Raw genomic sequence first — 56203 nt, forward strand, 5'->3', positions numbered from 1 at the left:
CCTAGGCTGAGGCGCATGACCGCCCCGGACTCCCTCGACGGCACCGACCCGCTGCTGCGGGGCGTGGGCCTGGACGCGCAGACCCGCTGCGCCCATTACGCCACGGCGCGGGACGTCGTCGCCCTGCGCTTCGCCTGCTGCCCCGCGTACTGGTCCTGCCACCGCTGCCACGCGGAGCTCGCCGACCACCCGGCCGTGCCGGTGCCGGCCGGCGACTTCGACCGGCCGCACGTGCTGTGCGGGGTGTGCCGCACCGAGCTGAGCGTGACCGCCTACCTCGCCCTCGAGGCCGCCGCCGATCCCGCGTGCCCGGCCTGCGGGGCGCCGTTCAACCCGGGCTGCGCCGCCCATGCCCCGCTCTACTTCGACGTCCCCGCGTCCGGGTCCCCCGCCGGTGAGGCCGATCCCGCGGCACAGCCATGACCGCCGCCCCCTCCCGGTCGTCGCCTCCGGCGCGCGTGCGGGCGCGCGGGCTGTGGAACCTGCTGAACCTGGCGACGCCACTGGGGCTGGTGGGCGCCGTCGTCGCCGGCTGCGCGCTGCGGCCCGGGCCGCACGGACTGATCGAGGCCCGCGGCTGGACGCACCGGTTCCCGGGCGGGGCCGCGTTCACGGTCGGCGACGTCGTGTTCACCCGCCCCGGCCTGCGCATGACGCCCGCGCTGTGGCGGCACGAGGCCGGCCATGCGGACCAGTACGCCCTCCTGCTGGGTCTGCCGTTCCTGCCGGCGTACGCGCTCGCGGCGGCGTGGTCGACGTGGCGGACCGGGGACCCGGCGTCGCGCAACGTCTTCGAACGACGCGCGGGCCTGGCCCTGGGCGGCTACGTCGAGCGGCCCGTGGTCCGCGGCCTGCGGCCGCGCCGCTGACGGGCACGGGCGGTCGCGCCGACGCGGACCCGGGGCCCGGGGAGGTCAGTGCAGGGTGCCGCCGGGGACGTCGAGGTCGGGGCCGCCGGCCAGCGCCGTCAGGGCGGCCTCGGCCACCGCGCGCGCCAGGTCGGCCGCGGGCAGCGCCGGGGTGTCCGGCGTCGGGCGGTGCTCGGCGTCCCACGGCACGTGGAGGAAGCCGGCGGCCCGGGCGGTGCCGGGGGCGTCGAGGAGGGCGTACATGACGTGGTTGCACACGAACGCGCCCGCGGACAGGGACGGCTCCGCGGCGACGCCGGCCGCCCGGATCGCGGCGACGGCACGCTTGGCGGGCAGGGTGGCGAACAGGGCCGCGGGCCCGTCGGCGCGCACGGGCCGGTCCACGGGCTGGTCCCCCGCGTTGTCCGGGATCCGGGCGTCCTGCAGGTTCACGGCCACCCGCTCGACCCGGACGGCCGCCGTGCCGCCGGCCAGCCCGACGGCGATCGCCACCTCCGGCCGGACCCGGTCGAGGGCCGCGGTCAGGGCAGACCCGGCCGCGCCGAACGCGCACGGCAGCTCGACCGCCTCGGCCGTCACACCCCGGTCCGCCAGGATGCCCACGGCGTCCCGTGCGGCGGCGGTCGACGGGTTGTGGACATCCCCGCCGAAGGGCTCGAAGCCCGTGAGCAGGACGCGGGTTACCGGGGCGGGTGCAGGGGAGGTCATGGCGACCACGGTAGGCGCGTCTGGGCGCCCGCGCCACGCCCGGACTCGAACACGCTTGCGGGTCGATTCGAACATGTGTTCTACTTCTGGCCATGCGATGGGAAGCGCAGACCCTGCGGTCCGAGGGCGGAGCCCAGCGGGCGACGGCCGGCACACCGGCCGGCTCCGCCGCCCTGCTGCCGCTCTCGGACCTGCAGCGGAGTGTCACCACCCCGGAGTTCGCGGGCGTCACCTTCCATGAGGTGGTCGCCAAGACCGCACTGAACTCGGTGCCGTCCGCCTCGGCCATGCCGTTCCGCTGGACCGTGAACCCGTACCGCGGCTGCACCCACGCCTGCCGGTACTGCTACGCCCGCAGCACCCACACCTTCCTCGAGCTCGATGCCGGAGCCGACTTCGACCGGCAGATCGTCGTGAAGGTCAACGTCGCCGAGGTGCTGCGCGCCGAGCTCGCCCGGCCCACGTGGGGCCGCGAGGCGGTGGCGTTGGGGACCAACACGGACCCGTACCAGCGGGCCGAGGGCCGCTACGCGCTGATGCCCGGGATCATCCGCGCCCTGGCGGATTCCGGCACCCCGTTCTCCGTGCTGACCAAGGGGACCCTGCTCGCGCGGGATGTGCCCCTGCTGCAGGCGGCCTCGCGTCAGGTGCCCGTGCAGGTCTCGCTGTCCCTGGCGATGCTCGATCCCGCCATCGCCGCCGCGGTCGAGCCGGGCACGCCGTCGCCGACCGCACGCCTGCGCCTGATCGAGCGGCTCGCCGCCGCGGGTGCGGACGTCACCGTCATGGCCATGCCTCTGCTGCCGTGGCTCACGGACGGGGACCGCGAGATCGACGCCCTCATGCGCGCGCTGGCGGACGCCGGAGCCGCGCGCGTCATGCCGGGCGCCCTGCACCTGCGGCCGGGCGCGAAGGAGTGGTACCTGGACTGGATCCGCCGTGAGCACCCGGATCTGCTGGCCGGCTACGAGCAGATGTACGCCCGGTCCGCCTACGCGCCCGAGTCGTACCGTCGCATGCTCACCCGGGTGGCCGGGGAGGCCGCCGCACGGCACGGCCTGGCCCGCGGCGGCGCCCACGGCATCCGGCGCGAGGACGGTCCCACGGCCCGGCGCACCCCGGCACCCCGGCCCTCCGCTCCGGCGGCGCAGCCCGCGCTGTTCTGACCGGTCCGCGGGGCGCGGCCGGCCGCGTGTCGACTCAGCGCCCCGCGGAGAACGCCGTGGCGGCGCCACGGAGCACCTCGGCCACGATCGGCCGGTCCGCCGGGATCCAGTCCAGGTGCCGCACGCCCGGCCCGGCGAGCGGCAGCCACGCCAGCAGATCGTGGTCCTGCAGGGCTCGGGGCCTCGCCCCCTCCTCCGCCAGGACGCCCCAGAACACCCGCATCCGGGCGCCGTTGGCCAGCTCCCACCCGGCCGGCTCCGGCGCCGCCACCTCGGGGCCGAGCCGCACGGCGACCCCGAGCTCCTCCCGACACTCCCGCAGCAGCGCCTCCTGGGCACCCTCCCCCGGCTCGACCTTGCCCCCGGGGAACTCCCAGAGTCCCCGCAGCGCGGCGGGCGCGCTGCGGCGGGCCGCCAGCAGGCGGGTCGGCGCGGCCGCATCGTCGAGCAGCGCGAGCCCCACGACCAGCCGCGGTCGCGCACCGTCCCGGGGCGACGTCGTCGGGCTGGCAGGGAGCACGGGGCGAGCAGGTGTGGCGGAGGTCATGAGCCCAGGCTAGCGAGGCCCCCGCCCCCGCAGACCGGAGTCCGTAGGCTGGGTCGGTGCCCACCCCCACTCCCGCCGCCGACGGCGCCCACGACCGTTCCCCCCGCGCCCCGCGTCCGACGCGCCCGGACCCGTCCATCCCACCGACCGCGCCGACGGGCCCCGGCGCGCTGCTGGGCGGCCGCCGCGTGCGTCTGCTGCCGGCCATCCTCGCGCTGGCCCTGGGCAGCTTCGCGATCGGCACCACGGAGTTCGCGATCATGGGGCTGCTCCCCCAGGCCGTGGCGGACCTGGGCATCGGGCTGGAGGCCGGCGGCGTGCTCATCTCGATGTACGCCCTCGGCGTGGTCGTCGGCGCCCCGCTGCTGGCGGCCGCCTTCGCCCGGGTGGACCGACGACTCACCAGCATCGTGCTGATGCTGCTCTTCCTCGCGGGCCACGTGGCCGCCTTCCTCGCCCCGGACGCGGCCACCATGATGGCCGCCCGCTTCATCTGCGGCCTGCCCCACGGGGCCTACTTCTCGGCGGCCGCCCTGGCCGCCGCGGACCTGGCCGGGCCCGCCCGCCGTGGCCAGGCCGTCGCATGGGTGATGGCGGGCCTGTCGGTGGCCAACGTGCTCGGCGTCCCGGCCGCCACCGCCCTGGGCCAGAGCGCGGGCTGGCGCTGGATGTTCGTCATCGTGGCGACGTGCGCGGCCCTGTGCGTGGCCGCCACCGCATGGCTCGTGCCGCCGGTCCCGGCGCCCGAGGGGGCGTCCGTGCGCCGCGAGCTGCGCGGCCTGGCGTCCGGGCGCCTGTGGGCCACGGTGGCCGTCGGCGTCCTCGGCTTCGCCGGCATGTTCGCCCTCTACACCTACATCGCCCCCCTGCTGACCACGGTGTCCGGCCTCGATGAGCGGTGGGTGCCCGCCGTCCTGGCCCTCTACGGGGTGGGCATGGTCGTCGGCACGCTCGTCGGCGGCGCCCTCACGGACCGCGACCCGGTGCGCACGCTGCGTCTGAGCTTCGCACTCAGCGCCGTCTTCCTTCTGGGCGTCGGCCTGACCGCGCAGTGGGCGCCCGTGATGGTGGTCTTCCTCTTCCTGGTGGCCGTCAGCGGCTCCGGGATCGCCCCGTCCCTGCAGGTGCTGCTGGTGGACTCCGCCCCCACCGCGCCGCAGTTGGCGGGCTCCCTGAACCACTCCGCACTGAACATGGCCAACGCCATGGGGGCCTGGGTCGGCGCGGCCGCGATCGGCGCCGGAGCCTCCCTGAGGACCCCGCCGCTCATCGGTGCCGCCATTGCCCTCGGCGGCCTCGTCCTCGCGCTCCTGCTGGTCCGACGCACCCCCGCCGTCGGCGCCGTCCCGCACGACGGCCCCTCCGCCGCCACCGTGTGAATCGCGTGCGGCGCGCTCGGTCCACGGGCGGCTGACCTCGCGATCGAGGGGTAGCGGGCCGTCAGAGGTGGCACAGGTGGAATCGGCTTGGCTAAGCTCCTTTCCGTACGTCATCATCCGCAACTCGAAAGGAACATCAGCATGTTCACCATCATCGCTTGGATCATTATCGGCCTCATCGCCGGTGCCATCGCTCGCCTGATTCTTCCGGGGCGACAGGGCTCCGGCTGGCTGGGTGCCCTCATCACGGGCCTCCTGGGTGCCGTTCTCGGTGGCTGGATCTCCACCCTGCTCGGCGGGGAAGGGCTCGGCGACGCGTTCAGCTGGCAGACGCTCATCTGGTCTGTGATCGGCGGCGTCATCGTGGCCTTCATCTGGCAGGCCATCACCAGCCGCCGCGGCACCCGCGTCTGAGCTGACATCGGCTGACCCGGCACCCGCCGGGTCGACCCCAGAAGGGGCGGGGATCCTCACGGATCCCCGCCCCTTCTGGCGTGTGCGTTCAGTCCCGCGTGGTCGGCGAGGCCATCGCCGAGGCGTAGAGGCACACCGTGGCCGCCGTGCCCACGTTCAGGGACTCCGCGGCGCCGTAGAGGGGCACGGCCACCCGGCGCTCCGCCAGGGCCAGCTCCGCCTCGTCCAGGCCCTGGGCCTCATTGCCGAACAGCCAGGCGGTGCGCGCCCCCAGCGACGCCGGGGACAGGGCGTCCAGTCGATCGGACCCGTGGCCGTCGGCGGCCCACACCTGTAGACCCGCCGCCCGGGCAGCCACCGCCACGTCCTCCGCCTGCACCCCCGCGAGCACGGGCAGGTGGAACAGGGACCCGGCGGTGGAGCGAACCACCTTCGGATTGAACGGGTCCACCGATCCGGCGGTGAGCACCACCGCGTCCGCGCCCGCGGCGTCCGCCGCGCGCAGCACCGTCCCCGCGTTGCCCGGGTCCTGCACGCGGCACAGCACGGCCGCCAGCGCCGCACCGTCGAACGCGTCCTCCAGGGCGGGCTGATCCGGGACGCGGGCCACGGCCACGACGCCCTGGCCCGTCACCGCGTCCGCCATGGCCGTCAGGACCTCGTCCGAGGCCTCCCGCACGAACACCCGCTCGCCGCCGTCGGGCCCGTCGGCGGCCACCCGCTCCACGAGGGCCGCCAGCTCCGAGTCCCGGTCGGCGAGCCCGGCGGAGACGTAGACCTGAGTGAGGACGCGACCGGCCGGCCACTGCCGCGCCGCGCCCGCCGGCCCCTCCCCCAGGTGCGCGCGCAGCGCCTCGCGGCACGCCTGCGGGCCCTCCACCAGGAACGTGCCGGTCCGGCGTCGCGCGGGCCGGCCGGCCAGGGCGGCGACGGCGCGGACGCGCTCGGCGCGGGGGTGGGTCAGCGGCTCGGCGGGCGGGGTCATGGGCTCTCCTGGTCGGGTTCGGCGGGGCGCGGGTGCGCAGACGCCGACGGGGCGGGCCTCGGTGGAGGACCCGCCCCGTCGGCGGTGGTGCTCACGCCTGGGGCGTGGTGGTGGGGCTCTCAGGGCCCCGGAGCCGGCTCAGCGGGAGACGGCGGGGGCGTTCACATCCGCGGGCAGCGCCTCGCGGGCGGTCTTCACCAGCACGGCGAAGGTCGCGGCGTCGGAGACGGCGATCTCGGCCAGCATGCGGCGGTCCACCTCGACGCCGGCCAGCTTGAGGCCCTGCATGAAGCGGTTGTAGGTCATGCCGTTGGCGCGGGCGGCCGCGTTGATGCGGGTGATCCACAGGCGACGGAAGTCACCCTTGCGCTTGTGGCGGTGCTGGTAGTTGTAGGTGAACGAGTGGAGCATCTGCTCCTTCGCCTTGCGGTACAGGCGAGACCGCTGGCCGCGGTAGCCGGAGGCGCGCTCCAGCATGGTCCGACGCTTCTTGTGGGCGTTCACTGCCCGCTTCACACGTGCCACGTGCGTACTCCAATCTGTGTGGTCCCCGGGGCGCGCACTGGCGCGTCACGGCCGAGGAGGAAGGGGTTCCGGCGAGGCCGGAGGGGGTGTCAGATGCCGAGCATCCGCTTGATCTGCTTGATGCTGCCCTTGGAGACGAGCTGGTCGCCCTTGAGACGGCGGGTCAGGCGCGAGGACTTGTGCTCCAGGTAGTGGCGGCGGTTCGCCTGCTGGCGCATGATCTTGCCGGAGCCGGTCACGCGGAAGCGCTTCTTGGCACCGCTGTGGGTCTTCATCTTCGGCATGGCTGCCGTTCTCCTTCACTCATCGCTGCCGTGCGCGGCGCGCGCGGCAGTGCTGGTCACCCCGGTCCGTGCGGACCGGGCTGGTCTGTGGCGACCCCGGGGGGTCAGGCCCGAGGACCGGGCTTGGGGGCACCGCCGCGGGGGGCGGCGGGCTTGGGCGGGGCCGGCATCGGCTTGGCCGCCGGCTTCGGAGCCGACGACGGCGCGGCCGGCTTGGCGGCGGACCGCGGCTTCGGCGTGGCAGCCGGCGCAGCCGAGGACTGCGGCTTCGGCGTCGCGGCCGGCTTCGGGGACGATGCGGGCGTGGCGCTGGAGGCCGGCTTCGTGGCCGGGCGGGGAGCCGCCGGGGCCGGGGTCTTCGGCGCCTGCGTCGTCTCGGCCGGGGCCGCGGAGGCGTTCTCCTGCGTCCGGGCGGCCATGGCCTTCAGCTGCTCGGGGAACGCATCCCCGACCGAATTCCGCACCGGGGCGGAGTCGGACGCCGCCTTCTGCGCGGCGCGCTCCTTGGCCTCGCGGGCGGCCTGGTCGCGACGCGAACCGCCGCCCTGACGCTCGCGGTGGCTCTCGGCCGAGTTCTTGCGCTGGTCCGCCCGCGCATCGGCCTTGGTGCGCAGCGGGGCGACCACCATCACCATGTTGCGGCCGTCCTGGCGCGGCTGCGACTCGACGGTGCCCAGCTCGGCGACGTCCTCGGCGAACTGCTGCAGCAGCTTGATGCCGAGTTCGGGACGCTGCTGCTCACGGCCGCGGAACTGGATGATGGCCTTGACCTTGTCGCCCTGGCTCAGGAACTTCTTGGCGTGGCCGGTCTTGGTCTCATAGTCGTGCTTGTCGATCTTCAGGCGGAAGCGGACCTCCTTGAGGACCGTGTTCACCTGGTTCTTGCGCGACTCACGGGCCTTCACCGCGGCCTCGTACTTGTACTTGCCGAAATCCATCAGCTTGCACACCGGAGGCTTGGCCGTGGGGGCCACCTCCACGAGATCCAGGTCCGCCTCGGCGGCAAGCCGGAGGGCGTCCTCGACGCGGACGATGCCGACCTGTTCGCCGTTCGGGCCGACCAGGCGGACTTCCGGAACGCGGATACGCTCGTTGATGCGGGGATCGCTGATGGTGCTGCTCCTCTGTGTGAGACGACGGGTGATCCCGCGCCCACCGGAGGGGCCCTCGGAAACGAGGAAGGCCTCCCCTGCGCGGACGCAGACGGAGGCCTCGACACGGTCCCGCAGACGGGACCCTCGGTGCGGGCTGCGCGCCACGACGCGGCGGTCCCGACCGGCGACCCGGCAACTCGGTCCGGGGCGAACCGGACATCCTGCTGACGCGGGTGGGAGAAAGGCCTCCGCTTTGCTGCTCGTGGCCCGTGCACGCCCGCCCCGGGGTCACCGGATGACGAGGACGTGCGTGGACCACGAGTGGTCTGTGGGAAGCTTACCACCATGACAGATGAACGTCAGGCCCAGGACGCCACCCCCATGGACGCCCCCGCCGAGATCCGCGACATCCACGAGGTCCCCGCCGTCGAGGTCATCACGACCACCGCCGTGCATGTGATGACCGCCGCCGCCGTCAAGTGCGGCCTGGCCGACTCCCCCGACGCCCGCGAGCTCATGGATCTCGACGAGGCCCGCAAGCTCATCACCGCCCTCGCCGGGCTGGTCACGGCCGCGGCGCCCGAGATCGGCAGCCAGCACGCCGGCCCGCTGCGCGACGGCCTGCGCTCGCTGCAGCTGGCGTTCCGTGAGGCCTCCCCGTTCCCGGACGCCCCGGGCAAGGGCCCCGGCGAGAAGTTCACCGGCCCGGTGAACTGAACCACGCCCCCGACGACGACGGCGCGCCCCCGACCGGGGACGCGCCGTCGTCGTCGGAGCCGGGCTCAGGCGTCCGTCGAGGCCTCCGGGGCGGGGGCGAGATGCCGGGTGACCGGCGTCGTGAAGAGGGTGAGCAGCGCGACGCCGGAGACCGCGAGCAGCGGCCCACCCAGAGCAGCGGCGTCCACGCTGAAGAGCCACGAGGACAGGAGCACACTGAAGAGCTGGATCGCGACGGCGGCGCCGCGGCTCCACGCCCGACCGCGCAGCAGGGCGACGGCGGTCGCGAGGATCCACAGGGCGAGCAGCGCGTAGATGACGATCAGCATCACGCGGGCGCCGGCCGGGAGCACCCCGTCCGCCGCATGCACCACCGCGTCCACGGCGAACCAGAGGAGCGCACCCCCCTCGAGCACGAGCGCCGCGGCAACCACGAGGACGGCCACCGGCAGGCCCCGTCCGGGGCGGGGCGGGACCGTCGTCGCGTCGGCGCCCGACGACTCGGACGGGGCGACGGGGTCGGGGCGGCGGGACTGTGCCATGGGGCCTCTCCTGCGGACGGCTGCGGGGACGGACGTGTCCCCCACGGTACGCCGGGCGGCGCGCGGACCACGTCCGCGGCGGCGCCTCGGTCAGGGCATGGTGTGACGAAGGACTCGCAGTGCAGCGCGGTGATGCACCTCATTCACCTCTTGTTCACTCGTGAGGGCCGTGCGAGGATGGCACGCGAGAGATTTCCGGGGGCCGCGTTCGTACGAAGGCGGTCCCCGTTGCAATGACCAGGGTCGCCCTCCGTATCGGTCGTGCCGCGCGTCGTCCGCGCCGGCCCCCGCGCCCGCCGCCGGCGGAGGCCGTGACCACCGGCGCCCGCGGGCTCCGGTTCTTCCGACAGAAAGTGAGCGGACCGATGGATTGGCGCAGTAAAGCAGCGTGCCTGGACAAGGACCCGGAGCTGTTCTTCCCGGTGGGCAACACCGGCCCCGCCCTCCTGCAGATCGAGGAGGCGAAGGCGGTGTGCCGCTCGTGTGAGGTCGTGGACACGTGCCTGAAGTGGGCCATGGAGTCCGGCCAGGACTCGGGCGTCTGGGGCGGCATGAGCGAGGACGAGCGGCGCGCCATGAAGCGCCGCGCCGCGCGTGCCCGCCGCGCCTCCTGACCCACCCGGACCACCGGCCCCGTCGACCTCGTCGACGGGGCCGTCGTCATGCCCGGCCGGGCTCACGTCAGGGGCAGTCGCAGCACGACGCGCGTGCCGCCGTCGTCGGACCGCTCCCAGCGCAGGGTGCCGCGCAGGTCCCCCTCCACGAGCGAGTGCACGATGCGCAGGCCGAGCCCCGATCCCTCGCCCGCGCGGGGAGACTCCCCCGGCACCCATCCGTCGGGGGCGGCGGGGCCGCCGTCCGTCACGGACACGACCAGCACCGTTCCCGCGGGGGTCGACTCGCGGTCGGCGTGCAGGCCCACGCAGCCACCGCCCGGCGCCGTGCCGTGCTCGACGGCGTTGGCCGCCAGCTCATTGAGCACCAGCGCCAGCGGCGTGGTCACGTGGGAGGGCAGTTCACCGAACTCGCCCGTGACCGCGACCTGCAGCGGCCGCCCGTCCCCGGCCACCTCGACGGCCAGGCGGAACTGCCGCTGCAGCAGACCGTCCACGGGGACCTGGTCCTCGATCTCCTCGCTCAGCGTCTGGTGGACGAGGGCGATCGTGTCCACCCGCTGCATCGCCTGACGCAGCGCACGCTCCGCCTCGGGCGAGGACGTGCGCCGCGCCTGCATGCGCAGCAGCGATCCCACGGTCTGCAGGTTGTTCTTGACGCGGTGGTGGATCTCGCGGATGGTCGCGTCCTTGGTGAGCAGACGCTGCTCCTGGCGGCGCAGCTCGGTCACGTCGCGCAGCAGCAGCAGCGCCCCCTGCCAGCCGTCCGGACCGAGCAGGGGGACGGAGCGCACCGTGAGGGACGCCCCGCCGGACTGCACCTCCCGCCGTCCGGCACGCAGGCCGGTGAGCACCGCCCACGTCCCCTCGTCGGTGGGAACGCGGGCGGCCTCGGTGCTGGCCAGCACGTCGGTGAGCCGGTGCCCCTCGAGGGTCGAGGCGATGCCCAGCCGGCGCAGGGCGGAGACCGCGTTGGGACTGGTGAACTCGGCGACCGAGTCCGGCCCGAGCACGACGAGGCCGTCCCCCACCCGCGGCGTGCCGCCCGCCCAGAGGCCGGAGGGCTCCTCGGGCGCCGGCCAGCGGCCGTGCTGCATCATGTCCAGCAGGGTGCTGGCCGTCCGGCTGTAGTTCTCCTCGATCACCGAGCGCGCCGGCCGGCCGTTCGGGTCCGCGTGCGCGGAGACGACCGCGATGACCCTCCCGGCGCGGACCACCGGCCACAGACGCACCTGCAGCGTGCCTCCCGGGGCCTCGACGGGGCCGGCCCCCTCGGCCCGCTCCCCGCCATGCCACGTCTGCCCGACGACGGCCCGCAGGTCCGCGCGGGCGCGCGAGCCCACGATGTCGCGGTGGAAGAGGGTGGGAGCGGTGAAGGGCCGGACCTGGGCGAGCGCGACGAACCCTCCGGCCTCGTCGCGGCGGGGCACGGGGCACCAGAGCACGAGGTCCGCGAGCGCCAGGTCTGCCACGAGCTGCCAGTCCCCCACGAGCCGCTGCAGCCAGGCGCGGTCCTCGTCTCCGATGTCCGGGTGCGACGTCAGGGGGTCCTGCGCGAGCGAACTGACCATGGGATCAGGGTACGGCGACGTGCCGGGCGGCCCGGGTCCGTGGCGTCGCGGGCGGCGTCGGACGACACGGCGGCGATGGTCTGCGAGGGCCGTGCGCGGTGCCGTCCGCGGCGGGCGGGGCGGGCAGGGACACCGGCCAGCGTGGCGAGGGCGCGACGCAGCGGGCTGTTCGGAGCGGCCTCGGCGAGCACCTGGCCGGCGAGCAGCGCGGGGTCCGCGGCGGCCGGGTCCCACGGCAGGAACGCCTCCAGGGGCGTGGCCGGCGAGGCGTAGCGGTTCCAGACGGCCTCGACCTGCCCGCGCGGGGCGACGCCGGCGGCGGCGGGCCGGAGCCGGTTGACCACGACGCGCAGCCGTGCCGCCGGGGCCGCCTCCGCCAGCTCCTCGACCCCGCGGACCAGGCGGGGCAGCGCGACGGCGTCCGGCCCGCCGACCGCGATGACCTCGTCGGCCGCGGCGAGCGCCGCCAGGGTCGCACCGTTGCGCTGTGGGGCGGGCACGTCGAAGGACAACTCCTCGTCCTGCTCGAGACCGAACCCGACGTCGACGACCACGCGGTCCCAGTGTTCCCTGGCGGCCGCGATCAGCGCGGAGACGGCGGCGGGGCGCAGCTCGGGCCACCGGTCCACGCGGGTGAGCCCCGTCAGAACCGTCAGGTCCGCGCCGGCGACGCGGACGCGGACGCCCGCGGCCGCCAGGTCGGCGGCGCCCAGTCGGCCGTGGTCGGCCCGCCGCACGGCCCGCGCCACGCCGGCCGACTCCTCCGTCAGCCCCAGGTGCACACCGACGGCGGGGCCGTACGTGTCCAGGTCGACCAGCAGCGTGTTCCGGCCGGCCATGGCGTGCTCGGCGGCGAGGTTCACGGCGACGGTGGTGCGTCCCGGGGCGCCGGTGGGACCCCACACCACGGTCACCAGGGACTCCCGCGCGGGTGCGGTCGGTTCGCCCTCCTCCGGAGAGGGTGCGGGGTCGGCTCCCTCGCCCGCGGTGGCGGGGCCGTCGTCGGGGGTGGCCGCGGCGGGGGCGGCGCCCGGCCCGGCGTCGTCGGGCTCGTCGGCGTCGCGCCAGGGGTCCGTGAGGCCGGGCACCTCGTCCGCGCCGAGCGTCTCCAGGGTGATCGGCAGGTCGTCGAGGTCCTCGGCGTGATCCCGGGCGTGGTCGGCGTCCTCCCCGTGCGAGGTCTCCGGCCGGCGGCCCTCCGCGGCGGCGCTCGCGGACTCCACGACGACGGCCGCGATCTGCTCGGGGTCGGCGTCGGCGCGCACGCAGGGCACCCCCATGCTGCGGAGGCGACGGCGCTCGGTGCGAACCTCGCTGAGCGCCGCCACGCCCACGGGTCGGGGCAGCCGGGCCGTCTCCTCCAGGAAGGCGGCGGTGAGGGACTCGGTGTCCCCGGCTACGAGGACCGCGTCCACGAGACCGGAGCGGGCGATCGCGAGCAGCTCGGCGAGGTCCTCGGCCCGGCGGAGGACCGTGATGTCCGTCTGGTGCCGCTCGAGCGGGCCGATGTGGTCCAGGCCCGGCTGGACGGTGGTGGCCAGGGCGATGCGCACGGTCAGCGCACCCCGTGGGCCGGCACGAGGGTGACCCGCGCGTCCTTGACCTTCGCGTCCACGATGCGCGGCAGGGTCTCCTCCGGTGCCAGCAGCTGTACCCGGGTGGTGCCCGAGCCGCCGAAGCCGTTCTGCTCCGCCGTGACCTCGGAGATCTCGAGCGCCTCGGCCAGCCGGGCCGGGTCCGCATGGCCGCGGCCTCCCTCCGCGGGCATGGCCACCCAGACGTCCACGCGGTCTCCCACGCCCACGCCGGACGGCAGCGGCTCGTCCAGGGCCACCCCGACGGGACGACGGCCGTCCGGGTCCGCGTCCACCAGTGCCGCCGCCGGCAGCAGCTCGCCGGCCCGGACCGTCCCGGAGACCATCCGCCCCTCGGGCGCCGGAGCATCGGCGCTGAGGTACCGCTCGCCGGCCTCGCTGAGGTTCACCTCCACGGGCCGCAGGTCCCCGGCCGCGATGGGTGTGCCCGGGGGCAGGTCCTCCGCAGCCGTCCAGTACGCGGCGGTCCGCTGGGAGGAGGCGACCAGCGCCACGACGCCGGCGATCGAGGCGAGGACGAGAATGAGACCGACGAGGAGCCGGGGATCCCGCCAGCGGGGCCGGCGCAGACGGCCGCCCTCGGCGGACGCGGACATGGTCGTGGACACCGGATGTTCCCCCCTTCGGACCGGCCTCTCGGGCCGCCGCGGCCCCGGCACCCCGTCGGTGTCGGCCCCTCCGCGCTGCGCCCAGAGTAACCACAGGGGCCGTGGATCGCCGGATCCGCCGCGTACGCTGTGGAAAAGTGTCGCCTCCGGGTGTTCCCGGGGTTGAATGGGTCGACGTCGTGGGCCGCCCGCGACCGTCCTGGACGCCTCGACCGAAGGAGCACCGTGCAGCGCTTTCTCACCCTGACCGACGTGGCGGAGACCCTGAACATCTCCGGTCAGGCCGCCCGTGCCCTGGTCCGCTCGGGTGAGCTGCAGGCCATCCAGGTCGGGGGCCGCGGTCAGTGGCGCATCGAGGTGTCCTGGCTCGAGGACTACGTGGAGCGTCAGAAGGAAGTGACGCGCGCCCGCGTCCGGGAGTGGACCGAGACGGACGCGCAGGCCCGCTGAGCCCACACGGTCTGCTCAGGCGGGGCGCAGCGCGGTCCGGACCGTCCCCAGCGCCCCGAACGGGATGACGAGCCGCCCGCGGACGGCCGCGGCCCGCCGGGCCTCGTCCCGCGGGTGGCGGGCGATGTCGAGGTGGTCGCCGCCGACCCGGTCCACGGTGCCCTCCGCCAGTGCCGCGCCGAGGCGCCCCGTCACTGCCACCGGCTGGCGCGTCCGCGCGATGCCGCGCAGCACCGTCCCCCAGCCGGCCGCGGCGAGCTCGGGCGTGAGAGCGGCGCGGGTCAGGTCGGCCTCCACGGCCGCCACGCAGTCCAACGCGACGATCGCCGATCCCGAGCCGTCGACGTGCACGCCGACCCAACCCTGGCCCACCGTGTGCACCACGCCGTCCACGGCCTCGCCCCAGGCCAGGTGGAGCCGGACCTGCCGCCCGCGGGCTCCGCGCAGGCGGTCCGCCAGGGACAGCGCCATCCACTCCGCTCGGGTCAGCTCCGCGGCCTCGGCCACCGTCTCCTGCCATCCGAGGTCGACCCAGTGCGCCTCCAGGTCGTCGAAGAGTCCGTTCCACCGCATGCGCTCAGCATAGGAGGCTCAGCAGCCCGTGCTGGACATCTTCAAACGTCATCAAACATCACTCTTGACACCCATCGGGCCGTGCAGTTCACTGTGATCATCATCACCGGCCTGATCGCGGGATCCCGGCCGGATGGACGCACAGGAGGGGAATCCATGGAGCGCTCGACATCACCGGCCGGCCCGGCCCCGACCCGGCCGGTCGACGCGGCGGACGCCGTCGGCATCACCGTCCTGCTTCTGGCCGGACCCGGCCTGCTCGCCTGTGCCGCGGCGCTGCTGCAGACGGGCCCCAGCGCGCCGGCGGCGGAACTGACCCGCGTGCTGGGCCTCGGTGCCGGTCTCGCGGGGCTCGGACTGCTCGCGTGGTGGGCGGTGGGCCTGACCGGGCTGGCGCTTCTCGCGCTGGGGCGCCGTGCGGGTCGGCCGGCCTGGGCCCGCCTGGGCCGGAGCCTCACTCCCGCCCTGCTCGGACGCGTGGCCGGCGCCGTCGTCGGTGCCCAGCTGCTCGCGGCGCCGGCCGCGTGGGCGGACGCGGCTCATCCCGTGCCGGACGCCTCCTGGACCGTGGCCGCGTCCCCCACGCACGCCACCGGCGTCGAGGCCCCGGCGCCGGACGCCGCGTGGACGCCCCGGCCCCCGGCGCCGGCCCCGCCGGGCGCCGGCACCGGCCGTGCGGATCCGGACCACCCCACCGTCACCGTCCGGCGCGGCGACTGCCTGTGGCACCTCGCCGCCGCCGAGCTCGGCCCGGACGCGACCCCCCGAGAGATCGACGCCCGGTGGCGCCGCTGGTACGAGGCCAACCGGCGGGTGATCGGCGACGATCCACACCTGCTGCTGCCCGGCACCGTGCTGACCTCCCCTGTGTTCGCCCCGCACGCCGGCGTGGACGGACCACGGCCATGACATCCACGACCCTGCACTCCCCCACTTCGCCTCGTCCTCAGGAGACCGCCATGACCGCCCTTGCCACCCGCCCCCGCACCGCGTCCGCCCGGCGCACCGCCGACACCCTCCTCCACGGACCCGCCCACAGCCCCGCGGTCCTGCCCCGCGGTGAGGAGATCGCCCGGCGGGCCCGCACCGAGCAGGGGCGCGAGGAGCTGCGCCGCGTCCGCTCGCTCGCCGCCGTGATCGCCGTCGCCTGCGTCGAGGTCGAGACGGGCCGCCGTGCCCTGCGGGACCTCTCCGCCTGGCTCTCGCCCGAGGTGCTGGACAAGTTGACCCGTCGCATGGAGCTGCTGGGCGCCGTCGCGCCGACCGGGCCCGGTCGACGACCCGCCCCGGCCGTCCCGCCCCGGGCGCCCGCGTCCGCACCCCGCCCGGTGGGTGCCCGCGTGTGCGAGGTCGCGCCCGGCCGGGTGGAGGCCAGCGCGACGGTGCTGTGGGAGGGCCGGGCCCGGGCCTTCGCACTCCGACTCGAGCGGCGGCTCAGCCGCTGGAAGGTGACGTCGGTCGAGATCGGCTGAGCCGGATCGCCCCGTCGGACCGACGATCGAGGGCCCGGAGACCTGGAGGTCTGCGGGCCCTCGTCCTGCGTCGTGGCGGGGTGCCGCTCAGCCGCGGCGGCCGCGGCGCTCCGCCTGACGGCGGGAGCGGCGGTTCGTGCCCGCGGCGACCGTGGCGCCGGAGTCCGTGCCGCTGCGGGTGACCGCGCTCTGCCCGTCCTCGGACGGACCGGTGAAACGCAGCTGCGCCGGGCGCTGCGGGGCGTCGACGCCCTCCACCGAGATCTGCGGGGCCATCGTCACGGCGCGGGCATCCTTGACGCCGGGCAGCGACGTCGGCGCGGGGGCCGCACTGATCTGCGCCTGGAACAGCGTGCGCACGGCGTCCTCGCGGATGCCGGCGAGCATGTTCTGGAACATCGTGTAGCCCTCGCGCTGGTACTCCACGAGGGGCTCGCGCTGGGCCATCGCGCGCAGCCCGATGCCCTCCTTGAGGTAGTCCATCTCGTAGAGATGCTCCTGCCAGTGGCGCCCGATGGTGGCGAGCACCACGCGACGCTCCGCCTCCCTCAGCGCCTCGGATCCCACCTGCGCCTCCCGGTCCTCGTACGCCAGGAGCGCATCGGAGACGAGTTCGCGCTTCAGGACCTCGGCCTTGAGCCGGCCCCGGCCGCCGACCTCGTCGAGGACGTCCTCCTGCGAGACTCCCACGGGGTAGATCTCTGCCAGGTCCCGCCACAGCTGGTCGAGGTCCCAGTCGGTGGCCTGGCCCTCCTCGGTGGCCGCGTCCACGATGTTCCCGACGGCGTCCTCCACGAAGCGGCGCACCCGGTCCTGCAGGTCCTCCCCCTCGAGGATCGAACGGCGGTCCGTGTAGATGGCCTCGCGCTGGCGGTTCAACACGTCGTCGTACTTGAGCACGTTCTTGCGCTGCTCAGCGTTGCGCCCCTCGACCTGCGCCTGCGCATTCTGGATCGCCTTCGAGACGAAGCCGAACTCGAGCGCCATGTCGTCCGGGATCGACGGGCTGTTCATGATCCGCTGGGCCACGCCCGGGTTGAAGTTGCGCATGAGCTCGTCCGTGAGGGAGAGGTAGAACCGGGACTCGCCCGGGTCGCCCTGACGGCCGGAACGACCGCGCAGCTGGTTGTCGATGCGGCGCGAGTCGTGGCGCTCGGTGCCCACCACGTACAGGCCGCCGGCCTCGATGACCGCGCGGTGCGCGTCCTCCACGGCGGCCTCGGCCTCCGCCAGCACCTCGGGCCAGCGGGCCTCGTACGCCTCCGGGTCCTCGGCGGCGTCGAGGCCCAGTTCCTGCATGCGGGCCACCGCCGTGAACTCGGCGTTGCCGCCGAGCATGATGTCGGTGCCGCGGCCGGCCATGTTGGTGGCCACGGTGACGGCGCCCGGGCGGCCCGCCTGCGCCACGATGGCGGCCTCGCGGGCGTGGTTCTTCGCGTTCAGGACCTCGTGGCGGATGCCGCGCTTGGCCAGCAGCGTGGAGAGGTACTCGGACTTCTCCACGGAGGTGGTGCCCACCAGGACCGGCTGGCCCTTCGCGTGCCGCTCGGCGATGTCGTCGACGACGGCGTCGAACTTGACCTTCTCGTTCTTGTACACCACGTCGTTGCGGTCCACACGCTGTGGCTCCCGGTTCGGCGGGATCACGACGACGCCGAGGCCGTAGGTCGACGTGAACTCGGCGGCCTCCGTCTCGGCGGTGCCCGTCATGCCGGCGAGCTTCTCGTAGCCGCGGAAGTAGTTCTGCAGGGTCACCGTGGCCAGCGTCTGGTTCTCGGGCTTGACCTCCACGCCCTCCTTGGCCTCGATGGCCTGATGGAGCCCCTCGTTGTAGCGGCGTCCCTTGAGCACGCGGCCCGTGTGCTCGTCGACGATCTGCACCTCGCCGTCGAGGACCACGTAGTCCTTGTCCCGCTTGAACAGCTCCTTGGCCTTGACCGCGTTGTTCAGGAACTGGATGAGCGTGGTGTTCTGCGTCTCGTACAGGTTCGTGATGCCGAGGTGGTCCTCGACCTTCTCGATGCCGGGGCCGAGGATGCCGACGGTGCGCTTCTTGTGGTCCACCTCGTAGTCCGTGTTCGCCTCGAGGCGGCGCACCAGCCGGGCGAACTCGCCGTACCACCGGTTGGCCTCGCCCTGGGCGGGGCCGGAGATGATCAGCGGGGTGCGGGCCTCGTCGATGAGGATCGAGTCCACCTCGTCGACGATCGCGTAGTGGTGCTCACGCTGCACGAGCTCGTCGAGGGACCAGGCCATGTTGTCGCGGAGGAAGTCGAAGCCGAACTCGTTGTTCGTGCCGTAGGTGATGTCCGCGGCGTACTGCTCGCGCCGTACGGCCGGGGTCTGGCCCGCCACGATGACGCCCGTCTGCATGCCGAGGAAGCGGAACACGCGGCCCATGAGGTCGGCCTGGTAGGAGGCGAGGAAGTCGTTGACCGTCACCACGTGCACGCCCCTGCCGGACAGCGCGTTGAGGTAGGCCGGAGCGGTGGCCACGAGGGTCTTGCCCTCGCCGGTCTTCATCTCCGCGATGTTGCCCTGGTGCAGCGCGATGCCGCCGAGCAGCTGGACGTCGTAGTGCCGCTGGCCGAGCGTGCGTCCCGCGGCCTCCCGGACCGCGGCGAACGCCTCCGGCAGGAGCAGGTCCAACGACTCGCCGTCCGCATGCCGGGCCCGGAGCGTGTCCGTCTCGGCACGCAGCTCCGCGTCGCTGAGCGCCCGGAAGTCGTCCTCGAGGAGGTTCACGGCGTCCACCGTGGCCTGCATGCGCTTGAGGACGCGGTTGTCCGAGATCTTCAGGACGCGGTCGATGATCGAAGGCACTGGTTCTCTGCTCCCTTGCGGTGTGGCCGGGGCGGGACGGGGTGCCCCTCGCGCGCGGCCGTGGCGCGGTCTCCGGGACAGTGTACGGGCCGAGTCCGGACGGGCCGCGGCGCCCGTCCCGGAGGGGAGGGGCGTCGCGGCGTCAGCAGGTCGTGGTCGACGTCGGCGGGGCGGTCAGTCCTCCCGCGTCTGGTATGCCTGCTCCCCCTCGGAGGCGGAGACGCGATCCTGAGGGAGGGACTCGTCCAGGCGGATCACGCCGTAGCTCCAGCCTCGGCGGCGGTAGACCACGGAGGGCACGCCGGTCTCGGCGTTCTGGAAGAGGTAGAAGTCGTGGCCGACCAGCTCCATCGCGTCCACGGCGTCGTCCACGCTCATGGGGGTCGCGGGGAACGCCTTCTGCCGGATGCGCACCGGGGTGCCCGCCTCGGGGGCGTCCTGCGCGGAGGCGTCCTCCGCGGCCGGCGCGGCACCCGACGGGGGCAGCGGCGGCACGAATCCGACCTCGCCCGCGCCGCGGGAGGCGCCGATCTTGCGGTGGCGACGGTCCTTGCGCCGGTCGCGCAGGCGCCGCAGGCGTTCGGCCAGCCGGTCGGCGGCCTTGTCGAAGGCTGCCAGCTCGTCGTCCGCGGCGGCCTCAGCCCGCACGACGTCCCGCGGGCCGCGGACCGTCAGTTCCACGCGGACCGCCTCGTCCGAGTGCTTGTGGTGGGATTCCCTCGTCACGCGGACCTCGAGCCTGTCGGCGCCCTCGGCGAGCCGCTGGAGGCGCTCGGTGCGCTCGACGACGTGGTCGCGGAAGCTCTCCGGGAGCCTGATGTTGCGGGCGATGTAGCTGACATCCATGGTCATGGCGTCCTCCTGGTCCGACTCTTACGGGTCCGGCCTCGGGAGGGGAGGTGCGCCTCGGTGTCGCGTCCGCAGGGCGGCGGCGGTTCCGAGGGGGCGACCTCCTTCCAGCCGTCGGCAGGACGGGAACCGCAGGGGCGATTCCGTGCCGTTCACCCTACCCGGGGGCCTGGCCACGGGCCAGGCCCGGCGGGGTCCCGCGGCGAGGCCACGGCCGCGAGCACGACGACCCCGACGGGGTGCCCGCCGGCGCGGCGCACCGCGTCCGCGAGCGCGGCGAGGGTGGCACCGGTGGTGAGGACGTCGTCCACGAGCAGGACGGGCGCGCCGGCCGGCAGCCGTCCGGCGACGACGCGCCAGTCCCGGGCCCGCCGGCGGCGCTGGCCCGCGCCGGCGCCCGCATGGGACGGGCCGCCGCCCCGGAGCGTGCTCGCGCGGGGCAGCAGCCGAGGGCGGACGGCGTCGGAGACCAGCCACGGCGCCGGCAGCGCCCGGGTGAGCTCGGCGAGCGGGTCGTAGCCGCGCCGTCGGAATCCGACCGCGCCGCCCGGGACCGGGACGAGCAGGGCGTGCGGTGCCCCGGGCAGGTCCGGCTCGAGGCGCGCCGCTGCGACGGCCCGGCAGAGGGCCTCGCCCAGCACGCCGCGCAGGTGCAGCGCGTGATGGTCCTTGAACGCGAGCACGGCGGCCGCCAGCGGGTCTGCGTAGCGACCGGCCGCCACCACCGGCAGGGGAGCGCCGCCGAGGCCCACGGGCAGGGCCGGGGCGTCCTGCTCCGCCCGGAAGGGCCGGGACAGGGCGGCGGTCAGTCCCTCCGCGCAGGCCGGGCAGAGCCGGTGGCCCGGCGCGGCGCACACCGCGCACTCGGCGGGCAGGACCAGGTCGGCAAGGGCCCGACCGAGGGCGCCGACCGCCGGGGACGGGGAGGACGGCGGGGAATGCATGGCGATGAGTCCACCGCACGCCACCGCCGTCCGGGCGCCGGGGCGGGCCCCTGTGCGGGACGGGGCGGCTGTGCAGGAGTGGACGACGGGGCGGTGAGCGCGGGCCCGGATCAGTCCGGGAACGAGAGGTCGCGCACCCCGCGGTCGAGCTCCTGCGCCCGCCACGAGGAGCCCACCAGCAGGAACACGAACTCCTCCGTCTCCGCGTAATAGGCGCCGTCGTCGCCGGCGGAGATCCCCCGCAGGCCGCCCAGCGGGTTGAGCTCCCGGACCGTGCCGTCGATCGACACGATCCGCGGCACCACGCGCTCGTCGGGCTTCTCGGCGTACGACGAGACGAGCAGGTTCGTGCCTCCGGCCCACTCCACCGAGTCCTCCGAGCCGGAGGAGGGCAGCAGGATGGGCTCGGTCAGGGCGTTCGGCACCCCGTCCGAACCGCGCACGACGCCGGACACGCGCAGGGTGGTCCGCTGGCCGTCGTCGACGAGGATCGCGGCCCGGGCCCCGCTCCGGGACAACCGCAGGTCGACGATCCGCTCACCGGGCCGCAGCCAGGTGGCCGTCACGATGCGCTCCTGCCCGCCGGGCTGGGCCGGGACGGCACGGATCCGCGAGGTCGTCCCCCTGTCGGCCGCCCATACCCAGCCCAGGAGGTCCAGCGACGGGACGGTGAGTCCGGTGCCGCGCAGCGCCTCCCGCAGGGAGCCGTCCGTGCCGGCGACGAGGACCGCCGTCCGATCACGGGTGACGAACGCGAATCGGCTGCGGTCGCCGGACATCGTCGGGCGGACCGGATCGAGCGCGGTGACGTCCGGGGCGCCGCCCACCGGCGTGACGCTGGTCCCCTGCACGTACACGAGTCCGCCCGTCGCCGTGTCGATGCCCACCTGGACCGAGCCGACGGCGGGGTCGGTCTGGACCGGGGCGGGGCCGTCGCCTCCCGACGTGGACAACTGGGCGCCGGCGACGGTCACCTCGACCTCCTTGACCGACTGGAGGCCCGTCAGGGTCAGCTCCAGCTGCTCCCGCATGCGGTGCCGCCGGTCGGCATCGGCCCCCTCGGCGGCCGCCTGGGTGAGGTCGACGTGGGCCACGCCGTCGTCGTCGACGGGCACCGTGGGCGCGGCCAGGTCGGTGCCGGTGCGCAGCGGGAAGGCCGTCTCCACCGCCCCGGCCAGATACGGTGCCGGCCCGCGCAGCAGCGCTCGCGTCACCGCGGTCACGGTGGTGCCCCGATTGACGAACCACCGCACGTCCGGCACGACGTAGCGCTTCGCGGTGTCGTAGAAGGCGAGCTCGTGCGGGGCGAACAGCTGTCCGAACTGCGCCTGGGAGAGCAGCGTGCCGTTCTCCGTGGACGTGATCCGCATGCCCTGCGGCCGTTCCCGCACCGTGACGGCCCAGGCCCGCGTGGTCCCCGGCGGCGCGATGGTCCGCAGGTCGTACTCGTCGATCTCCGAGTCGACCTCGACCTGGATCTGGTAGTCCCCGGCGCCGTCGCCCCGGGTGATGCGCGGCTCCGCCGAGTACACGAGGGTGCGCTGCCCGGGCGTCCACTGGGTGGCCGCGGGCCCGTCGAGGAACTCGCGCGCCACCGCGTAGTCGTCCTGCGGGCTCGTGCCCGCGAGCAGGAAGCCCCGGATGGCCTCCTCCGCCGTGTCCGACTCGGCCGGTCCCGGCGGATGGAACTGCGGCGCATCGGCGTCTGCGGTGGCCCCGTCGACCGGGTCCGCGCTGCGCACCTCGGAGCTCTGGGGGATCTGGGTGCAGCCGCTGAGGGCGAGCATCAGGGCGACGATCACGCCGACGACGGCGACCCGCGGCGGGCGGGGCGGCTGCGGATCCACGGTGGTCATCGGGCCTCCTCTGCCGGGTCGTCGCCGGTCGGGTCCCCGGGGGCCGACCCGTGGGCGGGATCCTCCGCAGGGACCACGCGCACCGGCCGGGTGGGTGCGGTCAGGGCCTGCTCGGCCTGGCGCGCGGACGGCGGGGCGGCCGCGGCCGCCGCGGTGACATCCGCGACCGTGCCGACGGCGTCGGCGTCCGCCTCCTGCGGGACGGGCCGGGACAGGTCATCGGCGTACCGGCGGTCCGCCGTGCTGTAACGGGGCGGGATGGGCAGCACGGAGCGGCCGATCGGTTCCGGGGCCTCCGCGCCCTGCACGGCCGGGCGCGGCTCCCGCGGCAGGGTCACCATGAAGGTGGACCCCTCCCCCAGCTCGCCCCACGCCTCGAGCCGGCCGCCGTGCAGCCGGGTGTCCTCGGCGGCGATCGCCAGACCCAGTCCGGACCCGCCGGTGGTGCGCTTGCGTGAGGGGTCGGCCCGCCAGAACCGGTCGAACACGCGCTGCACCTGCTCGGGGCTCATGCCGATGCCGTGGTCCACGACGGCGAACGTGACGGCCTCCTCGTCGGCCGCCACGAGCACGTCCACCGGCCGGCCCTCGGCGTGCTCGATCGCGTTGTTCACCAGGTTGCGCAGGATCCGTTCGATCCGCCGCGGGTCGACCCAGGCGACGTGGCCGTCGGCGCGGTCCCGGTCCATGGGCACCATGTACACGGGCACGCCGATCTGATCGGCCAGCGGCTGAGAGGTGAGCACGACGTCGCGGGCCAGCTCGAGCATGTCCGTGGCCTCGAGGGCGGGGGTGGCGGCGCCGGCGTCGAACCGGGTGATCTCCAGCAGGTCCGCGAGCATGGCCTGGAAGCGGTCCACCTGGTGGTAGAGCAGCTCGGTCGAGCGTCGGCTGACCGGGTCGAAGTCCTCACGCGAGCCGTACAGCACGTCGGCCGCCATCCGCACGGTCGTCAGCGGCGTGCGCAGTTCATGGGAGACGTCCGAGACGAACCGCTGCTGCATCTGGGACAGCTGGGCGAGCTGGCCGATCTGGTCCTGGATGCTGTCCGCCATCCGGTTGAAGGACATGCCCAGGCGGGCCATCTCGTCCTCACCGTCGACCGGCATCCGCACGGCCAGGTTGCCGCTCGAGAGGGACTCGGCCGCCCGGGCCGCCTGCTGCACGGGCCGGGTCACACGCCGCAAGACCCACCACGAGACCAGCACGTTGATCACCAGGAAGCCGACGCCGAACACCAGCAGCACCCCGAGCACCGAGTCGAGCGAGCTCTGGACGTCCGCGAGGTCGTAGACGAGGTAGAGCCCGTAGGTGGCACCCGGGGGCAGCACCACCTGGGTGCCGAACACGAGGCCGGGCCGGGTGCCGCCGCCGGGGTCCGGCAGCGCCACGCTCGCGTCGTACACGCCCGGCCCGGAGGCGACCGCGTCCTGCAGCTCCTGGGGGATCACCGCGGGATCGAGACCGGCGGAGGAGATCGTCCCCACGTACGCGGACTCGGAGCCCGGCAGCGGGGCGAGGTGGTAGCGGCGGCGGATCGTGGTGCCCGAGTCCCCCTCGAGGGCACGCAGGGTCTGGGTCACCAGCACGTCCGTGCTCTGCGCGTCCGTGGCGGTGGTCTGCGCGAACGTCTCGCGCACCTGGCTCAGGCCACGGCGAGCCTCGGCCTGGACCTGCTCGTAGCGGGCCTCGAAGAGTGCCTGGGTGATCTGCTGCGTCAGGAACGCGGCGACCACGAGGCCCGCGAGGATCGAGAGCAGGGCCGCGAGCACCGCCGTGCGCAGCCGCAGGGACCGGCGCCACCGACGGCGCAGCGCACGCCACGCGGGGCCGGGGACCCACGACCGTGGGCGGCCGGCGGCGGGCTCGACCGGCTCGGCGCCGGCCTCGGCCGCCGGGGCCGCGCTCACACCCGGGCCGGACACGGTCATGCGCTCAGCCCTGGCCGGCCTTGTACCCGACGCCGCGGACGGTCAGCACGACGCACGGGTTCTCGGGATCCGGCTCGACCTTGGAGCGCAGGCGCTGGACGTGGACGTTCACGAGCCGGGTGTCGGCCTGGTGCCGGTAGCCCCAGACCTCCTCCAGCAGCATCTCGCGGGTGAAGACGTGGCGCGGCCGCCGGGCGAGGGCCACGAGGAGGTCGAACTCCAGCGGGGTGAGGGCGATGCCGACGCCGCCGCGGGTGACCTGGTGGCCCGCCACGTCGATCTCGAGGTCCCCGATGTGCAGGACCTCCGCCGGCTTCGCCTCCCCCTCACGCAGGCGGGCCCGGACGCGGGCCACGAGCTCGGCCGGCTTGAACGGCTTGGGCACGTAGTCGTCGGCACCCGACTCGAGGCCGCGCACGATGTCCGCCGTGTCCGACTTGGCCGTGAGCATCACGATCGGCACGTCCGACTCGCCTCGGATGAGCCTGCAGACCTCGATGCCGTCGATGCCGGGGAGCATGAGGTCCAGCAGCACGAGATCGGGACGCTCGCGGTGGAACGCGGGCAGTGCGGAGGTGCCGTCCGCGGCGAACGCCGGCTCGAAGCCGTCGTTGCGCAGGACGATGCCGATCATCTCGGCCAGCGCCTCGTCGTCGTCCACCACCAGGATCTTGGCCTTGCCCATCCTGACCTCCTCGTCAGCGCTCCCCCCGGCGCCGCGAGCGGGACCGGCCCCGGGCACAGGAAATTTTCAGGATCAGCCCGATGATACCCGCCGGGCGGGCCCGTCCACGGCGGACGACGCCGAAGGTCGCCGGCGCCCGTCGGGGCGCCGGCTCAGCCGCGCAGTTCGGCGAGCCGCGCGGCCAGCTCCTCCGCGTCCCGCCGCAGAGTGCGGAGCACGGCGGGGTCGTGCGACCCCGCCGCCGTGAGGCCGACGTCGCCCACCCGTCCGGGGTCCACCCCCAGCCGTTCCCACGTGCGGACGACGTCGACCGGGCGCACGCCCGGCTCGGGGGCCAGGGTCAGCCCGCGCCCGACGTCGGCCCAGCCGGCCGCCGCCTCCCACGCCTCGCGGGTGCCGGGCGTGCCGTCGTCGAGGGGGCCCACGCCCACCACGAGCGAGACCGGGGCCGGGGCGGGCGCGTCCGCGGCTGCGTCGGGCCTGGGCAGGGACTCTCCCGTCAGCGTCGCCAGCGCGGCGGGCCCGGGCAGCTCGGCCCCCGGGGAGGCGGCGCGGCGGCCCGGCGCAAGCCACACCCGGGCGACGTCGGGCAGGGCGGTGAGCCCGTCGAGAGCGGCGCGCCACAGTCCGCGGGCCTCCTCGCGCGGCAGCGACCGGACGGTGCGGTACCCGCTCGCGGTGGGCAGGGTCCCGGCGAGGACGGCCGCCGCCCACGGCTCGTCGACGACGACGCCGAGGCGGGCCGCCCCGGTGGCCCTTCGAAGGCGGGGCAGGGCGTCCTGCAGTCCCTCGAGATAGGACTCGGCGACGTCGCGGCGGGCGCCGTGGTCGCCGAGGACGCGCTCTCCCCCGGGCAGCCAGAGGCCGGCGAGCAGGCTGAGCGGGCCGCGCACCCGCACGGCCAGACGTTCGACGACGGCGCCCTCGGCGCCCGCGGTGTCCGCCCAGCGGTGTGCGTCCTCGCGCCAGAGGGAGACGGCGCGGCGTCGGTCGCGGCCGGAGCCGGCGGCCCCGGGCGGGCTGACCCGCCAGCCGTGCGGCTGCAGGTCGACGGCCAGCTCCTGCAGGAGGGCGGCCGAGCGGCCGGTGGCGTCGGCGCCGGGTCCGCGATCGGGCAGCTCGGGGAGCACCGGCCAGTGGTCCGCGCCGAGCTCGCCGAGCGTGACGCGCTGCGCCTCTGCGACGTCGGTGCCGCGCCACGGCGTGCCGCCGAGGGCGACGGGGCCGGTGGCGCCGTCGTCGTGGGCGGCCTCAGTCATCCGCGTCCCCGGAGCCCGCCCCCGGCTCCGCCTCGGCGTCCGGCCGGCCCTCGGCCGCCAGCGCGCGGTGGTGGCGGATGACCTCGGCGATGATGAAGTTCAGGAACTTCTCGGCGAACGCGGGCTCGAGGTCGGCCTCGAGCGCGAGCCGGTGCAGCCGCGCGATCTGGGCGGCCTCACGCCCGGGGTCCGAGGGCGGCAGGTCGTGGCGGGCCTTCAGCGCACCGACCCGCTGCGTGAACTTGAACCGCTCGGCCAGGAGGTAGACGAGCGAGGCGTCGATGTTGTCGATGCTGCCGCGGATCGCGAAGAGCTCGTCGAGGACCGCCGGGTCCGCGGTGCCGGGCAGCGAGCTGGCGTGGGGGTCGTAGTCCGGGCTCATGGCCGAAGCCTACGCATCCGCGGGGGCGGACAGCCGGGCATTGCGGGCGGTGTCGATGGTGGCCTGGCCGAGCACGCGGGTGCCCCGGTACAGGACGGCCGTCTGACCGGGAGCCACGCCGCGCAGGGGGCGCGCCGGCTCGATCTCCCACCCCGGATGCCCCGCCGCGTCCGCGCGCTGGCGGGCGCGGGCCTCGACGATCTCGCCGTGGGCCCGGAACTGCAGCGCACAGTCGAACCAGGCATCCGTGCGGGCTTCGGGCACCGGGGCGCCGGCCCACGACGGGCGGATGCCGGTGATGCGGTCGACGTCGAGCAGCTCACGCCCGCCGACGACCACGGTGTTCTCCTTCGGCCGCACCTCGAGCACGAACCGGGGCTTGCCGTCGGGCGCGGGACGGCCGATGGCCAGGCCCTTGCGCTGGCCGACCGTGAACGCCTGGGCGCCTGCGTGGGTGCCGAGCTCCTGTCCCTCCGGGTCCACGATGGGGCCGGGGGCCAGGTCGATGCGCTCGGCGAGCCAGCCGCGGGTGTCGCCGTCGGGGATGAAGCAGATGTCGTGGGAGTCCGGCTTCGCCGCCACGGACAGGCCGCGCTCGGCCGCCTCGGCGCGCACGAGCTCCTTGGACGGCGTGTCCGCGAGCGGGAAGAGGCAGTGGGCGAGCTGATCCGCGGTCAGCACGCCGAGCACGTAGGACTGGTCCTTCGCGTCGTCCGCGGCGCGGTGCAGCTCCAGCGAGCCGTCCGGACCGGGCCGCACGGCGGCGTAGTGGCCCGTGCAGACGGCGTCGAAGCCCAGCTCGAGGGCGCGCTCGAGCAGCGCCGCGAACTTGATGCGCTCGTTGCAGCGCATGCACGGGTTGGGCGTGCGGCCGGCCTCGTACTCGGCCACGAAGTCGTCCACGACGTCCTCCGCGAACCGCTCGGAGAAGTCCCACGTGTAGAAGGGGATGCCGAGCCGCTCACACGCGCGCCACGCGTCCGAGGCGTCCTCGATGGTGCAGCAGCCGCGCGAGCCGGTGCGCAGGGTGCCGGGCATGCGGGACAGGGCCAGGTGGACGCCGACGACGTCGTGCCCGGCGTCCACGGCACGCGCCGCGGCGACGGCGGAGTCGACTCCCCCGGACATGGCGGCCAGGACCTTCACGGGCGGGCTCCTCTCTCGACGACGGACGGGCGGTCCAGTCTAGACGCCCGGCCCCAGCAGTGTCCGCAGCGCGTCGATGAGCGCGGCCGCCTCGGCCGGTGTCGTCGTCCGGCCGAGGGTGAACCGCTGGGTGGCCCGCGCGTCGGCCTCCGTCCGCCCCGGCAGGGCCGCGACCACGTGCGACGGCTCGGCCACCCCGGCGGTGCACGCCGACCCGGACGAGGTGTCCAGCCCGGCCATGTCGAAGGAGAACAGCAGCGCGTCCGCCGTCCGGCCCGGCACGGTGATGTGGACGTTGCCGGGCAGTCGGCGCGTCCCCGGCGACAGCGCCTGCCCCGTCGCCGGGTCGAGGTCTCGCGGCCCGGTCAGGCGCACCCCGTCCAGGGCGTCGACGGCGGCGATCACCTCGTCCCGCAGCCCGCCCAGGCGGGCGGCCTCGGCGGGCTGCTCCGCGACGGCCTCCGCCACGGCGGCCGCCAGCGCGGCGGCCAGGGCCACCGAGACCGTGCCCGAGCGCAGGCGGCGTTCCTGGCCGCCGCCGTGCACCACGGCCTCCAGCGTGACGTCCCGGCGCACGAGCAGGGCGCCGACACCCACGGGGGCGCCGACCTTGTGCCCCGAGACGGCCAGGGTCGCGGCCCCGGACGCGGCGAAGTCCACGGGCACCGCCCCGAGGGCCTGGACGGCGTCGGTGTGCAACGGGACCCCGTGGTCGGCCGCAAGCCGGGCGGCCTCCGCGACGGGCTGGACCGTGCCGATCTCGTTGTTGGCCCACATCAGCGTGGCCAGGGCGGTCCGCTCGGGCGCGGTCGCCAGCGCGGCCCCCCATGCGGCGAGGTCGACCCGCCCGTCGTCGTCGACCGGGACGAGCACCGGCTCGGCGCCCTCGTGCGCGGCGAGCCAGTCCACCACGTCGAGGACCGCGTGGTGCTCGATGCCGGTCAGCACGATCCGGGTGCGCTCCGGAGCGGCCGCGCGGCGGGCCCGGTACAGCCCCTGGACGGCGAGGTTGTCCGCCTCGGTGCCCCCGGACGTGAGGATCACCTCGGTGGGGTGCGCCCCGAGCGCCGCGGCGATGCGCTCCCGCGCCTCCTCGAGGCGCAGCTTGGCCCGGCGGCCGGAGGCGTGGAGGGAGGCCGGGTTGCCGGGCAGCGCGGCCGCCTCGGCCAGGGCCGCGAGCGCGGTGGGGCGCACCGTCGTGGTGGCGGCGTGGTCCAGGTGCACGCGGTCCGGGGTGGTCACCCGGCCAGTCTAGGAGCCGCGCCGGATGTGCCCCGGCTCAGTCCCGGGCGAGGAACCGCTCGACGTCGCGGGTCGGGCCCACCAGGAGGATCGTGTCCTCGGGCTCGAGCACGTAGTGACTCGGCGGGTAGAGCCACGTGCCGCGGCTGCGGACGGCGACCACGCGCATGCCCCGCTCCCCCGCGAGCCCGGTGGCTCGCAGGTCCCTGCCCAGCAGGCGCGACGGCGGCGTGGCCCGGACCATGGCCAGGCCCGGCTCGACCTCGACGAAGTCCTGGAAGGACGTGCTGACCAGGTGCGCCACGCGGCGGCCCATGTCCCGCTCCGGGTGGACCACGTGCTCCACGCCGAGCTGACGCAGGATCTCGCCGTGGCGGTCGTCATTGGCCTTGGCCCAGAGCTGGTGCGTCCCGAACCGCCGCATCAGCGAGACGGTGAGGATCGAGTCCGCGAGGTCGCCGCCGATGGCGACGACGACGTGGTCCATCTCGTGGACCGAGAGCTGGCGCATCGCCTCCTCGTCCGTGCTGTCCGCGCGGACGACGTGGGTCAGCCGGCCGTTGAGCGCCTGGACGGCCTCGGCATCGGCGTCGACCCCCAGCACGTGGCAGTCGGACTCCATGAGCTCGCGGGCGACCCCGGAGCCGAACCGGCCGAGCCCGAGGACGGCCACGGTGGGGCGGTCGCCCCGGCGGGGGGCGAACAGGGAACGGGTGAGATCAGCCAATGAGGGGTCTCTCCTTCGGGTACTCGAAGTGGCGGGTGCGGTCGGTCAGGGCCAGGCTGCCGGCGACGGTGGCGGGGCCGATGCGGCCGACGAACATGAGGAGCATCAGGATGCCCTGCGCGGCCGGCGGCAGCTGGGCGGTGATGCCGGTGGACAGGCCCACCGTGCTGAACGCGGACACGCACTCGAACAGGATCTGGTCGGTCGTGAACGAGGACAGGCCCATGAGCGCCATCGTGGCGACGGCGATCGCGGTCGCGGAGAGCATGATCACGGTGATCGCCTCGCGGTGCGTGGTCCGGGAGAGCCGGCGGCCGAACGCATGGACGGCGCCCTCCCCCCGGATCTCCGCGAGCACGATGAACAGCAGGACGCTCGCCGTCGTGATCTTCACGCCCGAGGCGGTGCCGGCGGGGCCGCCGCCGATGAACATGAGCACGTCGGTGGCGAAGAGCGTCACGGGGTGCATCTGCCCGTAGTCCAGGGTGTTGAAGCCGGCGGTGCGGGTCGTGACGGACTGGAAGAACGCCGCGAGCACGCGCGAGGCCGGGTCCAGACCGCCCAGGGTCCGCGGGTTGGACCACTCGAGGACGAGGTACATGAGCGTGCCGCCCACCAGCAGCACCGCGGTGCCCACGAGCACGAGCCGGACCGTGAGGTTCCACCGCTCGGGTCGGCGCAGGTCTCGCCGCAGGGTCAGCACGACCGGCAGGCCCAGGCCGCCCAAGATGATCGCCGCCGCGATCGGCAGGCAGATGAACGGGTCCGAGACGAAGCCCATGAGGTTGTCGCTGAACAGCGCGAACCCGGCGTTGTTGAATGCGGAGACCGCGTGGAAGACCCCCTGCCACAGTGCCTGGCCCGGGGACATTCCCGCGCCCAGCCAGAAGCGCAGGCTCAGCAGCAGCGCCACCGAGGCCTCGACGGCCGTGGAGTACAGGATCAGGGCCCGCAGCACCCGGGGCAGGTCCCCGATCCCCTCGGCCCGGGTGGAGGCCGCGGCGTCGAGGCGCTGGGTGAGGCCGAGCCGCCGGAGGATCACCAGCCCCAGCAGCGACGTGAACGTCATGACGCCCAGGCCACCGAGCTTGATGAGCGTGAGGATCACGAGCTGACCCAGGGGTGTCCAGAACGTCTGGGTGTCCACGACGCCGAGGCCCGTCACCGTGGTGGCGCTGGTCGCCGTGAACGCGGCCTCCAGCGGGGTGGGCGCGCGGCCCTGATACGAGGCGGGCAGCAGCAGTGCGCCGGTGCCCGTCACGATGGCGACGAGGAAGGACCCGACCACGAGCTGGGTCGGACGGATGCGGGGCCGACGCGGGCCGACCCGCGGCGACGAGGTAAATGTCACGGGAGGGAAACATAGTCCTTCCGGGGCGCACTGTCACCGTGCGGCGCCGGTGGTTGAATGGCCGGGTGCCGACCCCCTCCGTCCCGCTCGTCCACCCGGTGCACCGGTTCGCCCACCACGAGATCGACTTCCACCGCCGGATCGTCACGATGGCCGTGGTCAACCGCACCCCGGACTCCTTCTACGACGACGGCGCCGGCGCCGTCCTGGAGGACGCCCTCGCCCAGGCCCACGCCGCGGCGGACGCCGGAGCCGAGTGGGTCGACGTCGGCGGCGTGCCGTTCGCGCCCGGGGCGGAGCTCGACCCGACCGAGGAGGCGGCGCGGGTGGTCCCCCTGATCGCGGCCCTGCGGAGCGGGGACGGGGCCGGGTCGTCCGAGGCATCGCGCCGGCTGATCCTCTCGGCGGACACGTTCCAGCCGGCCGTGGCCGAGGCGGCCCTGGCGGCGGGGGCGGACGTCGTCAACGACACCACGGGACTGTTCCACGCGGACCTGGGCCGGGTGGTGGCCGCCGCGGGCGCGCACCTCGTGGTCACCCACTCCCTCGCCCACGTGCGCGGACCCCGGGCCGTGGTCCCCCGGCCGACCTACGGCGACGTCGTCAGGGAGGTCCGCGACCACCTGCGGCGCACCGTCGACCGGGCCGTGGCGCTCGGCGTCCCCGAGGAGAGGATCATCGTGGACCCCGGCCACGATCTGAACAAGAACACCCGGCACACCCTCGAGATCACGCGGCGGCTGGACGAGATCGCCACCCTGGGGCTGCCCGTGCTGGCCGCGGTCTCGAACAAGGACTTCATCGGCGAGAGCCTGGACCGGCACCGGCACGAGCGCCTGCCCGGCTCGCTGGCCGCGGCCGCGGCCTGCGTGTACGGCGGCGCCCGGATCCTGCGCATGCACGACGCCGACGCCTCCGTCTCGGCGGCCCGCATGCTCGAGTGCGTGTTCGGGTGGCGTCAGCCGGCGCGCCTGGTCCACAACATGGGCGCGGAGAACCCGCCGCCGGACCGCAGCACCCTGGCCGGACACCGCGCCCACCGCGGGGGGCGGGCATGAGACGGCTGACCGAGACCGGCCCCGGCCTGGACGACGACGCCCTCCGCACCGCCCTCGCGGCCCCGGCGGCTGAGGACACCGGCCCCGGACCCTGGGTCCGCGTCGTGTTCATCGCCTCCGCCGACGGCGCGGCCACCCTGGACGGCCGTGCGGGCGGGCTCGGTTCCCCCGCGGACCAGCGGCTGCTCTCGCTGTCCCGGCACGACGCCGACGTCGTGCTCGTGGGGGCCGGGACCATCCGGGCCGAGGGCTACGAGGGTGCGCTGCTGTCCGAGGAGGACCGGCGTCGACGCGCGGAGGCCGGCGGGCCCGCGGACCCGCCCGTGGCCGTGGTCAGCGGCAGCCTGGACCTGGACCCGGCGTCCGCGTTCTTCACGGCCGCCCCGGTGCGCCCCTGGATCCTGACGTCCCGGGCCGCCCTCGCGGCCGAGCCGGAGCGGGCGGCGGCGCTGGCCGCGCGCGCGGACGTGCTGGCGGTCGGCGAGGAGCACGTGGACCCCCAGACCGTGGTGGCGACCCTGCACGCGCGCGGCGCCCGCGTCGTCCACTGCGAGGGCGGACCGCGCCTGTTCGGCAGCCTCGCGGCGGCCGGCCTCGTGGACGAGGTGCACCTCACCGTGGCGCCGCTGCTGGCCGGACCCGCCGCCGGCCGCGTCCTGACCGGCGAGGACGGCCCCGGCCTCCCCGCCCGGCTGCAGCTGGTCCAGGTGCTCCACGACGACGGCATGCTGTTCCTGCGCCTGCACCACGAGCGGCACGCCTCCCCCGACCCGGACCCCACGCCGTGAGCGCGGCCGAGGAGCACCGCACCGCCTACGAGGTCCTGGGCGTGTCCCGCGACGCGACCGCCGACGAGGTCCGGCGGGCCTACCGCCGCGCGGCCCGGGCCGCTCACCCCGACGTGGGCGGCGACCCCGCCGCCTTCCGGGCCGTGACGCGGGCGTGGGACCTGCTCGGCGACGCCGAGGCCCGGCGCCGGTACGACCTCTCGCTGCCCGGACTCGACGTCGCCCGGGCCCGCGACCCCCGCGCGCGGGCCGGATCAGGGCGGGCGAGACCGTCGGGACCGTCCGGACCCGGCGGACGTGCCGCCCGCCCCGTGCGCTACGAGCCCCCGCCCGGCGAGGCGGAGGCCGACCCGACCGTGCTGGACCTGCCGCGATCGAGCCAACGCGTCCACGGGGCACCGCGGCCGCGCGGGATCCTGCCGGACGAGCACCGGATCCTGCGGCAGGCCCGCACCCTCGACGTGCTGCTGCGCCACGTGGCGGACGCGCTCCCGGCCGCCCGGGTCCTGACCGGGCTGCGGCTGGACGGGCGCTGGGGACGGCACCTCGACGTGGACCACGCGGTGCTGTGCGGCCACCGCCTGGCGCTGATCGGCTCCGTCATGGTCCCGGAGGGGACCTACACCTGGGACGGGGCGGATCTGCGCTCCCGGGGCCGTCCCGTGGCCCCGCCGCTGCTCGGCCCCGCGATGATGGCGTGGCAGCAGGCCCTGCCCCAGGTCACCGTCGGCGGCTTCGTGCACGTGATGACGGACCGCGACGCGCGGCACGCGCCCGTGATCCGGCACGCGCGGGGCGCGAACTCCCCGGGGACGCAGGCCGACCTGCTCACCGCCCCGCCCGCGCCCGGGCTCGCCTTCGCCCGCGAGGTGGCCCTCTTCCTGGGCACGGGCCCGGACCCGGACCTCGTGGACCGCCGCGCGCTCGGCGCGCTGGTCGCCCGGCTCCACTGAGCCAGACCCCCGCCCGGCGACGCCGCACTAGGCTGGACGCGTGCCCGACTCCCCCGCCCCGCCCTGCCCGAACCCGCACGAGGGCGCCGACCGCGCCCCGGCGCCCGGCACCCCCGAGTTCCGTATCCTGCTGCTCACCCCGGAGATCCCGGGCAACACCGGCAATGCGATCCGGCTCGCCGCCCTCACGGGGGCCGAGCTGCATCTCGTGGAGCCGCTCGGCTTCGGGTTCGAAGACGCGCACCTGCGCCGCGCGGGCCTGGACTACCACGACCTCGCGGTGGTGACGGTGCACCCGGACCTCGACGCGGCGCTCGCGGCCCTCGCCCCCGCCCGGGTGCTGGCCTTCACCGCGCGCGGGTCCGTGCGCCACGACCGGGTCGCCTATCGGCCCGGAGACGTGCTGCTCTTCGGCCGCGAGTCCACCGGCCTGCCGGAGGAGGTGCTGGCCGACCCGCGGGTCACCGAAACCGTCTGCCTGCCCATGCAGCCGGCCCGTCGGTCCCTGAACCTGGCGAACGCCGTCTCCATCGCCGTGTACGAGGCCTGGCGCCAGCACGACTTCGCCGGGTCCGCTGCCCACCCCGATTCCCTAGACTGAGGCCACCATGCAGACTCCTGACGCGTCCGAGCCCCACGCCGACCGCCCCGACGACGCCGGCCAGCCCGCCCTGGACACCCTTCTGCGCCGCAGCGCCGAGGGCGACCGGGCGGCCTTCTCCGCGTTCTACGACGCCACGGTCCCGTGGGTGCACGGCCTGGCCGAGGCGATGTTCGGCCCCGGCGACGACGCCGCCGAGGCCACCGTCCGCACCTACCTGACCGCGTGGGAGGAGGCGTCCGAGGCCAGCCTCGACCTGAGCGAGCAGGACGACGCGACCCACCGCGAACGCCAGGTGTTCACGTGGCTCGAGGTCCTCGCCCACCGCGTGATGACCTCGCTGCGCCGCGCCGGCGGCTCCGCGGCGGAACGTGGGCGTCGTCCCGGCCCGGCCGGCCCCGCCGCGCTGCCGGAGGACCTCATGGACCGGGTGGACCCGGACGCGTTCGAGGCCGTGCGGCTGGCCTGGCTGGGCGGCTGCACGGACCGGGAGGTCGCCGATCGGCTGGATCTGCCGGCCGACCGGGCCCGCACCCTCCTGCGCGACGGCGTCCGGCAGGTCGTCGCGGCCCGCCGCGACCTCACCCAGGACGGCGCCCGGCCGTCCGCGCCCGCCCCGGCCTCCGGCCCGGCCCTGGGCGCGGGCGTGCGCGAGGACGTCGACGCCGGCCGCACGCTCGAGCTGGCCGACCTCTCCGCCGTGCACGCCCTCGACACCGCCGGGCACACCGCGGCCTTCTCCGCCGTGCAGCGGCGGGGCGGCGAGCTGGCCCGGTGGCGTTCCCGGGTGGACGGGGCGCGCCAGGCGGTGGCCTGGGCGTTCCGCTCCGTGACGGCCGAGCCGCCGTCGGCCCTGCTCGACGAGGTCCTGCGCCGCCTGCCCGCCCAGGACGTGGGCATGGACCTGATCGGCGACGAGTCGGCCCCCGCCGGCCCGCCGCGGGACCGCCTGCGCTGGCTCAAGGTGACGGCGCTGGTGCTGCTCGCGGCCCTCGTGCTCGGCGTCGGCGGGTGGACGGTGTGGAGTCAGTTCACGCGGCCGGGCATCGTGCACCGCATCGACCAGTCGAAGGACCTGTTCACGACCTCGGAGTATCCGGCCCAGGACGGCGGGAGCGTCCAGGCGTTCCTGTCCCGGGAGCAGAACAGCGGCTACCTGATGATCAGCGGGATGCCCCAGCTGCCGGAGGGTCAGTCCTACCAGCTGTGGCTCTACCCCTCGGACGGCACGGCCCCGGCCTCGCTCGGCACGTTCGACGCCAACGGCTTCGGCGAGCCCGTGACCTTCCGGGGGCTGGACCGCTTCGCGGCGATGGGCATCTCCGTGGAGCCCAGCTCGGGCTCCGAGGTGCCGACGTCGGAGCCCATCGTCGGCGTGGACCTCGACCCCACCGCGCAGACCGGCCCGCGCTACGGCGGGCGGCCGAGCAACAACTGAGTCCCCGGAGCAGAAGGGCCGACGACGCGGCGCGTCGTCGGCCCTTCTGCTGTGGGGGCGGTTCAGAACCCGGCGATGGTGCGCGGACCGTTGACCGTGACCAGGTGGAACGCCTCGGCGTGGCCCTGCCCGGCGGCCGGGCCGGCGGCGTGCCGGTGATGTTCGGCCATCTGGGCGAGCACCTGCCGCCGCATCGCGTCGACGTCCGGGTGCTGGGAGAGGTGGGCGTCGAGGGCGCGCAGCTTCTGCTCCGCCAGGCCCGTGACGTCCACGACCGTGTTCCGCCGTGCGGCGGGGGCGGCGTACAGCAGCAGGTGCCGGATCTTGAACGCCTCCAGCCCCTCCGCCGCGAGCTCCGGGTACGCGTACGGGTTCTCGACCGCCGGGTACGCGGCGCGCACCACGGCCTCGCCGCAGGCGAGGTGGTCCGGGTGGGCGGCCTGCATCCGCTCCCAGTCCCGCTCGGGGTGGGTGCTGAGGACGACGTCCGGGCGGACGCGGCGCATCAGGGCCACGAGCTTGCGGCGCACGCCGTGGTCCGGCTCGAGGTGTCCGTCGCGCTCGCCGAGGAAGTGGACCTCGGCGGCACCGACGACGGCGGCGGCCGCGCGCTGTTCGGCGTGCCGGCGGGCGGTCATCGCCTCCGGGCCCTCCGAGTCGAAGCCGCCGGCGTCCCCGTCCGTCACGATGCACAGCTCGATGTGCAGCCCGGCCGCGCGGAAGCCGGCCAGGGTGGCGGCGGCCCCGAAGTCGAGGTCGTCCGGATGGGCGCCGACGGCCAAGACTCGGCGCCAGCCGTGGTGGGCGGCGAGCTCAGCGGGGGTGGTGAGTGTGGTGGTCACGATTGGGTGTCCTCCGTGAACGTCACCTCGGCCTTCTGCTCCGCGCCGTCGCGGAGGTAGGTGACGTCCACCGAGTCTCCCACGCGGTGCTCGCGGACGACGGCGGTGAGGGACTCGGAGTCGATCACCGCGCGGTCGCCGACGGCGGTGATCACGTCGCCCTCCTTCAGCCCGGCCGCCGCGGCCGCCGACCCTTCCACGACCTGCTGGACGCGGGCGCCGTCGCTGAACACGGTCCGGGCGTTCTCGCCGCCGCCCTTCACCTCGGCGGGCTCCGGGGTGACGCTCACGCCGAGCATGGCGTGCGTGGCCTTGCCGTGGTCGATCAGGTCCTGCGCGACCCGCTGGGAGTAGTCCACGGGGATGGCGAAGCCGACCCCGATGTTGCCCGCCGCGCTCGGGTCCTGGCCGGTCGAGGCGATCGCGACGTTCACGCCCACCAGGCGGCCCTCGGCGTCGACGAGCGCGCCTCCGGAGTTGCCGGGGTTGATGGCCGCGTCGGTCTGCAGCACGTTGATGTACACCTCGCCCTGGGTGCCCTGCGGGGTGCCCGGCAGCTGGAAGCGGTACTGGTCGGAGCCGGAGGACGAGCCGGAGCTCTCGCCCTGCGGCTCGGGCGCCTCGGAGGACGCCACCGCGATGGTCCGGTCCAGGGTGGAGATGATCCCGTCGGTCACGGTGTTCGGCAGGCCCAGGGGGGCGCCGATGGCGACGGCCTCGTCCCCGACCTTCAAGTCCCCGGACCGGCCGATCTGGATGGGGGTGAGGTCCGGGGCGTCGATCTTGATGACGGCCAGGTCGGACAGCGGGTCGGTGCCCACGACGGTGGCAGCGTAGACCTCCCCGTCCGAGGTGCGCACCGTCAGCTCGGCGTCGTTGGCCTGGCCGCCGAGGGTGACCACGTGCGTGTTCGTGAGGATGTGCCCCTCCGTGTCCAGGATCGAACCGGAACCGGAACCGGAGGCGGAGCTCGACGTCGCGGAGATGGTCACCACGGAGGGCAGCGCGGTCTTCGCGGCGTTCCCGACGGCGGTGTCCGCCACGGGCTGTCCCCCGGCCTCGGCCGAGGTGTCCGTCGCCTGAGAGGAGGAGGAGCTCGCGGCCTCGCCGCCGTCCTCCGCGACCGCGCAACCGGAGAGCCCCACCATGAGCACGGCCGCGGCGAGCAGGCCCGCCCCGGCACGGGCGCGGGACTGGGGCCGGGGACGCGCGACGGGGCGGGCCGTCGGCACGGGGGGCTGGGTGGGGGCGGCGGTCTGGTCCACGGGGTCCTCGCTTCGGGTCGGGCCCCGGGCGGTCGACACGGACGCCCGTCGTCTTGCGGACGCGCGCCCCGGGGCACGTCCACGCTAGCGTGCATGACTGAACGCCGCCTAGAGGTCGGCCGAACGTCCGCTCCTCCCACGGTTCCGGCCGCGCCGGATCCCTGGTGCCCGATTCCCACGCCGCCCTACACTCAACCCCAGGATCCGGCGGGTCCGCCCGGTGCGGCGGCTCGCCTCCGTCGTCGAAGGAGACCCCGCATGACCGTGCCCACCCGCCCCGCCGATGTCGGCCGTCTGGCGCGTGCCGTGACCGCCGCGGGCCTGGGAGGTCTGGGCCTCCTGGTGGCGGCACCCACCGCGCACGCCGTGGCGGTGCCGCCGGGCGTATACGTGGTGGACGAGGCCGGTGTGCTTTCGACCTCCGATGAGCAGCGGCTGACCCAGGAGATCCAGGACCTGCGCCGGGACACCGGGCAGGGGCTGTACGTCGTCTACGTGGATGAGTTCAGCACGGACGCCCAGACGCTGGCCCAGGACGTGGCGCGCCAGCGCGGGCTCGGGACGAACGACTCAGTCCTGGTGATCGCGGTCGAGGAGCGCGCCTATGGGCTGGACAGCGGCGGGGACGCGAACCTGCAGAACCAGGTGACGCGCACCTACGTGGGCCCGGAGCTGTCCAAGATCGGCACGGACCCCGGCTCGGCGGACTGGCTGGCGGTGGGCACCGCCGCGGTGCAGGGGCTCGACGACGCCGCCGACGGCACGCTCGACGGCACGGGGGCCAGCGGGGCCGAGTACGATCCGGCCGGCGCCCTGCCAGCCGGCACCACGGGCGGCGGGAGCACGGCCCAGGGCGCCTCCGACGGCGGTGGGGCCCTGACGGCGGTCCTCGGCGCGGGTGCGGTGGCCGCGGCCGTGGGCGGCGGCGTGCTCGTGGCCCGCAGCCGGAGGCGCACGCAGGGCGGCGAGGTCGAACGGGGCCGCACCGAGGAGGCCCGCCGCGACCCCCTCGATGAGCTCAGCGTGGAGCAGCTGCGCACCCAGGCCGGCTCGAAGCTCGTGGCCGCGGACGACGCCATCCGCTCCTCGGAGCAGGAGCTGGGCTTCGCCGAGGCGTCCTATGGGGAGAAGTCCGTGGCGACGTTCCGCGAGGACATCGACCAGGCCAAGGAGCACATGCGGGCCTCGTTCCAGCTCCAGCACCAGCTCGACGACGAGATCCCGGACACCGAGGCCGAGCAGCGCGCCTGGCTCAAGGAGATCATCCAGCGCAGCGAGGCCGTGGGTGCGTCCCTGGCGGCGCACAAGAAGGAGTTCGACTCCCTGCGCGACCTCGAGAACCAGGTGCCCGAGGCCCTGGAGCGCGTCGACGCCCGCCTGCCCGAGGCCCGGTCCCGGGTGCAGGACTCCGAGTCGGCGATCACCGCGCTGCACGGCCAGTACGCGGAGTCCGCCCTCGCCGAGGTCGCGGACAACGCGGCGCAGGCCCGGGAGAGGCTCGAGTTTGTGGAGACCGCCCTCGCGAAGTCGCGGAGCGCGTGGGAAGCCCAGGACCGCTCCACGGCGGCGCTGGCCGTGCGTGCCGCCGAGGAGGCGCTCAGCCAGGTGGACACGCTCACCGAGGCGGTCGGCAAGGCCGAGGGGTCCCTGCGGGCCATGCTGGGCAACCTGCAGACGGGCCTCGCCCAGTCCGAGCAGGACGTGGCCGAGGCCGAAGCGCTCGTGGCCAACGGATCGCACCCCGAGCTGGCCGGCCCGGTGGCGGGGATGAAGACCGCCCTGAACGCGGTGCGCCAGGCCCTCGCGGCCGGCCGCCCGGATCCCCTGGAGCTGCTCCACCAGCTCGAGGCCGCGCACCGCCAGCTCAACACCCCGCTGGCCGGCGTCCGCGACGCTCGCGAGCAGGCCCGCCAGGCCTCCCAGGTGCTCACCTCCACGATCGCCCAGGCACAGGCGCAGATCGACGGCACGGCTGACTTCATCGGCGCCCGGCGCGGTGCGGTGGGCTCGGAGGCCCGGACCCGGCTCGCGGAGGCCGACCACACGCTGCGTTCGGCGATCAGCCTCGGCCGCACCGACCCCGTGGCCGCCCTCCAGCAGGCGCAGCGCGCCTCCCAGCTGGCCGAGCGCGCGAGCGAGCTGGCCCGCGCGGACGTCGAGGGCTTCGGCTACGGCCCCGGCATGGGCGGCATGTACGGCGCACGCCCGCGCGCCGGAGTGGGCGGCAGCTTCGGCGGCGGCCTCGGCGGGGCACTGCTCGGCGGCATCCTGATGAACTCGATCCTGAACAGCGGCCACGGCGACAGCTGGGGCGGCGGCGGCTTCGGCGGGTTCGACGGCGGCGGCCTCGGCGGCGGCGACTTCGGCGACATCTCCGGCGGCGGCTTCTGACCGCCCCCCCCCCCATGAACTCCGGCGCCCCGGGCGCCGGCCCGGCCCGCACGCGCGGGACGGGGTGGACGCAGGCCGACGGTCTGCGCTGACGTGAAAGACCGACGAAAGGCAGACACCATGGTCAAGCAGTCCATCTTCGGCCGCATCAGCACGCTGGCGAAGGCCAACATCAACGCGATGCTGGACAAGGCCGAGGACCCCCAGAAGATGCTGGACCAGATGGTCCGCGACTACACGAACAACATCGCGGAGGCCGAGGCCGCCGTCGCCCAGACCATCGGCAACCTGCGGATGATCGAGGACGACTACCGCGAGGACCAGGACGCGTCCCGCAGCTGGGGCCAGAAGGCGCTGGCCGCCTCCCAGAAGGCCGACGACTTCCGCGCCAAGGGCGACACCGCCTCGGCGGACAAGTTCGACAACCTCGCCAAGGTGGCCATCGAGCGCCAGATGGACTTCGAGCGTCAGGCGAAGTCCGCGGAGCCGACCATCGCCTCGCAGCGCGAGATCGTGGAGCGCCTGAAGACCGGTCTGGACCAGATGAAGGTCAAGCGTCAGCAGCTGGTCGCCAAGCGTGACGAGCTGACCGCCCGCGCCAAGTCCGCCCACGCCCAGTCCGCGGTGGCCGACGCCGTGAAGTCGATCGACCTGCTGGACCCGACCTCCGAGGTCTCCCGCTTCGAGGAGAAGGTCCGTCGCGAGGAGGCCCGCGTGCGCGGCCAGCAGGAGATCGCCGCCTCCTCCCTCGACGCCCAGTTCGAGTCCCTCGAGGACCTCGGCGAGAAGACCGAGGTGGAGGCCCGCCTCGCAGCCCTCAAGGCCGGCGGCGCCAGCCAGGCCGCCCTCGCCTCGGGCGACGTCGACGCCGACGAGACCCTGACCCTCGACTACGCCGCCGAGGGGACCGCCGAGGAGACCGGCACCGCGCGCGGCTGACCCCGCCCCGCCCCACGGCCCGTCGCCCGGCCCACGCCGGCGCGGCGGGCCGTCCTCGTGCGCCCCGGCCGGTGCCCCTCCCGGACGCGCCCCGGCCCCCGCACTCCTTTGGTACTGTCCCGGGGTCCCTCGGCACGCTCCGCGGGACGCCCCCGTCCCCGCACAGAGGAAGAACCCCATGCAAGAGCAGTTCACGGCCTGGTCCGTGCTGGTCGACGCCGGCCTCATCGGCGCGCTCCTGGCCGTGGGCACGCTGGCCCGTGCCGTCATCACGCCCCTCCAGACCCTGATGATCCCGGCCTCCGTCATCGCCGGCATCCTGGGCCTGGTCCTCGGCCCGAACGGCCTGGGCTGGCTGCCGTTCAGCTCCCAGCTGGGCACATACGGCTCGATCCTGATCGTCATCGTGTTCGTGTGCATCGCGCTCACCGACGACTTCGACGTCCGCAAGATCGGCCGCCCCGTGGGTGCGTTCGCGTCCTACGGCGTGCTGATCTACGCCTCCCAGGTGGCCATCGGCGCCCTCGTCACGCTGGTCCTCCTGCAGCCGCTGTTCGACGCGCCCGACTCGTTCGCCGCCCTGCTGTTCGCCGGCTGGGCGGGCGGCTTCGGCTCCGCGGCCGCCGTGGGCCAGGCATACGCGGCCAACGGCGATGCGACCGTCACCTCGCTGGCCTACACCTCGGCCACGGTCGGCATGATCGTCGGCGTGGTGGGCGGCATCATCCAGGCCAAGATCGGCGCGCAGCGCGGCCACGCGCGGGAGTTCGCGGGCCTCACCTCCATCCCGGAAGAGCTGCGCACCGGGGTGCTGAACCAGGTGGAGGAACGCCCGGTCATCGGCCGGCACACCTTCTCGGCGGCCTCGGTGGAGTCGCTGGCCTTCCAGGTCGGCGTCGTCGCGATGATCGCGGCGGCCGCGCACGGCGTGGTCTCCTGGATCACGTCCGTGTGGCCGAGCATCGTGGGTGAGGACGGACCCCAGCTGATCATCCCCGCGTTCGCGATCGCGTTCCTCCTCGGCCTGATCGCCCGCGTCCTGTTCCAGGCCACGAAGACGGCGAAGTTCCTCGACCCGGGCTCGCTGAACTCGGTGTCCGGCACCGCCACGGACATCCTCATCGTCTGCGGCATCGCCGCGATCGCCCCGACCGTGGTCGTGGACTACTGGCAGCCGCTGCTGCTCCTGTTCGTGATCGGCCTCGCGCTGGCCCTGTTCCTGGGGATCGTCGTGGCGCCGCGTGTCATGACCGACGCGTGGTTCGAGAAGCAGCTGTTCACGTGGGGCTGGGCCACCGGCGCCGTCGCCACGGGCGTGGCCATGCTGCGCATCGTGGACCCGAAGCTGAAGTCCGGGACCATGGAGCAGTTCGGGGTGGCCTACATCCCGGTGGTGCCCGTGGAGATCGCGGCGGTGTCCTTCGTGCCGCTGCTGCTCATCGCGGGCCTGTCCTGGGCCGTGGTCGGCATCTGGGGCGCCATCGCGATCATCGCGATCATCGCTGCCGTCTGGCTGCGCCGCACCGATCCGGGCCGCCGCACGCCGGCCCAGCAGGCGGTCCGGGCCTCGAGCCGCTGACACTCCCGCTCCCCCGCGTTGATCGCCCGAGGGCGGTCGGCTCGCCCGCCGGCACCGTGCCGGCGGGCCGGGGCGACCGGTCCCGGACATGCGAGAAGGCCCCCAGCAGATGCTGGGGGCCTTCTCCTTCTCGTTGCGGGGGCAGGATTTGAACCTGCGACCTCCGGGTTATGAGCCCGGCGAGCTACCGAACTGCTCCACCCCGCGGCGACTCCTACAACTATACACACCTGTTCCGTCGAGTTCAAATCGGCGTCAGCACCCCGCCATCCGGCGGCCATGCGGCGGCCACCTGCCCCGAGACGACAGCGGCCCCGACCACGCGCGGTGCGTGGCCGGGGCCGTCGTCGACGGTCCGGCGGGCACGGCCCGCCGGCGCCGGCTCAGCCGCTCGGCGTCGGGCTGGGGCTCGACGACGGCGCGGGGCTCGCCTCGGCCGGGGCCTGCTCCTGGGCAGGCGCGTCACCGCCCAGGGCGTCGTCGGCGGCAGTGGCACGCTTCAGGGCCTCATTGAGACGCTTCTGCTGCTCGCCGTAGCCGGCCCAGTCGCCCTCGGCCAGACGCTCCTGGCCCTGGGTCAGGGCGTCCTGAGCCTCCTCGAGGGCCGCCGAGAGCTCCTCCTCGACCGTGCCCGGAGCCGACGGCTCCTCGCCCGGTGCGGGCGCCTCCGCCTGGTTCTCCTCCGGGGTGACCGCGCCCGAGTCGCCGTCGAACACCTGGTCCAGGGCCTCCTGGAGGGTGTCCGCGAAGCCGACCTTGTCGCCGAACGAGACGAGCACCTTGCGCAGCGTCGGGTAGGTGGTGCCGCCCGAGGAGCGGACGTACACCGGCTGGACGTAGAGGATGCCGCCGGCCACCGGCAGGGTGATCATGTTGCCGTTGAGCACCTCGGACGCGCCCTGGCGCAGCAGGTTCAGCTCCCGCGAAACGTCCGCGTTCGAGTCGAAGTTGGCCTGCGCCTGGCCCGGGCCGGGCACCGTGGTGGACCGCGGCAGCTCGAGCAGTCGGAGCTGCCCGTAGCCCTCGGCCTTCACGCCGTCCTCCCCCGTGCCGGCGTCGCCGGCGGCGGAGAGGAACCCGTAGAGCACGTTGCGCTGCTGGGCACCGTCCGTGATCTGCGGTATGTAGCTGCTGGTGAGGGAGAACGCCGGCTCGTCCTGGCCGGGCATCTGCAGCGTCATGTAGTACGGCGGCTGCTTGACGTCCTCCTCGCGCGTGGGGTCCGACGGCACGGACCACGCGTCGTTGTTCTCGTAGAAGTCGTCCGCGTCGGTCACGTGGTAGCGGCCGAGCAGCTCGCGCTGGACCTTGAACATGTCCTCCGGGTAGCGGACGTGGTCCAGGAGTCCGGCGCTCATCTCCGAGTACGGGCGCAGCGAGGACGGGTAGACGTTCTGCCAGGCCTGCAGCAGCGGATCCTGGTCGTCCCACGCGTAGAGAGACACCGAGCCGTCGTACGCGTCCACCGTCGCCTTCACCGAGTTGCGGATGTAGTTCACCCGGCCCTGGAGCGCCGGGTTCTGGCCCTGGCTCAGGGAGTCCACCGTGACCTCGCCCAGCTGCTGCGCGGTGGAGTACGGGAACTGGTCCGAGGTCGTGTAGGCGTCCACGATCCACTGCACGCGGCCGTCGACGATCGCCGGGTAGGGGGCGGTGTCCACCGTCAGGTAGGGCGCGACCTTGCGGACGCGCTCGGCCGGGTCGCGGTCGTAGAGGATCTGCGAGGCCTCGTTCACGTCCGAGGACAGCACCAGCTCGGGCGAGCCGAACTTCACCGCGTACGCGAGCCGGTTGAACAGGTTGCCCACCGAGGGGCCGCCGTCGCCGGAGAAGGTGTACGCCGTGTCCTCCTGGGAGTCGGCCGTCTGCGGCCGGTCGCGTTCGACGGCCGGCGCGCCCTCGGGCGCACCCACCACCGAGTACGAGGGCGAGTTGAGCCCGAAGTAGATGCGCGGCTCGTAGTCCTGGTCGGAGGCCAGCGGCCCGCGCGTCGGGATCTCGGAGAGCAGCCACTGGGGCCGGCCGCCGGCCGCGACCTCGGAGGCGTCGGCCACGACCATGCCGTAGCCGTGCGTGTAGATGGTGTGGCGGTTCACCCACGACTGCATGTCGTCCACGTTGACGTCACGGGCCGCCAGGATGGTGTCCCGCGTCTGGCCGTCCACCTCGTAGCGGTCCACGTGCAGCGTGGTGGGGAACGAGTAGTACGGACGGAACTGCTGGAGCTGCCCGAAGGTCTGGGAGATCAGGTTCGGGTCCATGAGACGGACGTTGGCCGTGTTGGCCTCCTCGCCCGCCAGGGCCCCGGCCTCGGGGTCCGTGGCGCCCTCATAGTTCGTCACCTCGACGTCGTCCAGGCCGTACGCCTCGCGCGTCATGGCGATGTTCCGCTCGATGTACTGGGATTCGAGCGTGCGCTCGGACGGCTTCACCTGGTACTCCTGCACGATGAAGGGGTACGCCGTGCCCACCACGAGCGCCGTGATGACCAGGACCGCGGTGCCGATCAGCGACAGCCGCCACCGGCCCGAGACCACCGTCCACACGAACAGGCCGGCCACGATCACGGCCGTGACCGCCAGGATCGCCGACGTCGGGATGACCGCGTTCACGTCCGTGTAGAGCGCGCCGGCCCAGTTGCCGGTCTGCGACTGCGTGGTGCGGTAGCGGTTGAGCCAGAAGTTGACGCCCTGCAGCAGCAGGAACACGGCCAGGGTGATGCCGATGTGGGCGCGCGCCGCCGGGGTGATCCGCACGCTGCCGCCCTCCTCCACGCGCACCGCGCCGTACAGGTAGTGCACGAGCAGACCGGTGATGCCGGAGACCAGGACCACCGAGATCAGGTACCCGACCACGAGCGTCAGGAACGGCAGGGTGGCCATGAAGAACATGAGGTCCAGGCCGAACTCCGGGTCCGCCTGGCCGTAGGGCACCTGGTTCAGGAACAGCAGGACCGTGTTCCAGCCGTTCATCGCGGTGGAGCCGGCGAACACGCCGAGCACGAGCGGGACACCCAGGAACACCAGGCGGCGGATGGGCTCGAGCTGGCGCTGGGCCTGGCTGAGCGAGTCCCGCGCGGCCGCGGACGCGTCCGCGGGGCGGTGGCGCCAGGCCGTGCGGATCGCCAGCCACACGGCGAGGGCCATCCCGAGCCCGGCGATCAGGAACAGCGCGGCCTTGGCGAGGACCTCGGTCCAGAAGACCTCGGTGAAGCCCAGCTGCGAGAACCACAGCACGTCCGTGTAGACGTTCGTGAACACCACGAACAGCCCCACCAGCACGGCCATCGCAATGATGGTCAGCACGAGCGCGCTCGGCCGGCCCGGCCGGCCCCTGCCCCGCGCGGCGGAGGACCCGCCCCCGCCGAACGGACCCCCGGCGGTCCCGCCGCCGTCACGGGGCGGTCCGCCGAACGGTCCGCCGCCTCCCTGTCCGAAGCTCACTGCTCTGTCCTCTTCCCTCCCGCGTCCGCGGGGCTCTGCTCCGGCCCGGGGCGCTGCGCCCCGGACATGTCGTCCGGTCTGGTGGTCTGGTGGTCCTGGTGTGCGTCGGCTCAGCCGCACGTCCGGGCGGCGGCCGGGGTCTCCCCCCGGGCCACCGCCTCGACGATGTCGCGGGCCTGGCCCAGCGTATCCACGGGGTACACCGTCAGACCCTCGGGCACACGGCCGGCCAGCTCCTCGCAGTTCGCCGTGGGGGCCAGGAACGTCGTGGCCCCCGCCTCGGCGGCGCCGCGCACCTTCTGCGGGATCCCGCCGATGGGACCCACGACGCCGTCCCCCGTGATCGTGCCCGTTCCGGCGATCGATGCGCCCCCCGTCATCGCCCCCGGGGTCAGCCGCTCGATCACGGTGAGCGCGAACATCAGACCCGCCGAAGGTCCGCCGATGTCCGGCACGGTCAGCTCGACGTCCACCGGGACGTCGTAGGCGGTCTCGATCAGGGCCCCCATCTGCCACGGCTGGGGCGCGCCCTCGGGGGCGGCCGCCACCGGCACCTCGAGGTCCTGCTCCACGCCGTCGCGGCGGACCGTCAGCGTGACCGGGTCGGGCCCCGCGGCCCCGACGGCGGCGCGCACGGCCTCCAGGTCGGCCACGGGCCGTCCCTCGGCGGCGATCACCTCGTCCCCGGCCCGCAGGACGCCCTCGGCGGGCCCGCCGGGCACGAGCTGCTGCACGACGAGCCGCTGGGGCACCTCGCGTCCGAGCTCGCGCAGGGCCGCGGCGGTCGCGGTCTGCTGGGAGTCCGACATGGCCGCCGAATTGGCCTCGCCGACCTCGTCGGAGGTGACGCCGGTGGGATACATCAGCTCGCGCGGGACCACGTCCACGGCGGGGTCCGTCAGACCGCGGCCGAGGTCGAGCAGGGAGGTGGTGCCGATGGGAGGACCCCCGACCATCACGGTGGTCATGTGCAGGGTCCCCTCACCCGGGTCCGCCTCGCCGCCCTCGACGCGCAGCACGGGTCGACCCTCGCGTTCGCCCAGCAGGTCCACGGCGGGGCCGGGGCTCTCGAGGATGTAGGGGGTGGGGGCCAACAGTGTCAGCCCGACGCTGCCCAGGGCGAGCCACCCGGAGAAGGGCACGCGGGCGGCGCGGGTGGTCCTCGGGGGCACTGCGCGCACGCGACACCGTCTTTCCTGGGGGTCCTGATCGGGCCGTCCTCGCCGCCGGGCACGTGCCGCGCGGCGACGGTCACACCAGTCTACGCGGGACCGCGACCCCCGCCTGCCCCGCGCGACGCCGTGCGCCATGGGCGAACCGCGCCGCCGCGACGTCGGGAGGGCGGGCGCGCCGCGCCGACGCGGATACGCTGGAGACATGAGCAACGACGCGCGCACGCCCGGATCCGACGACGGCCGCGACCCCCTGGAGGAGATGCTGCGGCAGCTCTTCGGCGGCCAGGGCCCCGACCCGGACGACGTCCGACGCGCCATGGAGGGCCTGGGCGGCCCCGGCGGGGTGCCCTTCGACCCGTCCCAGTTGAATCCGGCCATGATGCAGCAGGCCATGGCCCAGTTCCAGGCGATGATGAGCTCCGGCTCCGGCTCGGACGGCCCCGTGAACTGGTCTCTGGCGAAGCAGGCCGCCCGCCAGGCCGTGGCCGGCGAGGACCCGGCCGTCGGCTCGTTCGCGCGACGCGAGGTGGACGAGGCGCTGCGGCTGGCCGAGCTGTGGCTCGACGGCGTCACGCAGACCGAGCCCGTCGGCAGCGTCGGCGTGGCCTGGTCCCGTGCCGAGTGGGTCGAGGCGACCATGGACCAGTGGCGCCGGCTCACCGAGCCCGTGGCCGTCTCGATGTCCCGGGCGATGTCCGCGGCCATCGAGCAGCAGCTGCCGGGTCAGCTCCCCGAGGGCATGGACGCCTCCCTGCTCGGCGGGCTGCAGCCCATGCTGAAGAACATGGGCGGCACGATGTTCGGCCTGCAGCTCGGCGGCGCCGTGGGCGCCCTGGGCAAGGAGGTGCTCTCGGGCACGGACATCGGCCTGCCCGTCGCCGGCCACCGCCTCGCCCTCGTCCCCGTGAACATCGAGGAGTTCGGCGACGGGCTCTCGGTGCCGGACGACCAGATCCGCATCTACCTGGCCCTGCGCGAGGCCGCACGCATGCGCCTGTTCCTGCACTCGCCGTGGCTCGAGCGGGACCTGTACGCCGCCGTCGAGCAGTACGCCGCGGGCATCCGCCTGGACACCGAGGGCATCGAGCGGGCCGCGCAGTCGGTGGACCCGATGGACCCCGGTTCCCTGCAGGCCGTGTTCGACGGGGCGTCCTTCATCGCCGCCCCGGACGCCACCCAGCAGGCCGCGCTGGACCAGCTGGAGCTGCTCGTCGCCCTCGTGGAGGGCTGGGTGGACGTGGTGGTCGCCGAGGCCGCGCGCCCGCTCGAGTCGGCGGCCGCCCTGCGCGAGACGATGAACCGACGCCGCGCCTCGGGTGGCCCGGCCGAACAGGCCTTCGCCGCCCTCGTGGGCCTCGAGCTGCGCCCGCGCCGCCTGCGCGAGGCCGCCGCGTTCTGGGAGTACGTCACGGCCGAGCACGGCACGGAGTACCGCGAGGAGATCTGGCGCCATCCCGAGCGTCAGCCCACCGCGGAGGACCTCGAGGACCCCGCCGGGTACGCCGGGCGCCGCTCCGCCGCGGACGCCAGCACCGAGTCCCTCGACGACGAGCTGCGCAAGCTCCTCGAGGGCGGCTTCGGCGACGCGCCGCGCGAGGGCTGAGCCCCTCCCGGCACGACGGCGGCGGGCGGTCCGGCACCTCGGGTGCGGGCCGCCCGCCGTCGTGTCAGCCCGCGTCCTCGTCCTCCGCCCACCGGTCCGGCGCCGTTCGACCGCGGCCCTCTGCGAAGGTGACCCCCTCGAGGAAGGCCATCGCCTCGGCGTAGCGCGGATACCGGTCCACGAGGCGTCGGAAGGCCGGGCCGTGTCCGGACTCCAGCAGGTGGGCAAGCTCGTGGACGAGCACCGCCGCCACCACCCAGTCCGGCATGCCGCGCAGCTGCGTCGAGAGCCGGATGGTGCCGCGCGCCGGCGTGCACGAGCCCCAGCGGCGGCGCTGCCGGGCCGACCACGTGACCGAGACCGGACGGGCCCGCCCGCCCAGGTGCGCCGCCGAGAGCCGTCCCGCCCAGGCCAGGAGCGGGTCGTCGGAGCGGGCGGCGGCGGGGCCGCCGTCCGGGTCGGCCGCGGGCTGCCCCGTCCCGCCGCGTGCGCCCACCTTCGCGACCATCCGGCCGATCCACTCGCGCTCCTGCGCGGCCGAGAGCCGGGCGGGGACGTTGACCTGCAGGCGGCCGTCGCGCCACGCCGCCGAGACGGTGCGGGTGCGGGCCGTGGAGCGCACGAGCCGCACGGGCGTGCCCTCCCAGTCCAGGTCGGTGCTCTCGCGGGAGGGACCGCGGTGGGCGGCCGGGACGGCACGCGGAGGGAGGCCGGGGGCGGGCGGGACAGGGCGCATCCGGCCATTGTCCGGCATGGGCCGCAGGCTGTGGACAATCCGGCGCGGTCCGGGAGTGCCCTGGCAGGGTGAGAGGCACCGAGCCGAGAGGAGAGCCGTGCGCACCGTCGCCGAGACCGTCACCACCGTCCCTCATGACGCCGCCGCGTCAGCGCTGGAGCCGGAGGCGTGGGCCCCGCCGACCGACGTCCACGTGGCGGGCCTCGACGCGGTGGGCGCTGCGATCGCCCACGCGCTGGCGGGGGCCGGGGCGCTGCGCCTGGCCCTGTGGGATCCCCGCCCCGTCGACGCCGCGGATCTGGGGACCGGTCTGCTGCCCGGGGACCTCGGTAGGCCCCGGGCGGGTGCGCTCGCGCGCCGGCTGGGCGATGTGGCCCCCGGGCTGCGCCTCTACGCGCACCACGGCCCGGTGCCGGTGCTCGTGGGGCAGGCGACGGTGGCGGTGGGGCCCGTGCTCGACGCGGACCTGGCCGCGCAGGCCCTGGCCGCCGACCACCCGCTGCTGCCGGTCACGGTGGGGCCGAAGGCGGTCACGGTCGGGCCGTGGTGCGCCCCCGGGGTGCGCGGGTGCCCGCTGTGCCGATGGCCCGCGGACCCGGCGGGCGTCCCCGGTGCCCCGACGGCGCCCGGCCCGTCGGCGCACCGGGGACAGGTGGACGGGCTCGCGGCGCTGCGGGCCGCCGTGCTGGCCGTGGACGCGCTGCGGACCGGACCGGCCCCCGGCGTGCTGCGGGCCGATCGGGTGACGGGACGCACGCGCCGGGTGCGGGTCCGTCCCCGGCCCGGCTGCGCCTGCGACCCGGACGCGCTCGGCTGGGCGTTCTGACGGGGTCGGCGCCGCCGGCGGAACGGGGCGCGGGTGCGCGGTTCAGGCCGTCGGGGTGCCGTTCAGCAGCTCGAGCAGCTCCGGTCCGTGCTTCTCCAGCTTGGTCTTGCCGAGGCCGGGCACCTTCAGGAGCTCTGCCGGGGTCTTCGGCATGGCCTCGGCGATGGCCACGAGGGTGGCGTCGGTGAACACCACGAACGCGGGCATCCGCATCTCGGCGGCCGTGCGGGTGCGCCAGTCGCGCAGCTCCTCGAGCACCGCCTCGTCGTAGGTGGCGGGGCAGTCCAGGCAGCGGCCGACCTTGCGCTCGGCTCCCGTCTCGAGGGGCTTGCCGCACGTGCGGCACACGGCGACCTTCGCGCCCCGGCGCCGCGGCGCCGTCGGGCCGGCCGCGGATCCGCGTGCCGGGGCGTGCTCGCGGGTGCCGCCGAGGGTGGGGTCGATGGCCCACAGGAACCGGGAGGGCCGCCGGGTGGAGCGCCCGCCCGTGCCCCGCGAGAGCGTCCACGTCAGCGACAGGTGCTGGCGGGCACGCGTGATGCCCACGTAGAGCAGGCGCCGTTCCTCGTCCACCTCGGCCTGGGTCTCCGCGAAGGAGATCGGCATGAGCCCCTCGGACAGGCCCACGAGGAACACCGCGTCCCACTCGAGGCCCTTGGCCGAGTGCAGCGAGGCCAGGGTGATGCCCTGCACCGTCGGCGCGTGCTGGTGCTGGGCACGCTCGTCGAGCTCGGCCACGAGTTCGGTCAGCGTGAACTCGGCCCCGCGTGTCGTGGCGAGCTGGTCGGCGAGGTTGACGAGTGCGTGCAGGGACTCCCACCGTTCACGGGCCGCACCGGTGGCCGACGGCGGTTCGGCGGAGTAGCCGAGCGAGGAGAGCACGTCCCGCACCCGGTCCGTGACGTCGTCGCCCGTCAGGTCCTGGGCGGCGCGGGCGGCGGCCCGCAGCTGCAGGATGCCGTCGCGCACCTCGCGCCGGGAGAAGAACCGCTCGCCGCCGCGCAGCTGGTAGCCGATGCCCGCCGAGGACAGCGCCGTCTCGAAGGCCTGGGACTGGCCGTTGGTGCGGAACAGGACGGCGATCTCGGAGGCGGGCACGCCGTCGTCGATCAGCGCCGCGATCCGGTCCGCGACCCAGCCGGCCTCGGCCTCGTCGTCGGTGCACTCCGCGAACACGAGGTCGGGACCGGGCGGCCGCTGGGAGACGAGCTCGAGGGGGTCGGGCCAGCGCGGCATCGTGCGGTCCCGCTCCCCCGCCTTGGTGCGGTCCGCCAGCAGGCGGTTGGCCGCCTCCACGATCTGCGGGCTGGACCGGTAGTCGCGCACGAGCCGGACCACCGTGGCCGCGGGGTACCGCTCACGGAAGTCGGTGAGGAAGCGGGAGGTCGCGCCCGTGAACGAGTAGATCGTCTGGGAGGCGTCGCCGACGACGCACAGGTCGCCGCGGTCGCCGAGCCAGAGGTCGAGCAGGCGGTGCTGCAGGGGCGAGACGTCCTGGTACTCGTCCACCACGAACACCCGGTACTGGTCCCGGATCGTGGCCGCGATCTGCGGCTCGGTGGACAGGATCCCCACGAGGATCAGCAGCACGTCCTCGAAGTCGATCATGTTCCGCGCCGTCTTGGCCTCCTCGTAGCCCGTGTAGAGACGGGCGACGGTGGTGGCGGTCCAGCCGGCGGGCATCTCCCGCTCCTTCGCGGCCTCCGCGTAGCCCTCGGGGGCGTGCAGGGAGACCTTGGCCCATTCGATCTCGCCGGCGAGGTCGCGCAGGCCGGCCCGGTCCACGGTCATCCGCATGCGCTGGGCGACCTCGGTGAGCAGGCGCACCTTGTTCTCGATCAGCGAGGGCATGGGGCCGCCCACGGCCTGGGGCCAGAAGTACTGCAGCTGGCGCAGGGCCGCCGAGTGGAAGGTGCGGGCCTGGACGCCGGCCACGCCGAGGTCGCGCAGGCGGGTGCGCATCTCCGCGGCGGCGCGCGCCGTGAAGGTCAGGGCGAGGGTCCGGTGCGGGTCGAAGACGCCGGAGGCGACGCCGTAGGCGATGCGGTGCGTGATGGCGCGGGTCTTGCCGGTGCCGGCACCGGCTAGGATGCAGACGGGCCCGTGCAGGGCCGTGGCAGCCCGGCGCTGCTCCGGGTCGAGGCCGCGGAGGATCTCGTCGGGAGTGCTCATGCGGGACGAGTCCTCCTAGGTGATCAGGGTCTGCGCATCGGGCAGCGTCCCACCGTACCAATCCTCGATGAGTGCCCGCGCGACGGACACGGCCCCGGGCAGGGTGACGTCGCCCTCGCGGGCCAGATGCGCGAGCTCCTCCCGCTCGAACCAGCGCACGGAGAGGATCTCCTCGCCGTCCGGGACCGGCTCGGCGCCGGCCGGGGCCAGCGCGGTGAAACCGAGCATGAGCGAGCGTGGGAAGGGCCACGGCTGGGAGCCGCGGTAGCGCGGCTGCGTCACCGTGACCCCGGACTCCTCCGCGATCTCCCGGACCACCGCGTGCTCCAGGGACTCCCCCGGCTCCACGAACCCGGCCAGGCAGGAGTACAGCCCCTCGGGCCACGCCGCGTTGCGGCCCAGCAGGATCCGCCCGGCCGGGTCGGTGACGGCCACGATCACCGCCGGGTCCGTGCGCGGGAACTGCTCCCGGGAGCAGTCGCGGCAGCGGCGCACCCAGCCGGCCGCCTCGACGTCCGTGGCACCGCCGCAGAACGCGCAGAAGCGGTGGGTGGCGTGCCAGTTGGCGTTCGCGACGGCGGCCACGAACAGCCCGGTGTCCGCGTCGCTGAGGGCGGCGGCCGCGTCGCGGAGGCCGACCCACACGGCGTCCGCGAGCGCGGTGGCCGCGTCCTCGGGCAGGGCCGCCGGCGGCTCGACGGCGACGGAGACCACCTCGCGCTCCCGCCCGTGCGGGCCCCGGTCCGCCGCGGTGCCGCGACCCAGATACGCCGCCTCGGCCGGCACGGGGCCGGAGGGCGCGGTGAAGACGAGCCGGCCGTCCGCGACGGGTGCGCGGCCACCCTGCAGCCACAGGACCTCCGTTCCCTCGCGCGCCCAGACCGCCGCCAGGTGGCCCGGGTCGAGGCGAGCCACGGCACCGCGGTCCAGCTCCTCGCGGGCCAGCGGCAGGGCCAGCGGCGGTGCGGCGGTGAGGTCGGACGACGACGGGGGGCAGGAAGCCATGCGTCCAGGCTAGCGACCCGTCTCCGGTGCGCCCGACGACGGGGGCGGGCGTTCCGCGCCTAGGCTGGAGGGGTGGATCGTCAGCCCCTTCGTCTTGCAGCCCTGGCCGCCGCGGCCGTCCCCGGCCTCGCCCCCGTCTCCGTGGAGGCGAGCCCGGACGACCCCGCGGACTTCTCGACCGCCGTCGTCGTGGACGGTGAGGGCCAGCGGTGGCGGGTTCGCTCGCCCCGCACCCCGGAGGCGGGCATCCGTCTCGAGACGGAGCTGCAGGTGCTGGCAGGCCTGACCCCGGCGGTGCGCGCTGGCCTGCCGTTCCGCACGCCCTCCGTGGCGGGCGCGGTGCGGCTCGAGGGGCTGCGCACCTTCGTCTACCAGGACATGCCCGGGCGTCCCGTCACCCTGGAGGAGCTGGCCCGACTCGGCGAGCCCGCGGTGCAGGACGTGGGCCGCGTGCTGGCCGCGATCCACACGCTGCCCTCGGACGTCGTGGACCACGCGGACCTGCCCTCCTACACGGCGGAGCAGATCCGGCAGCGTCACCTCCACGCCCTCGACCAGGCGGCCACCTCCGGCCGCGTGCCGCCCCTGCTGCTGCGCCGCTGGGAGGAGGCCATGGAGGAAGAGCCCCTGTGGCGGTTCACCCCGGTGCCCGTGCATGGTGACCTGCACGAGGACAACCTGCTCCTCGAACGCGGCCGCGTGGTGGGCGTGACGGGCTGGACGGACCTGCACGTGGGCGACCCGGCCGACGACGTCGCCTGGCTGGCCGCCGCCACGGACCCGGACCTGGCCGACCGCGTCCTCGACGCCTACGCGGCCCGGCGGGCCGACGCGGGGGCCGCCGACGACGGCGACGCCCACCTGATGCGCCGTGCGGCGCTGCTCGCCGAGTTCGCCCTCGCCCAGTGGCTCACGCGGGGCCTGGACCGGCACGACGAGGGGATGGTCGCCGAGGCGGAGGCCATGCTGGCCGAGCTCGAGGGCGACGTGCGCGCCGCGCAGGAGGCGGCCGCGCGCCAGGCGGAGGCCGACGCGGCCGCCGACGCCGCCGAGGACGCCCGGGATGCGGCGGAGGACGCCCGGGAGGCCGCGGCCGTGAGGAGCGCGGACCCGGAGACGGGGTCGCTGCCCGCCGTCGAGGTGGTGCGGCCGATCAACGGCGGGCCAGGGCGTCCGTGATGTGACGCTCGAGCTCCTCCTCCCCCGGCAGGTCCGGGAAGGAGCGCTCCTGCCCGTGGGCCACGTACACGAAGCTGGCCCCGATCCGTTCCAGCGGGATCCCGTGCAGCCGTGACCAGGCGAGCCGGTAGACGGCCAGCTGCAGCGACTTGAGCTCGAGGTCGCGGCCCCGCGGCACGGCGCCGGTCTTCCAGTCGACGAGCTCCCAGTCGGCCTCGGGGTCGAAGGGCAGGCGGGGGTCCCCGCCGGAGCGGTAGATCGCGTCGACCCGGCCCCGCAGCGTGATCCCGCCGACCGTCGTCTCGACCGGGGCCTCGACGAAGGCCGGGGTGCGCTCCGCCCAGCGCGAGGAGCGGAACCACTCCTGCATCGGGCCGAGGTCGAGGGCCTCGTCGACCCACAGGTCCGCGGCGTCCTCGGCCGAGTCGATGTCCAGCATGCCGGTGGCCCCGAAGCGCTCCTCGAGCCACGCGTGGAACGCCGTGCCGCGTCGCGCCGCGTGCGCGGGCGGCCGGGGCAGGGGCCGGCGCAGCTGCTCGGCCACGGCCTGCGGGTCGGCGGCGAGCTCGCCGTAGAGGGACACGGAGACGTGCTCGGGCAGGGCGGTCTCCCCGCCCGTCCCGGCGACGTCCCGGCGGCGCAGCAGCACCCAGTCCACCTGGCGGGCCAGCTCCGGGTCGTCCCCGAGCGCCGCCGGGTCCGCGGCGTGCACGGCCGCGGCGGCCGCCTCCACCCCGTGCCGGCGGGCCCGGGAGCGGTGCGGCAGCGGCTGCCAGCGTTCCTCGTCCTCGGGGTCCTCCGGGTCGGCGACGAAGGCCTCCGGGCCGTCGAGCGGGTCGAAGGGCCAGCGGGCGACCAGCGTCCGGGCCGCGGCGGGGTTGGCCTCGGGCAGGTCGTCCTCG

52 protein-coding genes and 1 tRNA gene (1 of these 53 cut by a window edge) are annotated in these 56203 nt (G+C 75.0%); 21 read left to right on the forward strand and 32 right to left on the reverse strand.

The features are described from left to right. Positions 1-15: 15 nt before the first annotated feature. Entirely contained in the window at positions 16-423 is a 408-nt protein-coding gene (locus tag ACUJ8O_RS04550) for a CHY zinc finger protein (RefSeq protein ID WP_044659790.1), read from the forward strand. After that, complete coding sequence (locus ACUJ8O_RS04555) at positions 420-869, forward strand: hypothetical protein (protein WP_036383186.1); 450 nt, start codon at positions 420-422, stop codon at positions 867-869. Before ACUJ8O_RS04550 ends, ACUJ8O_RS04555 begins: the two co-directional genes overlap by 4 nt. Before the next feature lie 45 nt (positions 870-914). Here ACUJ8O_RS04555 and ACUJ8O_RS04560 read toward each other — a convergent pair whose 3' ends face one another. After that, positions 915-1577 (reverse strand): pyroglutamyl-peptidase I family protein, encoded by a 663-nt coding sequence (locus ACUJ8O_RS04560; RefSeq protein WP_044659793.1) that lies wholly within the window; start codon positions 1575-1577, stop codon positions 915-917. Positions 1578-1669: 92 nt separating this feature from the next. Between ACUJ8O_RS04560 and ACUJ8O_RS04565 the strand changes: the two genes are divergently transcribed. Then, entirely contained in the window at positions 1670-2743 is a 1074-nt protein-coding gene (locus ACUJ8O_RS04565; protein WP_041104195.1) for an Rv2578c family radical SAM protein, read from the forward strand. 34 nt (positions 2744-2777) lie between these two features. On the opposite strand, the gene ACUJ8O_RS04570 is transcribed toward ACUJ8O_RS04565, so the two are convergent. After that, positions 2778-3290: a (deoxy)nucleoside triphosphate pyrophosphohydrolase gene (locus ACUJ8O_RS04570; RefSeq protein WP_041104197.1), complete on the reverse strand. Its 513-nt coding sequence runs from the start codon at positions 3288-3290 to the stop codon at positions 2778-2780. Between the two features lie 56 nt (positions 3291-3346). On the opposite strand from ACUJ8O_RS04570, the gene ACUJ8O_RS04575 reads away from it, so the two are divergent. Both ACUJ8O_RS04575 and ACUJ8O_RS04580 read left to right on the forward strand, forming a co-directional pair. Next, positions 3347-4669 carry an MFS transporter gene (locus ACUJ8O_RS04575; RefSeq protein WP_044659789.1) on the forward strand — a complete coding sequence of 441 codons (1323 nt, stop codon included), beginning with the start codon at positions 3347-3349 and terminating at the stop codon, positions 4667-4669. 141 nt (positions 4670-4810) lie between these two features. Continuing rightward, complete coding sequence (locus ACUJ8O_RS04580; protein WP_036315639.1) at positions 4811-5083, forward strand: GlsB/YeaQ/YmgE family stress response membrane protein; 273 nt, start codon at positions 4811-4813, stop codon at positions 5081-5083. A gap of 88 nt (positions 5084-5171) precedes the next feature. On the opposite strand, the gene ACUJ8O_RS04585 is transcribed toward ACUJ8O_RS04580, so the two are convergent. The 4 genes from ACUJ8O_RS04585 to infC all read right to left on the reverse strand — a co-directional run bounded on the left by ACUJ8O_RS04585 (position 5172) and on the right by infC (position 8136). Further along, positions 5172-6068, reverse strand: a complete 897-nt coding sequence (locus ACUJ8O_RS04585) for a TrmH family RNA methyltransferase (RefSeq protein ID WP_041104199.1) — start codon at positions 6066-6068, stop codon at positions 5172-5174. A gap of 138 nt (positions 6069-6206) precedes the next feature. Then, complete coding sequence (gene rplT, locus ACUJ8O_RS04590) at positions 6207-6593, reverse strand: 50S ribosomal protein L20 (RefSeq protein WP_041105250.1); 387 nt, start codon at positions 6591-6593, stop codon at positions 6207-6209. Between the two features lie 89 nt (positions 6594-6682). Next, a complete protein-coding gene (rpmI, locus tag ACUJ8O_RS04595; RefSeq protein WP_002853699.1) occupies positions 6683-6877 on the reverse strand; it encodes a 50S ribosomal protein L35 in 195 nt (64 codons plus the stop codon). A gap of 104 nt (positions 6878-6981) precedes the next feature. Next, positions 6982-8136: a translation initiation factor IF-3 gene (gene infC / locus ACUJ8O_RS04600; protein WP_445373189.1), complete on the reverse strand. Its 1155-nt coding sequence runs from the start codon at positions 8134-8136 to the stop codon at positions 6982-6984. Positions 8137-8316: 180 nt separating this feature from the next. Between infC and ACUJ8O_RS04605 the strand changes: the two genes are divergently transcribed. Then, positions 8317-8688 (forward strand): DUF1844 domain-containing protein, encoded by a 372-nt coding sequence (locus ACUJ8O_RS04605; RefSeq protein ID WP_049158429.1) that lies wholly within the window; start codon positions 8317-8319, stop codon positions 8686-8688. 65 nt (positions 8689-8753) lie between these two features. On the opposite strand, the gene ACUJ8O_RS04610 is transcribed toward ACUJ8O_RS04605, so the two are convergent. Continuing rightward, the gene (locus tag ACUJ8O_RS04610) at positions 8754-9230 is read right to left on the reverse strand and encodes a hypothetical protein (RefSeq protein WP_012750967.1); all 477 of its coding nucleotides are present in this window, start codon (positions 9228-9230) and stop codon (positions 8754-8756) included. 365 nt (positions 9231-9595) lie between these two features. On the opposite strand from ACUJ8O_RS04610, the gene ACUJ8O_RS04615 reads away from it, so the two are divergent. Further along, positions 9596-9844, forward strand: a complete 249-nt coding sequence (locus ACUJ8O_RS04615; protein WP_002854852.1) for a WhiB family transcriptional regulator — start codon at positions 9596-9598, stop codon at positions 9842-9844. A gap of 62 nt (positions 9845-9906) precedes the next feature. On the opposite strand, the gene ACUJ8O_RS04620 is transcribed toward ACUJ8O_RS04615, so the two are convergent. The 3 genes from ACUJ8O_RS04620 to ACUJ8O_RS04630 are packed head-to-tail and all read right to left on the reverse strand — an operon-like array spanning position 9907 to position 13618. Further along, complete coding sequence (locus tag ACUJ8O_RS04620; RefSeq protein ID WP_036316015.1) at positions 9907-11415, reverse strand: sensor histidine kinase; 1509 nt, start codon at positions 11413-11415, stop codon at positions 9907-9909. Then, positions 11385-12968, reverse strand: coding sequence for an ATPase (locus ACUJ8O_RS04625; RefSeq protein ID WP_170720959.1), 1584 nt, complete (start codon positions 12966-12968; stop codon positions 11385-11387). Before ACUJ8O_RS04625 ends, ACUJ8O_RS04620 begins: the two co-directional genes overlap by 31 nt. Positions 12969-12970: 2 nt before the next feature. Next, positions 12971-13618 (reverse strand): SAF domain-containing protein, encoded by a 648-nt coding sequence (locus ACUJ8O_RS04630; protein WP_070709788.1) that lies wholly within the window; start codon positions 13616-13618, stop codon positions 12971-12973. Between the two features lie 225 nt (positions 13619-13843). Here ACUJ8O_RS04630 and ACUJ8O_RS04635 point away from each other — a divergent pair, with 225 nt between their 5' ends. Then, entirely contained in the window at positions 13844-14068 is a 225-nt protein-coding gene (locus ACUJ8O_RS04635; RefSeq protein ID WP_036383499.1) for a helix-turn-helix domain-containing protein, read from the forward strand. A 15-nt stretch (positions 14069-14083) separates the two neighbouring features. Here ACUJ8O_RS04635 and ACUJ8O_RS04640 read toward each other — a convergent pair whose 3' ends face one another. Then, a complete protein-coding gene (locus ACUJ8O_RS04640) occupies positions 14084-14641 on the reverse strand; it encodes a hypothetical protein (protein WP_036316011.1) in 558 nt (185 codons plus the stop codon). 156 nt (positions 14642-14797) lie between these two features. Between ACUJ8O_RS04640 and ACUJ8O_RS04645 the strand changes: the two genes are divergently transcribed. Then, the gene (locus ACUJ8O_RS04645; RefSeq protein ID WP_148408403.1) at positions 14798-15550 is read left to right on the forward strand and encodes a LysM peptidoglycan-binding domain-containing protein; all 753 of its coding nucleotides are present in this window, start codon (positions 14798-14800) and stop codon (positions 15548-15550) included. Between the two features lie 50 nt (positions 15551-15600). Then, entirely contained in the window at positions 15601-16113 is a 513-nt protein-coding gene (locus tag ACUJ8O_RS04650; RefSeq protein WP_233263195.1) for an Rv3235 family protein, read from the forward strand. 87 nt (positions 16114-16200) lie between these two features. On the opposite strand, the gene secA is transcribed toward ACUJ8O_RS04650, so the two are convergent. The 12 genes from secA to ACUJ8O_RS04710 form a co-directional block, all read right to left on the reverse strand. Further along, entirely contained in the window at positions 16201-18936 is a 2736-nt protein-coding gene (gene secA, locus ACUJ8O_RS04655; RefSeq protein WP_148408402.1) for a preprotein translocase subunit SecA, read from the reverse strand. A 174-nt stretch (positions 18937-19110) separates the two neighbouring features. Beyond that, a complete protein-coding gene (gene hpf, locus ACUJ8O_RS04660; protein ID WP_148408401.1) occupies positions 19111-19788 on the reverse strand; it encodes a ribosome hibernation-promoting factor, HPF/YfiA family in 678 nt (225 codons plus the stop codon). A gap of 149 nt (positions 19789-19937) precedes the next feature. Further along, positions 19938-20729: a ComF family protein gene (locus ACUJ8O_RS04665; protein ID WP_336575055.1), complete on the reverse strand. Its 792-nt coding sequence runs from the start codon at positions 20727-20729 to the stop codon at positions 19938-19940. A gap of 110 nt (positions 20730-20839) precedes the next feature. Continuing rightward, positions 20840-22585: an LpqB family beta-propeller domain-containing protein gene (locus tag ACUJ8O_RS04670; RefSeq protein WP_445373190.1), complete on the reverse strand. Its 1746-nt coding sequence runs from the start codon at positions 22583-22585 to the stop codon at positions 20840-20842. Next, complete coding sequence (mtrB, locus tag ACUJ8O_RS04675) at positions 22582-24516, reverse strand: MtrAB system histidine kinase MtrB (protein WP_445373191.1); 1935 nt, start codon at positions 24514-24516, stop codon at positions 22582-22584. The genes ACUJ8O_RS04670 and mtrB overlap by 4 nt, the downstream gene beginning before the upstream one ends. Positions 24517-24520: 4 nt before the next feature. After that, positions 24521-25201, reverse strand: a complete 681-nt coding sequence (mtrA, locus tag ACUJ8O_RS04680; RefSeq protein WP_095346918.1) for an MtrAB system response regulator MtrA — start codon at positions 25199-25201, stop codon at positions 24521-24523. A gap of 152 nt (positions 25202-25353) precedes the next feature. Next, positions 25354-26460 carry a hypothetical protein gene (locus ACUJ8O_RS04685; protein WP_148408398.1) on the reverse strand — a complete coding sequence of 369 codons (1107 nt, stop codon included), beginning with the start codon at positions 26458-26460 and terminating at the stop codon, positions 25354-25356. Further along, entirely contained in the window at positions 26453-26842 is a 390-nt protein-coding gene (locus ACUJ8O_RS04690) for a chorismate mutase (protein WP_002854878.1), read from the reverse strand. The genes ACUJ8O_RS04685 and ACUJ8O_RS04690 overlap by 8 nt, the downstream gene beginning before the upstream one ends. Before the next feature lie 9 nt (positions 26843-26851). Then, positions 26852-27988, reverse strand: coding sequence for a tRNA 2-thiouridine(34) synthase MnmA (gene mnmA / locus ACUJ8O_RS04695; protein ID WP_148408397.1), 1137 nt, complete (start codon positions 27986-27988; stop codon positions 26852-26854). Between the two features lie 39 nt (positions 27989-28027). Then, positions 28028-29230 carry a cysteine desulfurase family protein gene (locus tag ACUJ8O_RS04700; RefSeq protein ID WP_036338305.1) on the reverse strand — a complete coding sequence of 401 codons (1203 nt, stop codon included), beginning with the start codon at positions 29228-29230 and terminating at the stop codon, positions 28028-28030. A gap of 37 nt (positions 29231-29267) precedes the next feature. Beyond that, complete coding sequence (locus ACUJ8O_RS04705; protein ID WP_036315984.1) at positions 29268-29957, reverse strand: potassium channel family protein; 690 nt, start codon at positions 29955-29957, stop codon at positions 29268-29270. Continuing rightward, positions 29950-31308: a TrkH family potassium uptake protein gene (locus ACUJ8O_RS04710; protein ID WP_162833775.1), complete on the reverse strand. Its 1359-nt coding sequence runs from the start codon at positions 31306-31308 to the stop codon at positions 29950-29952. Before ACUJ8O_RS04710 ends, ACUJ8O_RS04705 begins: the two co-directional genes overlap by 8 nt. Positions 31309-31373: 65 nt before the next feature. On the opposite strand from ACUJ8O_RS04710, the gene folP reads away from it, so the two are divergent. The 5 genes from folP to ACUJ8O_RS04735 are packed head-to-tail and all read left to right on the forward strand — an operon-like array spanning position 31374 to position 36146. Continuing rightward, entirely contained in the window at positions 31374-32366 is a 993-nt protein-coding gene (gene folP / locus ACUJ8O_RS04715; RefSeq protein ID WP_445373192.1) for a dihydropteroate synthase, read from the forward strand. Continuing rightward, a complete protein-coding gene (locus tag ACUJ8O_RS04720) occupies positions 32363-33154 on the forward strand; it encodes a pyrimidine reductase family protein (RefSeq protein WP_445373193.1) in 792 nt (263 codons plus the stop codon). The genes folP and ACUJ8O_RS04720 overlap by 4 nt, the downstream gene beginning before the upstream one ends. Continuing rightward, positions 33151-34107 carry a J domain-containing protein gene (locus tag ACUJ8O_RS04725; RefSeq protein WP_036338296.1) on the forward strand — a complete coding sequence of 319 codons (957 nt, stop codon included), beginning with the start codon at positions 33151-33153 and terminating at the stop codon, positions 34105-34107. The genes ACUJ8O_RS04720 and ACUJ8O_RS04725 overlap by 4 nt, the downstream gene beginning before the upstream one ends. 40 nt (positions 34108-34147) lie before the next feature. After that, positions 34148-34708 (forward strand): tRNA (cytidine(34)-2'-O)-methyltransferase, encoded by a 561-nt coding sequence (locus tag ACUJ8O_RS04730; RefSeq protein WP_012750989.1) that lies wholly within the window; start codon positions 34148-34150, stop codon positions 34706-34708. 7 nt (positions 34709-34715) lie between these two features. Further along, positions 34716-36146, forward strand: coding sequence for an anti-sigma factor (locus ACUJ8O_RS04735; RefSeq protein ID WP_152743418.1), 1431 nt, complete (start codon positions 34716-34718; stop codon positions 36144-36146). A gap of 62 nt (positions 36147-36208) precedes the next feature. Here ACUJ8O_RS04735 and ACUJ8O_RS04740 read toward each other — a convergent pair whose 3' ends face one another. Together ACUJ8O_RS04740 and ACUJ8O_RS04745 are read right to left on the reverse strand one after the other, a co-directional pair. Then, positions 36209-36988 (reverse strand): PIG-L deacetylase family protein, encoded by a 780-nt coding sequence (locus ACUJ8O_RS04740; RefSeq protein WP_371506652.1) that lies wholly within the window; start codon positions 36986-36988, stop codon positions 36209-36211. Beyond that, positions 36985-38253, reverse strand: coding sequence for a S1C family serine protease (locus tag ACUJ8O_RS04745; RefSeq protein ID WP_256748732.1), 1269 nt, complete (start codon positions 38251-38253; stop codon positions 36985-36987). Before ACUJ8O_RS04745 ends, ACUJ8O_RS04740 begins: the two co-directional genes overlap by 4 nt. 258 nt (positions 38254-38511) lie before the next feature. On the opposite strand from ACUJ8O_RS04745, the gene ACUJ8O_RS04750 reads away from it, so the two are divergent. From ACUJ8O_RS04750 to ACUJ8O_RS04760, 3 genes are all read left to right on the forward strand, one after another. Then, entirely contained in the window at positions 38512-40644 is a 2133-nt protein-coding gene (locus ACUJ8O_RS04750; protein WP_371506653.1) for a TPM domain-containing protein, read from the forward strand. Between the two features lie 120 nt (positions 40645-40764). Further along, positions 40765-41583 carry a PspA/IM30 family protein gene (locus tag ACUJ8O_RS04755; protein ID WP_069941443.1) on the forward strand — a complete coding sequence of 273 codons (819 nt, stop codon included), beginning with the start codon at positions 40765-40767 and terminating at the stop codon, positions 41581-41583. Positions 41584-41761: 178 nt separating this feature from the next. Beyond that, the gene (locus ACUJ8O_RS04760; protein WP_098092327.1) at positions 41762-43162 is read left to right on the forward strand and encodes a sodium/glutamate symporter; all 1401 of its coding nucleotides are present in this window, start codon (positions 41762-41764) and stop codon (positions 43160-43162) included. Between the two features lie 133 nt (positions 43163-43295). On the opposite strand, the gene ACUJ8O_RS04765 is transcribed toward ACUJ8O_RS04760, so the two are convergent. From ACUJ8O_RS04765 to ACUJ8O_RS04775, 3 genes are all read right to left on the reverse strand, one after another. After that, positions 43296-43369 (reverse strand) — tRNA-Met (locus tag ACUJ8O_RS04765). A 176-nt stretch (positions 43370-43545) separates the two neighbouring features. Next, on the reverse strand, positions 43546-46605 hold the full coding sequence (locus tag ACUJ8O_RS04770; protein WP_445373194.1) for a UPF0182 family membrane protein: 3060 nt from the start codon (positions 46603-46605) through the stop codon (positions 43546-43548). A 110-nt stretch (positions 46606-46715) separates the two neighbouring features. After that, positions 46716-47786 (reverse strand): YlbL family protein, encoded by a 1071-nt coding sequence (locus ACUJ8O_RS04775; protein ID WP_235188208.1) that lies wholly within the window; start codon positions 47784-47786, stop codon positions 46716-46718. Between the two features lie 196 nt (positions 47787-47982). On the opposite strand from ACUJ8O_RS04775, the gene ACUJ8O_RS04780 reads away from it, so the two are divergent. Continuing rightward, a complete protein-coding gene (locus tag ACUJ8O_RS04780) occupies positions 47983-49383 on the forward strand; it encodes a zinc-dependent metalloprotease (RefSeq protein ID WP_036341154.1) in 1401 nt (466 codons plus the stop codon). Positions 49384-49447: 64 nt separating this feature from the next. Here ACUJ8O_RS04780 and ACUJ8O_RS04785 read toward each other — a convergent pair whose 3' ends face one another. Then, positions 49448-50119, reverse strand: coding sequence for a M48 metallopeptidase family protein (locus ACUJ8O_RS04785; RefSeq protein WP_115260867.1), 672 nt, complete (start codon positions 50117-50119; stop codon positions 49448-49450). A gap of 97 nt (positions 50120-50216) precedes the next feature. Here ACUJ8O_RS04785 and ACUJ8O_RS04790 point away from each other — a divergent pair, with 97 nt between their 5' ends. Beyond that, positions 50217-50945 (forward strand): ThiF family adenylyltransferase, encoded by a 729-nt coding sequence (locus ACUJ8O_RS04790; RefSeq protein WP_036339280.1) that lies wholly within the window; start codon positions 50217-50219, stop codon positions 50943-50945. Between the two features lie 42 nt (positions 50946-50987). On the opposite strand, the gene ACUJ8O_RS04795 is transcribed toward ACUJ8O_RS04790, so the two are convergent. Together ACUJ8O_RS04795 and nudC are read right to left on the reverse strand one after the other, a co-directional pair. Then, entirely contained in the window at positions 50988-53117 is a 2130-nt protein-coding gene (locus tag ACUJ8O_RS04795; protein WP_036339277.1) for an ATP-dependent DNA helicase UvrD2, read from the reverse strand. A 15-nt stretch (positions 53118-53132) separates the two neighbouring features. Then, positions 53133-54122: an NAD(+) diphosphatase gene (nudC, locus tag ACUJ8O_RS04800; RefSeq protein WP_371506654.1), complete on the reverse strand. Its 990-nt coding sequence runs from the start codon at positions 54120-54122 to the stop codon at positions 53133-53135. Positions 54123-54194: 72 nt separating this feature from the next. Between nudC and ACUJ8O_RS04805 the strand changes: the two genes are divergently transcribed. After that, complete coding sequence (locus tag ACUJ8O_RS04805) at positions 54195-55301, forward strand: phosphotransferase (protein ID WP_073117089.1); 1107 nt, start codon at positions 54195-54197, stop codon at positions 55299-55301. On the opposite strand, the gene ACUJ8O_RS04810 is transcribed toward ACUJ8O_RS04805, so the two are convergent. Further along, positions 55276-56203, reverse strand: partial view of an ATP-dependent helicase gene (locus tag ACUJ8O_RS04810; protein ID WP_371506655.1) — the 3' portion only. Its footprint extends 2603 nt past the window's final position; only the last 928 of its 3531 coding nucleotides appear in the window; its start codon lies off the right edge, out of view — the gene reads right to left on this strand; the stop codon is at positions 55276-55278. The genes ACUJ8O_RS04805 and ACUJ8O_RS04810 overlap by 26 nt on opposite strands.

The organism is Micrococcus sp. EWR3.9.1, from assembly GCF_052615555.1.

Excerpts from the sequence above, each read along its gene's own strand:
- ACUJ8O_RS04555 (WP_036383186.1), top strand. The coding sequence starts at position 420 with ATGACCGCCGCCCCCTCCCGGTCGTCGCCTCCGGCGCGCGTGCGGGCG.
- ACUJ8O_RS04795 (WP_036339277.1), bottom strand. The coding sequence starts at position 53,117 with ATGAGCACTCCCGACGAGATCCTCCGCGGCCTCGACCCGGAGCAGCGC.
- ACUJ8O_RS04760 (WP_098092327.1), top strand. The coding sequence starts at position 41,762 with ATGCAAGAGCAGTTCACGGCCTGGTCCGTGCTGGTCGACGCCGGCCTC.
- ACUJ8O_RS04620 (WP_036316015.1), bottom strand. The coding sequence starts at position 11,415 with ATGGTCAGTTCGCTCGCGCAGGACCCCCTGACGTCGCACCCGGACATC.
- mtrB (WP_445373191.1), bottom strand. The coding sequence starts at position 24,516 with ATGACCGTGTCCGGCCCGGGTGTGAGCGCGGCCCCGGCGGCCGAGGCC.
- rpmI (WP_002853699.1), bottom strand. The coding sequence starts at position 6,877 with ATGCCGAAGATGAAGACCCACAGCGGTGCCAAGAAGCGCTTCCGCGTG.
- ACUJ8O_RS04605 (WP_049158429.1), top strand. The coding sequence starts at position 8,317 with ATGACAGATGAACGTCAGGCCCAGGACGCCACCCCCATGGACGCCCCC.
- ACUJ8O_RS04670 (WP_445373190.1), bottom strand. The coding sequence starts at position 22,585 with ATGACCACCGTGGATCCGCAGCCGCCCCGCCCGCCGCGGGTCGCCGTC.
- ACUJ8O_RS04570 (WP_041104197.1), bottom strand. The coding sequence starts at position 3,290 with ATGACCTCCGCCACACCTGCTCGCCCCGTGCTCCCTGCCAGCCCGACG.
- ACUJ8O_RS04565 (WP_041104195.1), top strand. The coding sequence starts at position 1,670 with ATGCGATGGGAAGCGCAGACCCTGCGGTCCGAGGGCGGAGCCCAGCGG.
- ACUJ8O_RS04585 (WP_041104199.1), bottom strand. The coding sequence starts at position 6,068 with ATGACCCCGCCCGCCGAGCCGCTGACCCACCCCCGCGCCGAGCGCGTC.
- ACUJ8O_RS04550 (WP_044659790.1), top strand. The coding sequence starts at position 16 with ATGACCGCCCCGGACTCCCTCGACGGCACCGACCCGCTGCTGCGGGGC.
- mtrA (WP_095346918.1), bottom strand. The coding sequence starts at position 25,201 with ATGGGCAAGGCCAAGATCCTGGTGGTGGACGACGACGAGGCGCTGGCC.
- ACUJ8O_RS04755 (WP_069941443.1), top strand. The coding sequence starts at position 40,765 with ATGGTCAAGCAGTCCATCTTCGGCCGCATCAGCACGCTGGCGAAGGCC.
- ACUJ8O_RS04580 (WP_036315639.1), top strand. The coding sequence starts at position 4,811 with ATGTTCACCATCATCGCTTGGATCATTATCGGCCTCATCGCCGGTGCC.
- ACUJ8O_RS04780 (WP_036341154.1), top strand. The coding sequence starts at position 47,983 with ATGAGCAACGACGCGCGCACGCCCGGATCCGACGACGGCCGCGACCCC.
- ACUJ8O_RS04560 (WP_044659793.1), bottom strand. The coding sequence starts at position 1,577 with ATGACCTCCCCTGCACCCGCCCCGGTAACCCGCGTCCTGCTCACGGGC.
- ACUJ8O_RS04640 (WP_036316011.1), bottom strand. The coding sequence starts at position 14,641 with ATGCGGTGGAACGGACTCTTCGACGACCTGGAGGCGCACTGGGTCGAC.
- hpf (WP_148408401.1), bottom strand. The coding sequence starts at position 19,788 with ATGACCATGGATGTCAGCTACATCGCCCGCAACATCAGGCTCCCGGAG.
- ACUJ8O_RS04690 (WP_002854878.1), bottom strand. The coding sequence starts at position 26,842 with ATGAGCCCGGACTACGACCCCCACGCCAGCTCGCTGCCCGGCACCGCG.
- ACUJ8O_RS04720 (WP_445373193.1), top strand. The coding sequence starts at position 32,363 with ATGAGACGGCTGACCGAGACCGGCCCCGGCCTGGACGACGACGCCCTC.
- ACUJ8O_RS04610 (WP_012750967.1), bottom strand. The coding sequence starts at position 9,230 with ATGGCACAGTCCCGCCGCCCCGACCCCGTCGCCCCGTCCGAGTCGTCG.
- ACUJ8O_RS04645 (WP_148408403.1), top strand. The coding sequence starts at position 14,798 with ATGGAGCGCTCGACATCACCGGCCGGCCCGGCCCCGACCCGGCCGGTC.
- ACUJ8O_RS04665 (WP_336575055.1), bottom strand. The coding sequence starts at position 20,729 with ATGCATTCCCCGCCGTCCTCCCCGTCCCCGGCGGTCGGCGCCCTCGGT.
- ACUJ8O_RS04615 (WP_002854852.1), top strand. The coding sequence starts at position 9,596 with ATGGATTGGCGCAGTAAAGCAGCGTGCCTGGACAAGGACCCGGAGCTG.
- ACUJ8O_RS04735 (WP_152743418.1), top strand. The coding sequence starts at position 34,716 with ATGCAGACTCCTGACGCGTCCGAGCCCCACGCCGACCGCCCCGACGAC.
- nudC (WP_371506654.1), bottom strand. The coding sequence starts at position 54,122 with ATGGCTTCCTGCCCCCCGTCGTCGTCCGACCTCACCGCCGCACCGCCG.
- ACUJ8O_RS04650 (WP_233263195.1), top strand. The coding sequence starts at position 15,601 with ATGACCGCCCTTGCCACCCGCCCCCGCACCGCGTCCGCCCGGCGCACC.
- ACUJ8O_RS04785 (WP_115260867.1), bottom strand. The coding sequence starts at position 50,119 with ATGCGCCCTGTCCCGCCCGCCCCCGGCCTCCCTCCGCGTGCCGTCCCG.
- ACUJ8O_RS04750 (WP_371506653.1), top strand. The coding sequence starts at position 38,512 with ATGACCGTGCCCACCCGCCCCGCCGATGTCGGCCGTCTGGCGCGTGCC.
- ACUJ8O_RS04685 (WP_148408398.1), bottom strand. The coding sequence starts at position 26,460 with ATGACTGAGGCCGCCCACGACGACGGCGCCACCGGCCCCGTCGCCCTC.